Genomic DNA, 57,506 nt, shown 5'->3' on the forward strand with positions numbered 1-57,506 from the left:
ATACGCAACCGGGTAATCCGCAGCAGAATGCCTATATTGAACGCTACAACAGAACTGTACGGCAGGAATGGCTGGAGCAGTATTTGTTTGAAAGCATTCAGGACGTGCAGGAGGTCGCAACACAATGGCTCTGGACATATAACCATGACAGACCCAACATGGGGAACAGCGGGCTAACCCCCGCCCAGAAACTAAAAACAGCTGCCTGAATTCTCATTCAATGCCCCACTAAAAATGGGGGGATTACCGGCTGATTTGGATCATCCAAAAAAATAGAGAGTGAAATTTTAGCCGCTAAAATTTTCTGAAAAATTTGATCCTCTCTTTTGCTCTGTCTATCCAATGGGACAGACAGACCTTTCCCATTGCCTCCTGCTTCCTGAGCCTTTGGATTGTCTCGTTTGCTTGGTGTGAGAGGGGGGTATCAGGTCTTTCCCCTATATCCCGCCTCTTGAGGTGTCTGCCCGCTTTGCATACGGGTCAGAATCTCCAGCCACTCGTCTTTCGTATGTCGCGGATAGGGTTGATTTATATCTTTGGAATAGGTTTCCGCTGCAAAAATGTCAGTCTGAAGAAAGCGCTGTTTTCTGCGGGCTAGAGCCTCTCGTAACTGCTGCGCATAGTGTCTGGCCGCAACCTTGGCCTGCTCTAACGGCTTCAGCACCAGTCGATACAGATTAGAGCCACTCACCATCCGGCCCTGACGCTTCACCCGACGACGGGTGCGCTCCACAAGACCAAGAAGGTAGGCTTTCTCAAGACTGCGGATAACTGTGCGAGCTGAGCAACCCGCACGTGCGGCTATGGCTTCATGACTGGGGAAAAGACCATGCGGCCCCTCAAAAGAAGCAAGCGCCTGTAAGACCAGATGGGTCTTACCGGAAATCATCCGGCTCTGGGTAAGTGTCCAAAGTTGGGAAGAAAACGTCTGAGACAAAGCCGGGCCCTTTCTAAATTATGGGCGAGGCTTCCTTCTTTCCTGCGATATTAGACTTGAAAGCCACTCAGGCTATGCCTACTATATCGCATCGGACGCTTGAGTGTGTTGTTGGCACCTCTTGCATCAAGTCCACCTCGCCGGGAAGCGAGATTTTTAAGGGGATAGCCTTGCCGGGCTGTCCCCTTTATTGTTTGACGACATATTGATCGGTTGAAGAGCCATTGTCCAGTGAAGGACATAGATCACTATCTCACCTATTAAGAAGGGACACATTTAGTCATAGACATGACTCGTCCTATTGAAACAAATTGGAGGGTTCTAAAAACCCTCTTTTTCGGCTGTTTTAAAATCGTAACCCGTTGATATTGCTACTACTTGAAAAATCAAAATAGGGGTTTTTCGAACCCTCCACGCTGAATTTCCAAAAGAGCTCGGCTCTGATAATTCAGATTAACAACACATTTTATAATTTACTTTTTACTAAAATAGTAAATGCAGAAACTCACTTCATTTTTTAATAAAATGAAGTGAGTTGTAAAATACTTTAAATATTTTTATACTACATTCATATACTCATTGTAATTATTTTCTTTTATTAAGTATTTTGTTGAATTTTTAACATTAATTTTTAGCATTGCTATGTTGTTTTTTTCTCTTTCTCCCAGATAAAGAAAAGCATTTCCAGTCGTCCAGCGAGAATCACCACCTGAAAGTTCATTCCATCCGTCTAAATTCTCTTCAGTTAAATAAGAAGTTATATTTTTATAATTATTATTTTCTAACAAAATAACAGACGAAATTTCAACGCCAAAATTACGACGATCATCTATATATGGACCAATAATATCACAATATTTACTTGAGTTTGAAGAAATTCGAATATCATTTACATTGGGTGGAAGCATAAAAATAAATTCGTTATTGTTTTTTTTGATGGGATTAATTAGAGAACCATTTTTCAGTTTAATATGAATATTTGTTTCTTGAGTTAACGATACAGACAATTCCGGAAGGGAATATCCAGCTTCATATGCTCTATTCTGAATCTGATCATATATTGGCTTAACAAATTCAAGCGATACATTAAGGGGAGCAGCTGCATCTACCCATGTCAGATTGCGATTATGATTACGATTAATGTTAACAACATTACCAGTCTGTAAAAAACTGTGCCGATTGCCGGTGTCAAGATAGGTTTCTGTCATCAAATTATTTGCCATAATAATAGAATGAATTTCTGTTTCTATATGAAAATATTCATAACATTGAACAGATTTATCATAAAATATTGTCATTCCATTAACTAACATACGTACAGGAACAAAGTTATCTTGTATAAAGATACAATGATCATTTGTTACTGATATGTCTTCTGATGGAATATTTTCAGATATTGAATTTTTTAATATTTTTACAGGATATGAATATTCATCTTTTTCAGTTGTTTTAACTGAAGATTTTCCAGACCATATTATTTTAGTTATTTCTTTTCTTTTGTTATTATATGTATATATTTCATCATTTATTTTTAAATCTTCAATTTTTTTTAAACCATTTGGTGTATCTATTTCTGCACCAGCTAAAAAACAGCTTGCTGTCAGATTCTTGAACGCATTAGTTGTTGAATCTCCATATTGATACATGCGGTTACCCATGTACCAGTATCTGGCATCCGTCACATTATGATTGATACTATCTCCACTTACAAAATTTCCTGAAGGCTCATTAGATAAAATGAAATAATTTGATGTGTTATTTGCATCGTTTAATAATACACTATCATAATTATTATAATTCCCCTGTCCCATTATATTATTTGTTTTATATGTTATAGTATGACTTTCTCCAGAACTATCTACCCAAGATAAAACATTACCATTAAATGTTACATCTACTTCTTGATATATTGTATTAGATCCACTTCCAAGACCGTAATTAACAAGTATTGGCCCATGATTTGCTGCTCTATATGCACTACCATGATTAACTAACATAGCGATAGTCAGTCTATAAGTGCCAGATGTTGGAATGGACATAACTTTCTCCAAAATTAAATTTTTACTAACGCAGTTAATTGCGTATCATATGCTAAACTAAAAGACAATTAATTTATTAATTTTTTTATATTTCAGCGTGTCGTCAGTTAAGCCCTGAGTGTGGCATGTGAGGGTTGTACTTTGTGTCTGCGTGTGCTGACTGTTTTCTTGTTTTTGGGGGGAGACAGAAGAATGCGGCGCTATGGTTTGCGCGACGACCAGTGAGAGCGGATAAAGGATCTTCTTCCCGGCCGCGAAGGTCATGTCGGCGGCACAGCTGCGGACAACCGTCTGTTCGTGGAGGCGGTGCTGTATCGCTATCGCGCTGGCATTCCGTGGCGCGACCTTCCTGCCCGTTTCGGGGACTGGAAAAATGTGCACAGGCGTCTGCGCCGCTGGTGTGAAAGCGCTGTCATCGAACGAATATTTCGTTATCTGGCAGCTGATTACGACAATGAATACATGATGATCGACAGCACAATTGTCCGGGCGCATCAGCATAGCGCCGGAGCTCTCAAAAAAAGGGGGGGCGGATCAGGCCATCGGACGCTCACGAGGCGGGCTGACGACAAAGATCCATGCCATCTGCGACGCTCCGGGCAATCCGGTGGAACTCGGTATCACGCCGGGACAGGATGGCGATATCACCCAGGCAGAACCACTTCTGGAAAACATCGACCCGGATGCTTTCCTTGCTGACAAGGCGTATGACGCGGACAGGTTGATCAATCGGCTGATACAGCGCGGGATTACCCCGGTCATCCCGCCAAAACGCAACAGAACGACCCAACGGAAAACAGACTTCGCTCTCTACCGTGAACAGAACCTTACCGAGAGGTTCTTCAATAAAATCAAGAAGTTTCGCGCCATCGCAACCAGATACGATAAACTGAAATCGACCTTCCTCGCAGCCGTGCAGTTCGCCTCAATCATCATCCTGCTTAACTGACGACACGCCGTAGAGCATAATCCGCTCAATCTGGTTCATATCCAGCGGCGGTGAAGAATGCAGCCGCTTGGCTATGAGATCCGCCTTCTCCGCATTGGTATTGCGCTGTTTGGGAGCTGCCACGAGTGTAGCATCCAGGATCTGGCCCGACATCGGAAGATCGCACGCATTCCGCAGGGTTGTATCAAAGCGATTGAACAGACCATCGCACCTGGCCAAGTGTAAAACATTTCACGTCCTGGCTCTGACTTCCTCGAACGCCCATTCCCGGAAGCCAGAAAGCTCCCCTATCATGAGCAATGACGGTACCCTCATTGCTCATGATCCCTCTCTCTGAGACTCGATCAGGCCACCATCGCCCGTCGCACCGCGTCGGGTTCACGCCACAAGACACGCAGAAGCGTCCGTACCGCCGGGTCAAGGCTCACACGGCCCTGCTCCCAGTTCCGCCATGTCGCCACAGGCACACCGGCCAGAGCGGCAATGTCTGTCTGGGTCAGCTTCAACTGGCGGCGCACGGTCGCAGGAGACGGATAAGCCGGCCCCGGCAGATCGCTTTGTGTCCCATCTTCGCGGGCCTGCTGGTCAATCTCTGCGGCCGTCGTCGCCTGAACGCGTGCCCGATCAACCCGACCGCCACGACGTTTGATGTCTGCCAATGTCAGTTTTGCCATTTGATCCACTCCTTTCGGTGCATCTTCCGGGCCGAGATGATGCGCAGACACGTCCCGCGCACCGTATAAACGACCATAAACGGGATCCCCTCGATCAAGCCTGCGGCTCTAATACGGGGTTCTCCATAATCCTTACGGTCGTCCAGTTTCTGGAGAACAGGCCCCAGAAAAATCTGGGCCGCATATTCGAAATCGAACCCCCGCTCTTCAAAGCAGGAATCGCTTTTCGCGTCGTCCCATTCAAACTCAATCTCAGGCCCTGTCATGCTCTTTTATATACGCTATTAGCGTAGTTTTGCACGGGATATCAGCCTGTGCCAATCGCTCATGCTAGACCCTAGGAAGCCCGTGCCATTCGGAGAGACCCCACCATGCTTCTGACACCGCGCTGTTCTGACCCGGCCCTCTCTGAAGTCGACCGGGAGCGGATCACCAGCTATCTTCTGGCGTCTCTGTCTCCGGCAACCCGCGCCGCCTACGCCACCGACTGGCAGAGTTTTACGGTATGGTGTGCAGAACGCGACGTGCTTGCCCTCCAAGCAACACCCGCTCAGATCGCTTCCTGGTTGTCCTCTCTGGCTGAGGCTGGCCGCAAGGCGTCTGGGATCGCCAGAGCTCGCGCCGCCCTGTCGCACGCCTTTCAGGGACAGGAGCATAACCCGGTCAAAGCCCCCGGCGTAGAGCGTGTCATGGCCGGTATACGCCGCACCCTTGGGACAGCCCCCACACGCAAGCAGGCTGCCACGGCTGAAATTGTGCGCGACATGCTGGCCCACTGCCCCTCCTCCCTGAGCGGCCAGAGAGATCAGGCGCTTCTGACACTCGGCTTTGCCGGTGCCTTGCGGCGCAGTGAGCTAGTGGCGCTGACAACGGACGATCTCCTGTTTCAGGAACGCGGACTACTGGTCACCATACGGCGCAGCAAAACTGATCAGGACGGCAGCGGGCAGACCATCGGCATCCCAAATGGAAGGCGTCTCCGTCCGGTGGACGCTGTGCGCTCATGGCTTGCCGCATCCGGGATCACACAGGGACCGGTATTCCGCAGCATTACCCGGCACGGGCATCTCAACACGCAGCCTCTCTCAGACCGGTCTGTCGCCACCATCGTCAAGACATACGCCCACGCCGCGGGATATGATCCGAGGGGGTTTTCTGGTCATTCCCTGCGGGCCGGGTTTGTCACCTCAGGCGCACAGACAGGTCAGGATGCCCTCGCTCTGGCCCGCGTGACACGCCACAAAAACCTCTCTGTCCTGCAAACCTATGTCCGGGACGATGCTCCTTTCCTGAATCATCCCGGCGAGGCGTTCCTGTAAGAACCAGAAGGCGGATGGGAGCGCCCATCGTGCGCGGCCTGCAAGCGGTTCCAGAACGCGGCACCATTCCCGAAAACGGCTCCCAGTCGCAGGGCAAGCTCCGGCGTAACCGGAGCTCTCTCAGCCAAGAGGTCTAAAAGGTCGGCCTCGGAAAGAGCGAGACGGGCGGCAAGATCTGTCACGCTTTGTCCTATAGCCGGAAGCAGGTCTTCCCGTAGGAGCGCTCCCGGATGCGTTGGTGTTCGATCAGAGTGTCTGGCCATAACCGGCTCCTTCTTGCCTCTCCCTCTGTCTGACTTGTCTGGCGCATCTGTCAGACATGACGCGGGCATGCTTCACTTCTGCCAGACAAGTCAGACAGAGGAGTCAGACATGACAGACGAACCTAAACCATGGTCTATCCGGGGCGTTCATCCCGAGGTGCGGAATGCTGCTCTGGCCGCCGCCAAAAGAGAGGGGGTCACGATTGGCGAGTGGTTAGACAGAGCCATTCGGTCTCACGTTAAAAATAGCAGAAACCCAACAGAAAACCTGTCAGACGCTCCTGTCAAACAGACGCCAGACTTGTCTGACGCAGAACGCCTCGTCAGCATGATTGCCCAGCTTTCGGAAGCCGGTGCACCGGTCCCGAAATCCGTCTCCAGCAAAGCCTATGCTCTGATCCGGGACAGCCTCAAAGGAGTGCAGCAACAACACAGGGCGGCCCTGCCTTCTCCTGAGCAGGATTGATGGATTTACCAGATTTTGAGGTCAGGCAGTCAAATCGTGCATCTTCTTTCTGAGGATGCACCGCAAGACAGGACACCGTTAAGCACTACAGGTGCGCATAAGGTTTATGTGAAGTAGTCACGCCGTTAGCGTGGGCCTACTTCACCTGTCCTGCCCAACTTTTACAAGATATTTTGGCGCCATAAACGGTTATAGCCGAGCGTAAAACTCGGTTATTTTTTGCAAATCATGGTTATATTTTTTTGTCATTCTTGGTTATTTTTTAACAGGGCTGGTAATCCCCCCATAAAAAGAGTGACTTTTGAATGAGAATTTTCTCAGCGTAAGAATTGAGGAGATTCTGATGAAGAGTGATCGCTTTACTGACGCCCAGATCATGGGTGTGATCCGCCAGGCTGAGGGCGGTGTCCCGGTTCCTGACCTGTGCCGGGAGCATGGGATTAGCAACGCCACGTTTTACCGGTGGCGCGCGAAATATGGCGGCATGGATGCTTCGATGATCAGTCAGATGAAGGCTTTGGGGGTAATCCCCCCATAAAAAGAGTGACTTTTGAATGAGAATTTTCTCAGCGTAAGAATTGAGGAGATTCTGATGAAGAGTGATCGCTTTACTGACGCCCAGATCATGGGTGTGATCCGCCAGGCTGAGGGCGGTGTCCCGGTTCCTGACCTGTGCCGGGAGCATGGGATTAGCAACGCCACGTTTTACCGGTGGCGCGCGAAATATGGCGGCATGGATGCTTCGATGATCAGTCAGATGAAGGCTTTGGAAGAGGAGAACCGTCGGCTGAAGCGCATGTATGCGGATTTGAGCATGCAGACGGATATCCTGAAGGAAGCCCTTGGAAAAAAATGAAGCGGCCAGCCCAGCGCCGGGAACTGGCCGCACAAGCTGTGGCGCATCATGGGGTCAGCATTGCGCTGGCCTGTCGGATTTTTGGGATATCCGAGACCTGCTTTCGCTATCGTCCGCGACTGGAAGCGGAGAACGACAGGATTGCCGCTCTTCTGGTGGGACTGACCCAGGCTCACAGGAGATGGGGATTTGGTCTGTGTTTCCTGTATCTGCGCAATGTGCAGGGACAGCTCTGGAATCATAAGCGGGTTTATCGGATCTATCGGGAACTGGAACTCAACCTGCGGATTAAACCCCGCAGGCGTCTGGTTCGCGAAAAGCCTGAAAAGCTGTCGGTTCCGGCCCTTCCCAACAGGGTCTGGTCCATGGATTTTATGGCGGACAGGCTGATGGATGGACGTGCTTTTCGGCTCCTGAACATTCTGGATGACTTCAATCGTGAAGGACTGGCGATCGAGGTTGATTTTTCCCTGCCAGCCTGTCGGGTTGTCCGCTGTCTGGAACAGGTTATGGAGTGGCGTGGCAGGCCAGAAGCCATCCGAATGGATAATGGCCCTGAATATGTCAGTCATACGTTGGTTTCATGGGCCGAAAAACAGGGGATTACCCTGATCTATACGCAACCGGGTAATCCGCAGCAGAATGCCTATATTGAACGCTACAACAGAACTGTACGGCAGGAATGGCTGGAGCAGTATTTGTTTGAAAGCATTCAGGACGTGCAGGAGGTCGCAACACAATGGCTCTGGACATATAACCATGACAGACCCAACATGGGGAACAGCGGGCTAACCCCCGCCCAGAAACTAAAAACAGCTGCCTGAATTCTCATTCAATGCCCCACTAAAAATGGGGGGATTACCNTACGCAACCGGGTAATCCGCAGCAGAATGCCTATATTGAACGCTACAACAGAACTGTACGGCAGGAATGGCTGGAGCAGTATTTGTTTGAAAGCATTCAGGACGTGCAGGAGGTCGCAACACAATGGCTCTGGACATATAACCATGACAGACCCAACATGGGGAACAGCGGGCTAACCCCCGCCCAGAAACTAAAAACAGCTGCCTGAATTCTCATTCAATGCCCCACTAAAAATGGGGGGATTACCATTGCAGAAAAGAGGCCCTCATCACCAAAGCCAGAATTTTGGAAAAGATGGGCGATTACATAGCTGCTCTATCCAATTACGAAGAAGCAGCGAAGATACACTCCACAAATCCGATAAAAAAGAAAATCACCTCATTGAAAAAACGTATTGAAACACTTTCTGCCAAAGCAATTTCAAACGAGAAAAATTCTGACAGGAACTGAAATTTCAATTCTTACGAAAATTATTAGCGATAATTTCCAAGTGTGTAATTCAGAGATTTTAATTGCAGAAAATAAGATGTTAAGGCCGCAGAAATCCTCTTTTTTAATTCAGCAGGATAATCGCTGCGCAGACCTACCGGGAAATTATAAGCTTCCCCAATAATAAAATCGAGATCAGCGCCAGACTGGATCTTAAATTGATCTCTCCAGTCTGGCGGATCAGCGACCATTGAACTTAACGCTCTAACCGTTCAATGGCAGATCGTCTTATTCCCACTCGATTATCGTTTAGGAAAGAATGTTTCATAAAAACAGCACTCTAATTGCATTCTCAGCATTTAATACCATGAAAAATACCATCGATCATCAGAGCGGGAGCGGGGGTCCTTAGTATGGCTGTCGATGCTGACTACCGTTCTGGCACTTTACCTGCTCGCGGGACAGACCTTCGTCCCCTTACTGCATAGTTCAACCTATTCGCTGTCATCGTCCCCATCGGCAGCCAAACTCTGATCTTCATGACGCTCGACCAAGCGTCGATGGCCACCAAGCGAGATTGTCAGTTCATTGCCCTCAAGCCGCGCCTGCAGGTCCTGCAAGATGAGACTACGCCTGGTTGTATCACCCTCGATAACCCGCTCAAAGCTGGACACAGAAGCCACCGGCACGCGAACATAGCGTTCAATAAACGATGCCATCGTAGCCCCCGCCTCGTCTTCGAGGTGAGCCCAAGCAGCATCACCCACATAAGCGGCGCCGCCCACCTCTCGGTACGCGGCCTGGAGCCCAGTCAGCTTGTCATTTTCTGTCGGATCCAGCACAACAAGAATTGGCTTTGCACCCGAGCTACTGCAGTCGCGAGCAAATGAGAGCTCCTCGCCGAAACGCCCTTGCCCGCTAGCCGCAATCGTCACGCGCAACTTCAATTCGTACGCAAGTGGAGTTCCGTCCGGCAGCACTTTCCAGCAGTCGACTTGCCGGCCTTTAGTAGGGTCATCAGTGCGCCTCACCACACGCTCACGTGCCGACTTCGCCTCACCGCCGATGGCTGCAGCAAGGATGGGTTCGAAAAGATAGCCGGTTTCCTGTGCAGACCGATTGTCCAAGTCGTAAAAAAATTTGCGCCAAGTGAGCCATGAAGCAAGTGCTTCCGGAGGAAAATCCGGGCCGTATTCCATGAGCGCCCTAGGGGAGACTTGCACCATAGTCGGCAAAGGCTGCCGCTGAAGAATCAATCCATATTTGCGGCGGCGCTTATGAAGCTCGGTGAGGCATTTCAGATAGGTCATGAAGTCCTGATCCAGTGACGTGCCTGCATCAAGCATATCGACAACATCAAAGGACGTAACCGTCTCGTCGGGGATGGTAAACCAGTCAACTGCCGTGGCGTAGTACTCCTGTTGCGGAGAAATTTTCGGCCAGAGCACAGGAAATGCTCGCGCCATTTCATCACTCTTGCCGATGTCAACGGCCACAAGTGCAATTATCTTGGCTAGCTCGCTCGCCGTCATGAGCGCCCGCATGTTCGCTGTCTTCGTGATCGTAAGCAGACGGGTGAGCTGCTGCGATCGCTCTGCGCTGAGTCGTTGCCGTGTAGTCATTAAAAAACGAATCCCCCTTGGTGCATTTCTGCAAGCAGCGCTTCTGTTGATTTGAGCGCCGGGCTCATTCCAAGCGCTTCAGTAAGAACAAATCCTAATAGCTTTGCAGACATCGCACCTGCCGGTTGCGTATCTGCACCAAACGACCCATCAATCTCTCTTAAGTGTTTGGCCAAACGTTCAGCAGCGAGCGGTGGCACTGCGTTTCCAATTTGCTGAATGACGCTAGCATTGTTGCCAACCCACCTGTACTTGTCGGGAAATGTCTGAATGCGGGCGCACTCGCGAATGGTCAAAGGACGATGCTCTGTAGGATGAATAAATTCCCGAGCAGCAGCCCCCGTGATCGTGAGGCTCTGCAGATTGCCATGCAGACGTTTGATACCTGAAGGCGCGCCGCCCCGCTTTTCGGTTGGCGTACCGTCCGATACTCGCCGGTTTGCTCGCCGCCTGTAGCTCTCATGCCAAAGCTCGGGCGGCAGGTCTTTCATCGTCTGACCAGGTTTGAGCAGTTCGACTTGCATACGCTCCGCAGCCTCGACTCGAACGTGGTGAGTTACCACCTCTACGCGATTTCCCGCCCGCATTCGGGCGTCGAATGCATTGACAGGCTCCGCGCTCGCGTACGGAACTAGCGCATCCTTACCACTTGCAGCGGGACCGAGCCCTGCCACCGCTTCGGCCAAGCTCGGAGCAAGCGGCTTGCCGGAAGCCTTTTTCGCTTTACCACTGTCGAATGAATACAACTCCTCGGGAAATTGAAAATCGATCCCAAGTCGGTTGCCAATGATTAGCACCCGCTTACGCGTCTGTGGCACGCCATATGCGGCTAGGTTTACCTTTTGCAGCCGTACCGAATATCCCATGTCGACAAACTCTCGTACCAGACGCGCAAGGTCTCGCCCCCCACCAGACGTCAAAAGCCCTTCGACATTTTCGAAAATGAACCAACGCGGCGAAAGCCGCTCAACGATATTTAAGTAGTTAAAAATGAGCAGATTGCGAGGATCTGCGGAATTGCGCGGACCAGCAGTACTAAAGCCTTGGCACGGCGGCCCTCCAATAACGACGAAGGGCCTTTTGCCACCCGTGAGCATTTCAATATGAGACGGGTCAACCGTGCTCAGGTCAAGCTGATGGCAGGGACTGCCGACATTCTCTTGGTAAGTCTGGCAGGCATCAGCGTTAATTTCTACGCCAAATAAAGGCTTCAAACCAGCTTGGCTAAAGCCAGAGGAGAATCCCCCAGCCCCAGCAAACAGAGATACAACAACTTCGTCCTTACTCATGCCATATCCCATTGACGCGGCGCTATAACGCCAACGTGCTTGTAAAGAGTAGTTCGAGACACGCCATATCGACGAGCAACATCGGCAACTCGGATTTCAGGATCGCGCAAAAGCGCCTTGATCTCTCGCACCTGCTTCTCACCGAGTTTAGGTTTGCGTCCACCGGAGCGACCTCTGGCACGCGCTGCCGCAAGCCCCGCGTGGGTGCGCTCGCGGATCAGACTGCGCTCGAATTCCGCGAGGGCTGCAAAGACGTGGAAGACCAACTTCCCAGCCGCGCTGACCGTCTCGATTTTTTCAGTGAGGCTTTCAAAGCCAATACCGCTGCGCTCAAGATCACTTACGATCTGCACCAAGTCGGGCAAGCTGCGGCCAAGCCTATCCAAGCGCCACACAACAAGCGTATCGCCGCTGCGTAAGGCCTTGAGACATTGCTCCAGCTCCGGCCGAATGGCGTTCTTGCCGCTTGCGGTATCCTCGTAGATGACCCCACAACCAGCCAGCAGAAGCGCATCGCGCTGCAGCTCAAAGTGTTGGTCCTGCGTGGAGACCCGTGCATATCCGATACGCTGATTCATTGACCAAACCGGGACATTGAAAACTTGACGGCAATATTAACTCGGCGGAAAGCATCCGACTAGCCCGGAAAGGCCGTTTTCACGGTGTCAAGAAAGCTACTGTTTTCTGGACACTGTATTCATTAACTTAGCCAAGAGCCCCTATTTTACCTTAGCTGCAAAAGTCTCAGCCATTTCGTGAAAATCCGCGAGAAAGCCCCGAATGTCGTTTAACGTCGCCTCAGACATCTCAATGAGCGCCTGCGCGGAAGGCTGGGTAACTGCTTGCTCTGGAGCGTGACGGAACTCTAATTTCAGCAGGTCACAAAGCCTCGCAACCTCACCCCGCAAACGCATCAGTTCACGCTGCGTCAGTAAATCTGAAATGCTACGCGGCCGGTAACCCAACCCTAGCTGTCGCAGTAGAGCCGATACCGGCATATTGCAGGTTTCGGCAGTCTGGAAAATAACGGCTCGCTCTTCTTCCGAAACCTGAACCTTTATTGGTGTCCCGGCTCTTGGGCCAACATGTTTGTCGCGTCGTTTTACCGTAGCCAGATTTGAAGCCACTTCAGCCTCTCCCGTCGATCACGCAGTGAGAGTAAGGTCGTTGCCCCGTCCGGGGCAACACATCTTGCCTATCCCTTTTCGTTCTTATTCGTGCCGAGACGGCCCGAAAACTGGTGTCACGTTATTTTCGGGCCGTCTCGGGCCGTCTCGGGCCGTCTCGGGCCGTCTCGGGCCGTCTCGGGCCGTCTCGGGCCAACTCCGATCAAAAAACACTCATGGATTCAATAAAAATATGAACAAAATAGCACGGAGGTATCTTCCAAACGCCATGCTTTTAGCAAGGCCGATAAACTTCCATCCGAGCCCTGATCGTGAACTCATTGCCCACTGGCGGTCCCCTGCGGAGGGCACAGAGAAATAATGAATTGCATGCCGTTTAAACGCTATGGGCAAAACATTTAAACACTCTCGCCTCTCAACCGTCCCCGGCACGAAGAACGTCCCTGAAGACATATTCTCCAGCAGGAAGAGCCCCGTAGACGTTAAAAAAATATATTAAAGTTAAAATGCGCGCGCGTGTTACGGGTTGGAAAAACATATAAGTTTCAATATGTTATATACCATTCGTGTGGGTGAAAGTACGTGTAGGGGCGTGTGTAAAGGTACGTGCTAATCCACAGGGAAACGTGGGTGAAGGTACGTGTCATTCCACAAAGCTGTCACCACTTATCAACAGGGCATTTTTGGAGGATCAGGCCTTCAATATAGCGCTGCTACTGATGAAATGAGCGCCCCGCTCAGCGACAGTTTGCGGGCAGCCGCTTTTTAGCGATCTTCTCTATTGGCAAAGAAAGTTACGTGGTCACGCTCTGTATCGAGCGATATCTGATAATCAGGTAGCAGGTTGATAGCAGACATTTCCTTTATCTGCCGTCGAAACTCTCTCAACGTCGCGGTACTGCCGCTTTTCGCGTATAGGACCGTCACAGACACACGCCATTTTGGCTGAAGACCACAATGTTTACGGGCAAGTTCATATATGCGCCGCTCGAGCGGCTTGCGGAGTTTAAAATAGTCCCGTGACAGGGTCAGAACCCGCATGGTCGCAACAGAACGGAATAGCCAGTGCGGCAAATCCACCTCGATGGCTGTCACACGATCATCTGTTGGCGACTTTTCTACAATCCGCCATGAATCAATCAGTCCAAAGCCGCGTCGCTCACGCTGTCCGTTCGTCTCAATATTAGTCTCAATGCCAGTCCCTCTCAGCCTTGCAAGCATACCGACTACACGGCGGTAGCCGACACCCCCTGTTGAGCGGTTTGTACTACGGAGAAAATCATAGGCCGTAAAACGCACTGTTGGTGTTATGGGGCGCCCACGGTTCTTGGCCTCCACCAACTGACTGATGCAATAAATCCACAGGTCCTTGTCATGTATGGTCGCACAGCCATCCGACCCGGGCTTCACGGTCACCACGAGACCGTTGCGCTCATAGGTTCTTACACGCCTATCGCCCGCTTTTAACGCAAACAGTGGATGCTCCATGCTAACCGCGTCACCCTTGGGGGCAGCAGCAAAAATGTCTGCAACGAAAAAGCCTTCCCTATGGCAGAGTTCTGCCGAGGAACATTTTGTTGCCTTGCTGACGGCATGCTGTTCCCAGCGAATGGGAGACACAGGCGTTACAAACAAGCTCTGAAATCAGAAGCGCATACCAGGACGCTGCGCCTGAGCACCCTGCGCCTTGCGCGCCTCAATCCACTCTATGACCTCTTCGAGATCCCACGCCACGTTTCTGCTGGTGAGCGCGATACGGCGTGGAAACTCGCCACGCCGCTCCATATTGAAGATGGTTCTTTCGGCTAGCGGGATCATCGCGTGAAGCTTTTTGCGGTCAATAAGAACCCTAGCCGTATTTCCCATTTCTCTTCCCTCCGCACCCCTATCACAATGTGCTTGAGGTTACCTGCTGCTGCCTGCTGCGGCTGGGGAAAAAATTGAATTTAGTTGACACTTCGGACATAAATTGACCATGGCCAAAGATCACGAAACTTACCTTGCTTTCGATCCGATCCTCGAGAGCGTAGTTACCCAACGGGAAGCCACCGGGCGCATTGAGGCCAAGCTTGCAGATGATCTGACATGGTGTTTTTGTGAGCTTTGTGGAAATCTCACTGAATATTCAGCAATACGCTTCAATCCAGTTGTAGTGAAAAAACTAAAGAACCGAAACGCCAAGCTTGTTCCTCTAACAGAAAAAATGATTTCATTAGGACTTGAGAGAGCAAAGAGACTAGCTGAATATTATTCAGAGGCCTTGTCAGGAAAATATGGCCCTCATAAAGCAAGCCAAATGATCGCTCGTTATGGCGATCTAGTCGAGATACGTGCAGATCGTTCCGTAGAAAGTTTCCACGAATACATCGAACCAAAAATGAAGTTACGGGAGCATGCACGTCATGGTGACCTTGCGTGGACAACTCGCTTGGCAGGCTCTCCCTCTGCTAGCCCTAAACCTAGTAAGTTATATTGTGAGAAACACCATCCCAGCAGAAGTGTTTCTTCAAGAAGAGCCTATCAACGTGATCGGAGATTTATTTGGGAATACCGTGCCCTAATGGAACAAATTTGGTCTCATGGTTTCAACAATTCGACCCTCTCTGGCTGGGATATTGAAGAGCATGCTTACGTGCGGAGAGAAGCTTATAGACAAGTTAAAGCCTTACGATCTCCCACAAGCATGCTTGATGATTTTCTCTCAAAAAGCACAATGACGCAGGCTGAAATAGCTCGGCAACTCGGAATTTCTCGCCAAGCCGTTTCAGCAGCCATCAAACGACGCACCCTAAAAAAACGCCAAGAAAGCGATCGTTAACGTGGCTTGATCGTCCATTCACTAATCATATCAGCCCAGTCTTGCAGCATAGCAGTGCGCTGCTCACGATATTCAGCCTTGTTATAAACGGCTCTTACCCCTTTCTGTTCATGGGCAAGGCACTTTTCGATCCAGTCAGTATTATAACCCGCCTCGTGCAGCAAAGTGCTGGCCGTCCTGCGTAAATCATGAGGACCAAACTTTGCGAGCAACTTCCCTTCTTTCTGAGCAAGTTTGTAGGTCAGCGTGAGTACCTGATTAAGCGTTGCGCTACTCATCGGCTGATCAGTGTCGTACCGGGACGGCAAGATGTAATCTGATCCCCCGGAAAACGTCTTCAGGGCGATGAAAATATCGAGCGCCTGTCGCGACAGAAATACCAAATGGGGGTTACGTCGTTTCATCCGCTCTTTTGGGATCGTCCAAAGCGCCTGACTAAAACTGATCTCGCTCCATGTTGCGTTGGTTAGCTCACTCTTTCGGACCATCGTCAGCAAAAGCAGCTTGGCTGCGGCCCGGATCGATGGGGTAGTGCCGATGCGCTCGATGTACTGATACATCAGGCCGATCTCTTCAGGCGTCAGAGCGCGATCCCTTGGCTCAAATTTTGCTATGCTAGTCGGACGAACCAGTTCAGCCGGATTTTCGACCTTCTGCCCTCGTTCGATAGCCCACCGGTAAACTTGAAACATCACCTCCCGGGCATGCACAGCGGTCGCCGGAGCACCACGCTCGACGATGGCATCGGTCAATGCTCGCAGGTCCTCGTGAGTGATTTCGATAAGCTTCTGGCTGGCGAATTTGGGCTTGAGCTCCCGCTCGTAGACAGATTTGCGCATATCACGGGTGGAGTCCGCCATCTGATATCCGCGCAGCCACTTCTCGGCCCACGCCCCGAACGTTTCCACACCCTTGACCCGCGCCTTTTCGCGAGCTTTTTCCTTCGCAGGTGACTTACCTGCTGAGATTAGCTTTTTAGCCTCTCCCAGTTGCTCACGAGCTTCGGCCAGAGTGATGCCCCCAACGCCATATCGCCCGAAAGTCAGGGTCTCCTGCCTGCCATGGATCGCATAGTTATATCGGAACGAGATGCTGCCCGCAGGCGTCACGGCGACATACAACCCATCGCGGTCGTTCACCTTGTAGAGCTTATCCGTCGGCTTGAGGTTGCGCAGTTTGGTGTCGGTCAGCATCGGTTCGTGGCACTCCAAACATCGATACCATGATCGAAAACCATTAAAATAACTGGATAAAATCCTTATTATTCATATGGTTAATTCATTTCGATACCATGACACCCATAGAGGACCTGACATGGTATCGATAAAAATCATAGCACCAGACTCAGTCAGTGCCATGCACCATGCCATAAAAAGTTGCTGCTTGGCGATACCGTTCGGTGCCAGACAATGCCTAACCAAAAAACAAAAAAGCCCGCATTTCTGCGGGCTTTAAGGCACTTTCATGCCGGGTAATACCACCCTATGCCAGACGCGGGATCATTCCCACTCAATCGTGCCCGGCGGTTTGGAGGTGATGTCATAAGTGACGCGGTTGATGCCGCGGACTTCGTTGACGATGCGGCCAGCGACGCGGTTGAGGAAGCTCATGTCAAACGGGTAGACATCCGCCGTCATGCCGTCCGTGCTGGTCACGGCGCGCAGGGCGCAGGCCTGATCATACGTGCGGCCATCGCCCATCACGCCCACGGTGCGGACCGGTAGCAGGACGGCAAAGGCCTGCCAGATGGCGTCATACAGGCCAGCGGCGCGGATTTCTTCAAGGAAGACGGAATCCACTTTCCGCAGCAGGTCCAGTTTTTCCCGCGTGATGTTACCGGGGATACGGATAGCCAGACCCGGCCCGGGGAACGGATGCCGCCCGACGATAGCTTCCGGAATATCCAGCTCACGGCCCAGATCGCGCACTTCATCCTTGAACAGTTCACGCAGCGGTTCGACCAGCTGCATGTTCATGCGTTCCGGCAGACCGCCGACGTTATGGTGCGATTTGATGGTGACAGACGGGCCACCCGTAAAGCTGACGCTCTCGATCACATCCGGATACAGCGTGCCCTGTGCGAGGAACTGTGCGCCGCCCAGCTTGGTGGCTTCTTCCTCAAACACTTCCACAAACAGGCGGCCAATGGTCTTGCGCTTGATTTCCGGGTCCGTCACGCCGTCCAGCTCACGCAGGAACAGCTCGGACGCATCCCGATGCACGAGCGTGATGTTGAAGCGGCCACGGAAGGTTTCAATCACTTCCTCAGCTTCACCCGCACGCAGCATGCCGTGATCGACAAAGATACAGGTCAGCTGGTCGCCAATGGCTTCATGAATCAGCACAGCCGCCACGGAGGAATCGACCCCGCCGGACAGACCGCAGATCACCTTGCCGGTGCCGACCTGCTCACGGATGCGGGCAATTTCCATCTCGCGGAAGCCAGCCATGGTCCATGTGCCGGAGCAGCCCGCCACGTTATGCGTGAAGTTGCGCAGCAGGGCGGCACCGTGCGGCGTGTGCACCACTTCCGGGTGGAACTGCACGCCATACAGGCGGCGGCCTTCATCCGCGATAACGGCAAACGGAGCGCCTTCGCTCACGGCCACAATGCGGAAGCCGGGGGGCAGTTCCGTCACGCGGTCACCGTGGCTCATCCACACCTGCTCACGGTTGCCGCGCGCCCATGCGCCACGGAACAGGGCGCAATCTTCCACAATATCAACAAAGGCGCGGCCAAATTCGCGGTGGTCGGAGCTTTCAACCTGCCCGCCCAGCTGGAGGCACATGGCCTGCTGGCCGTAGCAGATGCCCAGAACCGGGATGGCCAGCTCAAACACCACTTCCGGCACGCGGGGAGAATCCGGGTTGGTCACGCTGGCGGGGCCGCCAGAGAGAATAATGCCGCGCGGTGCAAAAGCGCGGATGCGCTCTGCCGTGGCGGTGAACGGCCAGATTTCACAATAGACACCGCTTTCCCGCACGCGGCGGGCAATAAGCTGTGTCACCTGACTGCCAAAATCCAGGATCAGGATACGGTCCTGATGAAGGGACTCGTCCAGTTTGGTGGAGGAAGCGGGGATGGTGGCATCGGCAGGCATGAGCTACTGTCTTTCTGGTCAGCGCCTGAGCGGCATTCTAAACGACGGACAGCCACCACCGGGGCAGAGCGCCGGAAACAGGGGGCACCGGCAACGGGGCAGCTGTATGCTAGACAGCGGATATAAAGCGATGGGTTACAAACGTCACCCTATAATAAGACTCTCCGCAGCATCATTTTATAAAGGCGTGGCGCAGGTGAGACCCTTGAACGGGGGCATCTGGCCCCGGATCTTCTCTCTGACAGGAGCGTGTTCATGAATCCCTTCTCTCTTCTGGCCCCCGGCAAGACCTCCACCGGCAACTCGCGCCAGCCTTTGCGCGCCCTGCCGCTGGCCGGGGTTGCCCTGCTGGCGCTGTTCTGTGGCGCGGCGGCTCCGGCGGCGGATGACCCGTATGGGGAATGGATTGGCACGCTGGTGGCCGAGAAAGGGCACAACTGCCCAGTGCATACGGTCTCGCTCATGCAGGTCCAGCCCAAACACATCACCTTCACGCCGGAAATGGGCGCGCTGGTGCTGCGTGGTGTGCCGGACAAGAAGACGCAGCATTATCATGCGCAGCTGATCCTGCAGGACTCCCACCACCAGCCACTGCCCATGGTGTTTGAAGCGCATCCGGTGGGCGATACGTTCGAGGGCGTTTACGGCACGCCGGAATGCCGTGCGCATGTGACGCTCAAACGCCCCGAAGGCCGGGCCTGGAAGAACTTTATGGGGGACGATTGAAAAAAAATCGCCTCATGTGAATTTTGGGGGTTGCCAGACCCGGCGCCCCCGGCTAAACACCGCGTCAAGGCGCACCCGTAGCTCAACTGGATAGAGCACCAGACTACGAATCTGGGGGTTAGGAGTTCGAGTCTCTTCGGGTGCACCACTTCCCTTTTTCAATTTGAAGCACTTTAAATTTTCAGACTATTTGTCTGGGATTGTGCATCACTGATCCGCTTTTCTCTGCCTTACAGAGACAGGCTGGCTTAAGGGATTTCCCGCTCAGCGGGTTATTTTTCCATTTTCTATAAAATTTCCAGAAAACCTGACTATCTGCATGCGTCTTTGCGGGATTCCGGGCAGCGCGGCCAGAGAGCACACTGAGTTATGTGTCCTGACCTTCTGCCAGACACAGCGCCAGATGCTGCGTGAGCAACGCGCGTAACGCACCGGAGCCTTCGCGCTGATAACGGTCATAATGCTCCCGCCAATGTTTCCCCATTTCCGGCGGCAGGGTGCTTGCCTGTAGGGCGCGCATGCCGTTCAGCACTTTTCTTTCAATCTGCGCCATGGAGCGCTGCGGAAAGTGCAACATGCAGAACCCGGCTTCCATCATCAGGCGGGTGTGGTCCTTCACACTATCGACCTGTTCCACAAAATGGTTGCCCTGCCCTGTTGTCAGCCCGTACCCGGTGCGGAGCGCGACCTTTGTGACCTCCTGCCGCATGGCGGGCCACACGGCACACTCTGTTTCAGCCAGTGATGGGCCAAAGGCTGTCAGCCGATAAGGCGGCGTGCTTGTGACCAGTGCCGCCTGTGCCCAATGGAAGACCAGAAGCCGGGCCTGAGGGTCCGCCAGCACCCGGGCGAACTTTTCGCCCGCTTTTGGGCCAGTATGGCAGCAGGTGATAAATTCATCCGCGTCCACAAAGAAGATCCAGTCTGGCGGGTTGGCATCATGCCGCAGGTAGGTTTCTGCAAACTGTTGCAGAGCCTGCATTTTTGCAGCCTGATAATAAGCGTCCTGATAGTCCTGTGCGTAAAAAACATCGGCCTGAGGCGCATCTTTTCGAAAAAGCTCAATTTCCTGCGCTGTACCGTCTGTGCTGTTGTTATCCAGAATAAAGAAACGCCGGAAACCCAGCCGGTAATGATGCCGTAAATTCAGCCCCAGAATATCGGCTTCATCTTTCACCAGCATAAGCAGGGCAGCATGCCGCAAGGCGGGAATGGTGACGTCTGCTCGCACCTGCCAGCGTGGGCCGGCCCGCAGCGTATCAAACGCGCGTTTTGCGCGATGATTCAGGCCATTCAGGAAGTCCACCAGTCCCGCATTCGTGTTCATCTGGGTCTTTACATCCGCATTTTATACTCTGTGTTTGAGTCTAACGGGTTTACACTGGAGGGGCTATCCTTTTGCAGCCTTCTGACAGGAGCAACAAGAATGAAAAAACTTCCTTTTATGGCACTGGCGCTTTGCCTTGCGACCCCGGCTTTTGCACAAAGCACGCAAACCACGGCAGATCTGGTCAACACAGTCAAATACCGCCACGCCTACCAAACCATGACGGAACTGCCTGACTGGGTTACAAAAGCCGCGGCTGTTTCTGCACCGGCTGAAACGCTGAAGCAGAACGGCAAGACCTATCTGACAGGCCATCTCTGCAAACCGCATGACTGCGGCGACCATCAGCTTGATGTTGTGTTCTCAGAAGATGGCAAAGCGACATGGGGCCTGCTGTCCCGCCGTTACGGCAAAACGCTTTACCAGCTGCCGCTCGGTGAGCCGAACACGGAAACGCTCGCTGTGCTCACGGCGTCTTACCACAAGAACAACCCGGACGATCCGGCAAAATAACGCCTTATATGGGCAATGACCCTGTGTGATCATTGCCCGCCGGCTTAGCTGCTCCTTACCGGGATACACGGCATGGAGCGGGCATGGAGAATCTGGCAAACGCCGGAAGCGCCTGCGCCATCACTGGCGACAAGCTGTGCCCGATACATGGCTTTTCCGGAAACGGAGACTGATTGCACAGTCGGCGTTGCCTGCATGGAGCGAGATGCGAGAACACGGTTTACACTTTCTGCTGTACGCCGCGCTTCCGCATAGGATGCAAAAGCCCCCACCTGCACCGTGCCACCCTTACCGGTATGCGGTTTTTGCAAAGATCGGGTTGCAACCGCAGAAGACAGCATCGGGGCACGGCTGGCCCCGGCGGACGAAGAAGAGGAAGCCGGCAGCCTCAACACATGCGCAGAAGACGATGCGGGCGACGTGTAAACAGCATTTTGCACCCGGCCTGTTTGATTGCGGGATGACGACGCAGACATGAAAGAAGCGGGCATGACGCGAGCCGGTGGCAGGCTGGCCTGCGTAATGGCAGTGGACTGGGTTACAGGGGCAGAGGATGCTGTCTGTATGGGCGCTTCTGTTTCGTAAGATGAAGAACCAGCCGCAAACTGTCCAACATTGGAAGTGCCCGTATTGGCCACCATTTGGGCCTGCGCCGGAACAGTGGACGCATCGGCCTGCGCCACCGCGACAGGTGCCGGACTGCTGGCCTCGGGCACCGGGTCGGGGTGGGGAATGTCGCGGTCCATCAGGCAGGGCGCAGAGGGATCATACGCGGCATCCGGGTCTCTCAGGCAGCCATCGGCAGTACGGGAGAGATCGGCCTTGGCGTAATAGGCCTCGGAAGACGCAACCTGCGTTGTGCTCTGGATAGGCACAGGCGCCCACTTGCCACGCACGGCCACGCCACCGCCCAGATGCGGCGTAATGGCGGCCACGTAATTCACCGTTTCATCCGGCAGATGGCGGCCATTATTCAGGTAATCATCCACCCGGTCCGGCCCGGCATTGTAGGCGGCCAGAAAGCCCGGTGCGCCGTAGCGGTCATACATCAGGCGGATATAGGCGGCCCCGGCCTGAATATTGTCCTTCGGGTTATAGGGGTCGCCCCCCAGACCATACTGGCTCTGCATGTCCGCATAGGTAGCGGGCATGAGCTGCATCAGCCCCATAGCCCCTGCCCCGGACGTTGTCAGGCCGCCATTGAGATATTGTTTACCGCCGGATTCCTGCTGCATGACCGCGCGGATCCACGTCTCGGGGAGAGCAAAGCGTTTGGCTGCCTGCCGGATATACGGCCCCCAGGGGTCTTCCGCCGGACCGGGGGCACGATAGGCCGGATGCGTGGTCTCGACGGTGCCCATGTCGTAAATGGCGTCCGGGTCATACGCGGCATTGGGGTCATACACAGCGTGATAGGAACCGGCCTGCGCGGGCAGAAAACCTCCTGCCCCCAGCCCGAGCGCTGTCGCCAGCACGCAAAGTGAATGTGCTTTTGGTGTTCGACTCCGCACAATCTGCCCCTTATCCCTGCGCCACCGGCTCTGTTCTGCCGCCTGACGCGCCTGTTTTACCCTACGCTCCGCTAAAAACCTTCAAGTGACCCTGACATCAGGGATGATGCTGTTAAGGTTACTATTATGTCATTTTAATGAAAACGGCTCTTCTCCGCCTCTTACACTCAAACGTGAGTCAGCCTCTTACAGACTTGCACGTTACGCATAGGACCTTCCCGTTTTGGGGATTAATCCTGTCAAAGAGACGATCATGTTTATTCAGCCTCTCGTGCCTGCAGGTCACTCTCTGGTTCTTTCCTTTCTTCTTGCCGCCGCCCCTATTCTCACCACGCTGGTCCTGATGGGCGTGCTGAGGCGCCCCGCATGGCAGGCCACGCTGGGCGGGCTGATTGTGGGGGTCATCATGGCCCTTGGCGTCTGGGGGCTGCCGGTCTCGCTGGCCCTCGCCAGTATCAGCAACGGCGTGATTTTCTCCTTCCTGCCGGTGATGTGGATTGCGCTCTCAGCGCTGTTTCTCTTCAACATCGCCATGGAAAGCGGGCGGTTTGACGCCTTCCGGCAATGGATCATCACCCATCTGCCCAATGACCGCCGGATTATGCTGGTGGTGCTGGGGTTCTGCTTCAGCGCCGCGCTGGAAGGGGTTGCCGGATTTGGCACACCTGTCGCGATTACCAGCGCATTGCTGATCATGCTCGGCTTTCCCGCGCTGGAAGCCCTGACCTATGTGCTGATCTTCAACTCCGCCCCGGTGGCGTTTGGCGGCCTTGGTATTCCCATTACCGTGCTGGCTTCCATTACCGGCCTGCCCGCCGATACGCTGGGGGCGACCATTGGCCACCAGATTGCACCCTTTGCCTTCTTTATCCCGTTTTATGTGATGGTACTATATGCGGGCTGGTCCACACTGCGGCAGATCTGGCCGGTGCTGGTAGTGGCAAGCGGAAGCTTTGCGCTGACACTGGTGGTTGTATCCAGCTGGGTGACATACAGCCTAACCAATGTGCTCTCCTCCTGCGTTTCCCTTCTTGCTACCATTGCATTTTTGAAAATCTGGCAGCCGACGCCTGACCCGACCCACGCCATTGACGACCGTATTCTGCAACAGGCTCCCCGCAAGGCTGGCGACTGGAACGGCCCACACTGGCAGGGCTGGATTCCGTGGATCACAGTCGTGCTGGTGGTGATTGTGTGGGATTCCCTGCACATTGCCAAAATTGGCGCGATGCCCATCCACTGGCCGGGGCTGGACCATCAGGTCTTTATCTCGCTGTATCAGAAACCCTATGCAGCAGTCTGGAACTTTGAACCTCTGGGTACGGGCACGGCCATTCTGGTTTCCGCCCTGCTGACAGCCCTGTTCACCTGCCTTGCTCCGCGCAAAATCTGGGCAGCGCTGGTCACCACTGCACGGCAAGGCTGGCTGGCCGTGGTGACGGTCGCCCTGACCATCGGGCTGGCTTTTTTGATGAACTATTCCGGCATGACCTACACGCTGGGATACGCCGTGGCTTCCACGGGGGTTCTGTTCCCGTTCGTTTCCGTTTTCCTCGGCTGGATTGCAGTCTTTTTGACAGGCAGCGATACGTCGGGCAACGCGCTGTTCGGCAATTTGCAGGTGGCAGCAGCACACCAGCTCTCACTGGACCCGGTGGTCTTTGCCTCCGCCAACTCCTCCGGCGGAGTGATGGGGAAAATGATCTCCCCGCAGAACATCACCACGGGCGTGGCCGTCACGTCCCTCAAAGGGCAGGAAGGCGTGGTGCTGGCCCGCACCTTTAAACACAGCCTGTTCCTGACCATCTGCCTTGGGGTGATGGTCGCGGTGCAGCAGTTTATTATGCGGTAGGGCGTAGGATGGCATAAAAAAAGGATCATCCCTTTCAGGATGATCCTTTTTCGTCTCCCAGGAACATCTCAGGGCGGTCTTACGGCCCAGATCTAGTCTGATAGTCTTAGAATTCAACTCCTGCCTGGACCTGAAAGTTCCGACCGATAATCGCATCCCAGTAGCGGTTTGTGCTGCCCTGGTACGGATACTGCGGCTTGGCGTCGAACACGTTGTTCATCACGAAGCTGACATTGTAGCGCTTGGCGAAAGTGTAACCGATGGTCGTGTTGAACATGAAATACTGCTTCATGGTGTTGTTGGGGTACACGCCATCAGCAACCTGCAGCTTATATTTTGCTTTGCCGTAATACATCATCTGCCACTGCACAAATAGCGGACCACGCATGTAGTTGAAGTTGGCCGTGAAATTATCACGCAGGTCAGAACTGGTGCCCAGATAGTCATACTGGCTGGTCAGAATAGTGCCGTTATGGATAAAGCCGTGCTTATAATTCACGGTCGTCTGGATTGCTCCGTCATTTTCAGACAGGCCAACAACGGTAAGGGGCATCATGTAAGACAGGTGCGCCTGCAGACCACGATAATGCTCGGTGCCGATGTTGTAAAAGCCTTCCTGATAGCTCTGATTAATCTGCCCGCTCGCATCACGAGAGAAGGAACTGCAATACTGGTTGGGGTAAGACGTAGAGTCATAGCAAGCCGCCATGATGTCTTCGATACCCAACTGCGCAATTTCATCTTTAACACGCACGTCATACAGATCTGCGCCCAGTGTCAGACCACGCACCCAGCGGGGCTGAAAAGACGCACCTGCCGTAAACTGCTTGGACTGCTCGTTCTTCAGATGGTGGTTACCACCAGACAGACCCTGCACTGTAAATTTGTTGATGTTGGACTGGAAGCCAGCAGGCACACCCGCTTTCTGACAGTTCATACGACGCGCCACTGGGTTTGGCCCGGAATTGATGGCCGTGGCGTCACACGGATCGGTCCCCGTGTCGAACACGGTCGAGTTCGGCATATAGAGTTCCGTAATGGACGGAGCGCGGAACGACGTCGTGTAGTTACCGTGAAAGACAATATCACGCACCGGCGCGTAAGAACCGCCACCAGAATATGCCCAGAAACCGCCATTTGCACTGTTGTTAACGTAGCGGCCCGACCCGGTTGCCGTCAGGGCATACACACCCGGAATGTTCATCTGAGGCGAAACCAGCGGAATCATCGTTTCACCATACGCTTCATTGGTATGGTAAGAGCCGCCGACACCCATGACGGGTACGGTGTTGCCGTACTGCTGATAACTGCCGTCAGACATCAACTGACCACGGTAAAAATTGCCCGGGTTGAAGTCCATGCCTTCAAAGCGGTGCTCATATCCGATGTCATATGTCCAGTCACCGGCAGGAAGTTTTACGACCGTGCTTCGCACATCTGCGTTGAAATCCCACTGCTGGTTGATAGATTTGGTGCGTGCGTCCGTCTGGATATAGTCCGAGGCTGCTTTGCTAGCCTGATTAACACCTATCGGGTTGAGCGGTGAACAGGTGGAGTTCAGAGACGGATAAGCGGCGTTAGTATACCCGGAAGCACAGACAATATTACCGGAACTGTCCTGCACCGCGTTCAGCGCATTGATGTAGTTCTGCGTCAGGATCTCACGCTGCGTGGTGGATGAGCGATACTGACCATATTCCGCGCTGCCTTTCCACTCGAATTTGCGACCAGCAAAATGAAAATCACCCTGCAGACCGCCCACAAACCGGAACAGGCTTGTATCGGTGGTATATTTTCCGGTGTAGTAATCGGTATTAGCACGGGAGAGATAAAACTGATCTGTCGGCAGACCGGCTGCCTTCAGGTCGTTGATAATGGTCGTACGCTCAGCAGACGTCAGATACGGGCTGTTGGTACTGATCGGCAGGGCGCCATTCCCCTGCGTGACGTCGGTCATGGCGTCATCAAACATCTGCGTATTGTAGTACGGCTGATCGGCCATGTTGGACACAGAAGAACGGACATACCAGCCTTCAAACGATGCACGGAGATGTTCCGTAATATCGTAATGGCCAAGCAGCGTAAGGTTCAGTCTCTGCTGGTTAGTGATCAGGTTGTTATAGTTGCTGATCGGGAAACCATTATTTTGCGCTTTTGTGCCTGTAGCCGTCAGACCATCACCCGTAAGTTTACCATACGTGAGCGGCACCAGAGATTTACCGTCCTGGCTAAAAACCAGCGGCTGCCCTGCAGAGTTGGTGATGGCGGTGCCGATGTCCTGACCTTTATAGTTCGGGAGGTCATAATACGCGCCGGACATAGAGGGCACACCTGCCGTGGTGAACGGCATATAGTAGCGACCACCATGTGCCAGATCATACCCGGTGCCGGCAGCGTTACGCACATACTGCGTGCGGTCATCACCTGCGCCGACCCAGTTGGCGCGATCTGCATTGGTCATACCAAAAGTCTGGTTATATTCGGTATCAAAAACGATGCTGCCACGGTCATGGTCAAAATGACGCCCAACCTTACCTGCCAGACGGTAACTAATGGCGTCCTGACGCTGACTGAAACCGGTCTGGCCGTCCAGCTTCACGCCCTGATAATCATCATCCAGCGTAAAGTTCTGCACACCGGCAATGGCATCAGACCCGTAGACCGGCCCGCCCGAACCCACAACTGTTTCAACTTTCTTGATCAGGAGGCTGGGGATGTTCCCGATATCAACGGGAGACCCCTGCACTGCACCAAACAAAGACGCTGTTGCGGATGAGACGAAGCGACGTCCGTTGACCAGTGTCAGAGTACGTTGCGAACCAAGATCAAGCAGATCACCATAAGTCTGACCCGCGCCAAAATTACCATTCTGCGCACCGAGCGGGCTGTTATCAGGCACACTGTAGTTCGGATTTTCCCGCATCAGAGCAAGACCGAGGTTAGTGTAGCCACGGGCCTGAATCTGATCCGCGCCCAAATCCATGGTTGCCATAGTGTTGGTCAGGCGGTTTTGCAGCAGCCGGGAGCCTGTAACCGTGACGTTCTCGGTATTGGATTCCGTGCCGGCGCTGACATCTTCAGCCTGCTTGAGAACCTTGGAGGAGACTGACTGCTGATCAGAAGTGGCCGCTTTAGTCTGAGCAACCGGCGCAAGCGGGGTAGTAGCCGCCGGATTGACGGTTGCAGCAGGCGCTGCCTGCGCCACGAGGGTGCTCTTTGGGGTGGCTTTGGACGTGACTGATTTAGGTAGAGATTTTTTGGCTTTGCCCGCTTTACCTGATGTTTCAGATGCAACTTCCGCTGCCGTCCGGGCATCTGCTGCATTGTTTAATACAGGAATACTAACAGTAAGAACCGGCAAAACATACAGTAGGGAAAAGGACAGGGAAACGCGCCCCTTTTTGCTCTGCCCGTGTTTCGTCAATCTGCGATGTCTCTGCACCATCAAATTCGTTCCCAAAGTGTAAGGTGTGAAATAATTTTTAAGCTCGTAATTTCTTAAAAACCGCCTTTCCGTGAGGTCGGGAAGCCCCAAAATAGAAGTGGGTAATATTTTGCACCAGAAATGATACATTTTCGACACACTTCTCCCCATTCATTGCATAGAACGGGATTTAGGTATGCTAATACGTCATCACTCACCTCTTTTTAAAACAACGCCCCTGTAAGAATTTGAGTCTAAATTTTTAAGAATTGTCAGGAAAATCAACCGTTCGCCACGTAAAAAGGCTCTGAGAGCAGAAGAGTCCGAGTCTTACCTCCTCGTAACCCAAACCCGCTTTGCTCCTTCCTCAGTCTTGCATGAAGAACATTCCAGAACGAATCTAAGCGCATCCCTCTCCTCTCATAGAACGCGAAAATTCACCCTCTTCCGCAAACAGAGACGCCACAGCAGCTGGAGTGCGAGCGTGCAGAACTGCGGGGGCGGGAGAGCGAATTTTTCACCCTGGAAGGCTTTGTGAAGACTGTATTTCAGCGGGTTAAAAGAAGTTATCAACACATAAAACATACGGATTAAAAATTAGATGTCTCTTTATAATATCCCCCAGTATTCACAATTTTTCTAAATATTAGTATACATTGCTCACATTATGATTTTTATAAGGATTATCGGTTTGCGTTCTGTTTTTTCTATGAGCAGTCTTGCCCTGACTGGTCTGCTTCTGTGTGGATGCGCAACGGAATCCTCGCGCACGCTGCCTGTTCCTCCGGTTGCAAGTGCCCAGACGCCTTATAACGGGCCGCGTGTGGCGATTGCGGCGGGCAAGTTTGCCAACCGCTCCAATTACATGAACGGCATTTTTTCAGACGGGATTGATCGTCTGGGCAATCAGGCCCGCACCATCCTGCTCACACGCCTGCAACAAAGCGGTCGCTTTAACGTGATGGACCGCGATAATCTGACGGAAGGCCGGCAGGAAGCCGCGTTCCTCAAGCAGGGCCAGAGCATTCAGGGCGCCAATTATCTGATTACCGGTGACGTGACGGCATTTGGCCGCAAGGAAGTGGGCGACCAGCAGCTGTTTGGCATTGCAGGCCGGGGCCACAAACAAATTGCCTATGCCAAAGTCAGTCTTCAGATCGTCAACCCTCTGACCTCACAGATTGTCACGTCCAGCGAAGGCGCTGCGGAATATGCCTTGTCTGACCGTGAAATTATCGGTTTTGGCAGCACCGCCAGCTATGATTCCACGCTGAATGGCAAGGTGCTTGATCTGGCCGTGCAGGATGCCGTCAATCATCTCGCGCAGCAGGTGGATGCAGGGCAGATCCGGTAAGGCGTTCAGCCCTCCGCCTCTGAAAACGCGTCTCTCAAAACTGGATTTTATCGCTTATGGCTTTGTCCAAAAAAGCACTGGCGGGCCTCGGCCTGCTGGGCTGTCTGGCTGCATGTTCCAATGGGAGCAAAACCCCGCCCCTTTATAGCTGGCAGGATTTCCCCACCCAGCAATATCTGTATCTGAAAGGGCAAACCGACCCGCAGGCCCAGATTATTGTTCTGGAAAAGGATGTGCAGAAAGCACAGGCCAAAGGGCTCGCGCTACCGCCGGGCTTCCACGCGCATCTGGGCATGCTCTACGCCACCACTGGCAGGACAGATCTGGCCCAGCAGGAATTCAGTCAGGAAAAAACGCTGTTTCCTGAATCCGCAACCTACATGGATTTTCTGCTGAACAACCTTGGCCAGAAAGCGCAGCCGTCCTCATGAAGCTCTCTCACCTTGCCCGCCTGTGCCTCTGCGCCGCCCTGCCGTTGATGGCCACGGCCTGCAGCACCACGACTGCCAAAGCACCAGACTACACCGCTTTCCGCTCCGCCAAACCGCGCTCCATTCTGGTTCTGCCGCCGGTCAACCACACACCGGATGTGAATGCCTCCAACGGCCTGATTGCACAGATGACGCACCCGCTGGCCGAAGGCGGCTATTATGTGGTGCCAGTCGCGGTGGAAATTGAAACCTTTCGCCAGAACGGGCTGGATACGCCCGATGACATCATGCAGGCTCCGGCAGCCAAATTGCAGTCCGTTTTTGGGGCCGATGCTGCGCTGTACACCACCATTACGGCCTATGGCTCCGTCTATCAGGTTCTCAGCAGTAATACGGTTGTCACGGCCACATCCAAACTGGTGGACCTTAAAACCGGCAGCGTTCTATGGAGTGGTTCTGCCACCGCGAATAGTAGTGATGTGGGCGACCCGCAGGTGGCGGCCGGGGGCATTATTGGCCTGCTCGTCACCGCTGCGGTCAAACAGGCGGTGCATAATCTGACGGATCAGAGCTTTGATGTGGCCCATGTGGCGGCGGAACGTCTGCTGCGGGTTGGTCCGCCAGACGGGATGCTTTATGGCCCGCGCTCCGTGAAATACGGCACGGACTAAGCAGCCCCCGATAGCGTGCAGGCATTTTCTGCGTGCAGGCACAAAAAAACCGGGAGAGCCATCAGGCCATCCCGGTTTTTTTAACTCTCAGACCTGATGGAAATCAGATCCCGGCAACTGGCTTCAGCACATGCACGGCGGCAGGGGCGGCCAGATGGTCCTTCACGCTGGCAATCAGCGTCTTGAAGTGCGGGGTTTCCATATGCTCGTTCAGGGTCTGGCGGCTGGTCCAGCGCTCCACAAACACAAAAGTCTGCGCATCGTCCTGATCCTGCTGCGGCACGTAGGAAATGTTGCCAGCTTCCTTCAGGGTCGGGGCCACGCAGGCTGCCATGGCAGCCCCCACGATTTTCTCTGAACCCGGCTTAGCTTTCAGAAAAGCAACAACTGTAATGTCTTCACTCACGTCGTTTATCTTTCACTCAGATCATTCTTAAAACATGGCCAGACGGTTCGGGGAGCAAACGCCCCTGCCCGTCTTACCAGGAACTTTGCGAGCCACCGCCGCCGGAATCCCCTCCGCCGCCGCTAAAGCCGCCGCCACCTCCACCGGATGGGCCACCGCCCCGACCGCCGCCACGACTTTGCAGAATGGCGGAGAGAATGTTGAGGCCAAGGTTGAGGAAGAAGCTCCATTTTGCACTCCGCTCGGCCTGCACTTCCGGCGGCACATAGCCCCCCGGATAGAGTGCTGCGCGACGGCGGGACCGGCGGATCAGCCAGATGGGCAGCGCGACAAACAGCAGCCCCAGCACAACCAGACCAATCAGCGCCTCCATGGCATCTGTCTGGGAATCCGGCTGTTGGGCAGAGGCATTCCCGCCAATGTCGGCAGGGTCTGCATGGGTCAGCTCAGTGGCCAGCGCATCCACAATACCGTTGATGGCCTGTGCGTAATGGCCTGCCTGCAAATCGGGCTTGGCAGCCTGCAGGATGTCATTGGTTTGCAGGTCGGTCAGCACACCTTCCAGCCCGTAGCCCACCTCAATGCGGGACTGACGGTCCGGGATATCCAGCACGATCAGAAGGCCGTTATCCACGCCCTTTTTGCCAATGCCGGTCTTGTGGAAGGCCTCGTTGGCATAGAGGCTGATATCCTCCACATGGCCGGGCAGAGAAACCAGAATCTGCGGGTTGCCCGGCACAGTCTGGGAGAGCTGATAGAGCTTGTGGGAGAGGGCCTCGTTCTCATCGGCTGAGAGAACATTCTGCGGGTCCGTCACCCACTGCCGCAGCAGCACGCCATCATCCGCCCATGCCGGGGCGGCAAGGCCCGCCCCCAGCCCGCACAGCACCAGCCCCAGAAGAGAGGCCAGCCCGAACGCACGGGCACGGGCCATACGCGCCAGAAAACCAGCCTGCATCACGGGCTGCGAAGCGCGGAACGTGGGGAGGTGATCCTGCCGCATGGTGTTATGCCTCAACGCGCTGGTTTCAGTGTTTGGAGAAATCAACAACCGGCGGGGTCTGGGCTTCCGGGGAGGCCTGATAGTAGACGCGGGCATGGTAGCCCATGATGCCTGCTACCAGATTACCGGGGAAGTGCATGACCGTCTGGTTATAAGACAGAATGGCCTGCTGCAGACGCTGGCGCGCTACGGTAATGCGGTTCTGGGAGCCTTCCAGCTGCACCATCAGGCGGGTGAAGTCCTGATTGGCCTGAAGCTGAGGGGACTGTTCCACAACGGCGTTAATCGCGCTGATTTCCTTGGCGTTACGGGTCTGGGCTTCCAGAATTTTCTGCTGGAGGGTCGCGTTGTCCACGGTGCGCGGGTCAATGCGGTTCAGCGGGGTTTCACCAGAGCGGGCAGCTGCGTAGTCCGTCAGCGTGTCATGCTCGTGCGTGGCGTAGCCCTTCACGGTGTTGACCAGATTGGGGATGAGGTCCGACTGGCGCTGCACTTCATTCTGCAGCTGGCCGGTCTGTTCCTGCACGTTCTGGTCTGCCGCCATAAAGCGGTTATAGCTGGACCCGAAAATAAACAGCAGGCCAACAATCAGAATCGCGGGGATGAGAAGCTTCTTCATCTAGGTCTCCTTAGTAAACGCATCAAAACAGATCCGTTTCAGGGGACGCAAACCACCCCTCACGGTTCCGTGTGTTGTTTCTCTTTACGCGAAAACGCTCCGGGAAAGCGAAATATTTCCTTCTCTATAAAAAGAGAGCGCAAAAGCCGCCTTGCATCTTGGAGGGAGAGGCCGCGCCCTTTATAACTCCCGCCATGATTATCATTACCGGTGGCGCCGGTTTCATTGGCTCATGCCTTCAGGCTTCCCTCGCCCGCCGCGGGGAGGAAACCGTGGTGGTGGACTGGCTGGGTTCTGACCTGAAATGGCGGAATCTGGCAGCCCATGCCCCGTCTCGCGTTGTGGCACCGGAAGAGCTTGAGGCTTTTCTGGCCACAAACCCGAAGGTGGACGCCGTGTTCCACATGGGTGCGATCAGTGAGACCACGGCGCGCGATGCCGACCTTGTCTGGCGGACCAATGTGGCGCTGACGCAGACGCTGTGGGACTGGTGCGCGCGCACGGACACACGCTTTATCTATGCGTCCTCCGCCGCCACCTACGGCGCTGCCGACAAACCAGAGCTGTTCTCCGATGATCCGGCAAAGCTCGACCAGCTCACCCCGCTCAACCTGTATGGCTGGTCCAAACACACCTTTGACCAGCATGTGATGGCCGGGCTGAAAAAGCACGCCCCGCAGCCACCGCAGTGGGCCGGGCTCAAGTTCTTCAACGTCTACGGCCCGAATGAATACCACAAGGGCAAGATGATCTCTGTGGTGAAGGTGAAGTATGACGAGGTGAAAGCCGGCAACCCGGCCCGCCTCTTCCGCTCCGACCGCCCGGACATTGCCGACGGCCAGCAGATGCGTGACTTCATCTGGGTGGGTGACGTCGTGAATGTCATGCTGTGGCTGTATGACACCCCCTCCGTCTCCGGCCTGTTCAACTGCGGCAGCGGCATTGCCCGGTCCTATCTGGATCTGGCGCATGCAGTCTGTGACGCTGCCGGGTGCGAACGTCGCGTAGACTTTATCGACATGCCGGAAAGTCTGCGCGGACAATATCAGTCCTACACGCAGGCGGACCTCACCCGCTTGCGGGCCGCTGGCTATACCGGCACGTTTACCACGCTTGAAGACGGTATCCGCCAGTATGTGCAAGGCTACCTTGCCACGGGTAACCCGTATCTCTGATCCCCTCTGTCCGGACATCCTGACGCATGCTGCCAGTTCTTCTCTTTCCGCAATTTGACCCGGTGCTGGTGCATCTGGGGCCACTGACGATCCGGTGGTATGCGCTGTCCTACATTATCGGCATTGTGCTAGGGATTTCCCTGCTGCGCAGGCTGGTGCGCCTCACCCCGCGCGCCGCCACGACCGATCAGGCCGATGACTTTCTGGGCTGGGTGACGCTGGGCGTCCTGCTGGGCGGTCGGCTGGGTTATGTGCTGTTTTATCAGCCGGGCTATTACCTGACGCATCCGCTCTCCATTCTACAGGTCTGGAAGGGCGGCATGTCTTTCCACGGCGGGGCGCTGGGCGTGATTATCTCCATGGCGCTGTTTGCCTGGCGCTACAAAATCAGCTTTCTGGCGTTTGCAGACCGCGTGACCGTAGCCGTACCGGTCGGGCTTGGGCTTGGCCGCATTGCCAACTTCATCAACGGGGAACTGTGGGGGCGGGAAGCACCGGCCAGCCTGCCCTGGGCAATGATTTTCCCCGATGCCGGGCCGATCCCGCGCCATCCGTCCGAACTGTATGAAGCGCTGACGGAAGGGCTGCTGCTGTTCCTTGTCATGTTCATGGCCTCTCGCAAACAGAGCGTGCGGGAACGCCCCGGTTTTCTGGCCGGACTGTTTCTGGCGGGCTATGCCTGCGCGCGCAGCTTTTGCGAGTTCTTCCGGGAGCCGGATGCGTTTCTGGGCTTCCTGCCCGGAGGGGTCACCATGGGTCAGGTTTTGTGTGTGCCTATGCTTGCGGCCGGTGTGGCGCTGATGCTGCACGCCCGCCGGAGCCCGGTTTATGCCGGTCTGCCTGACCCCGTCCCGGACACCACTCAGGGCCCCAGGGCCTGACGAGGCCCCGCGTCATGCCTGCGCATCCTCCTGCTCCCGACGGGCTGCCGCCACAACGGCCTGCGTCGGAACATGAGCCGCAGCCAGAACGACTGGATGCCTTCATGGCGCGGGCCAATGCGCGGTATTACGCCACGCATCCCCTGCTGACTGACTTTATTACTGCGCCCGAAATCTCGCAGGTTTTCGGGGAGCTTCTGGGGGCATGGGCCGCCACGGTCTGGGTCAGCATGGGTCGCCCGGAACGGGTTGTGCTGGCAGAAGCCGGACCGGGGCGTGGCACACTGATGGCCGACATGCTCCGCCTGATTACCGCCCGTGTGCCTGCTTTTGCGCAGGCGCTTGAGGTGCATCTGGTGGAAACTTCACCGCTGATGCAGCAGGCGCAGGCGAAAGCCCTCGCGCCTTTTGTGGCCCGCGTTCCGGGCCTCTCCCCGACATGGCACACCACGCTGGATAGCCTGCCGGACGGCCCGCTGATTCTGGTGGCCAATGAGTTTCTGGACGCGCTCCCCATCCGCCAGTTTCTGCACACCGACGAGGGCTGGCAGGAGCATTATGTGCAAAACGGCGCGTTCTGCTGTGTGCCCTGCCCTGCCCCCAGCCTGCCGGATGGCCGGACGCTGGACCCGGATTATGTGGTGGAACTGTGTGAACCCGCTTTGGACATTGCCCGCCTGCTCGGGCAGCGTTTTGCCCGCACGCCCGGTGCCGCGCTGTTTCTGGATTACGGCCATAATTCCCGCAGGACCGGAGACTCTCTGCAAGCCCTGAGCCATGCCCGCCCGGCCAAACCGCTGGAAGCCGCAGGCGAGGCTGACCTGACAGCCCATGTGGATTTTACCGCCTTTGCCGCTGCGGCTCGGCAGGCTGGTGCGGCGATCTGGGGGGCTGTCACACAAGGGACGTTTTTACGTGCTTTAGGGCTGATGGAACGTACAGAACAACTCGCCGCCCACGCCAGCCCGCAGGATGCGGCTGACCTGCGCAGCGGCGCACACAGACTGGCCGCACCGGAAAAGATGGGGCATCTTTTCCGGGTTATGGCCCTCACCTCTCCCTCGCTCCCCATGCCCCCCGGCTTTATGAAAGGACCGGCTGAATGACATCCGGCCAGACCGCTCCCACACGCCCATCCCCCTTGACCAGCCCGCTGCTGGCCCCGGCCCGGCATGGCTTTTTTACGCGGGAAGGCGGCGTGTCCACCGGCCCCTATGCCAGCCTGAACTGCTCCACCCGCGCGGGGGATGACCCGGCCAATCTGGCCGAAAACCGCCGTCGCGTGGCCGAATGCCTGAATGTGGCACCAAAGAAGCTGCTGGGTGTGACACAAATCCACTGCCCGCGTGTGATTACGGTGGAAACCCCCTGGGCACCGGGAGAAGGCGAACAGGCCGACGCTATGGTGACGCGCCTGCCGGATGTGGCACTGGGCGTAATTACGGCGGATTGCGCGCCGGTTCTGTTTACCTCAAAGGACGGACAGACCGTGGGGGCCGCCCATGCGGGCTGGCGCGGAGCACTGGCCGGAGTGCTGGAAGCCACGCTGGAGGCCATGCAGGCACTGGGCGTGAAACCCACCGATGTCCGCGCCGTGGTTGGCCCCTGCATTGCGCAGGAAAGCTATGAAACCGGTGAGGACATGCACGCCGCCATCACCTCGGCCGACCCACAGGCCGCCCGCTTTTTTACCCCCGGCAAACCCGGCCATTATCAGTTTGATCTGGCGGGCTGGTGTGTTTTCCGGCTGGAACGGGCAGGTATTGGGCAAGTCGCGGCCCTTGGTGTGGATACACTGGCGGACGAGAAACGGTTTTTCAGCCACCGGCGGCGTACGCTGGCCGGGGGTGGCCCCATTGGCCACCAGATTTCAGTGATTGCGACAGGAGTGCAGACCAGATGAGCGGTTTCTTCCGCCACACAGCCCTTCCTCTTTCGGGCCTGATCCTGCTGAGCGGCTGTATTGATATGCCACACCCCTTTGCCAACCCCGGCAAGGAAGCCACGCGGCTGGCGGCCAATGCGCCTCCGTCCCGGCTGGATATCCCGGTCCCGACCGATAGCCAGCTGTCTCCTGATGCCGCCAAACTGTGGACCAAGGATGTGGCAGCCGAACTGCTACAACAGACCATTCCGGCCATGGCCCAGCCCGTGCGCCCCGGTGACTGGTGGCTGAAAATACGGGCCGATGTGCGCGGTGACCAGATTGTGCCTGTCTATATGGTCATGACGCCGAAGAACGAAATTCGCGCAACCCAGGAAGGTGAGCCGCTTCAGGCCCAGCTCTGGGCGGCAGCGGACCCGGCCACACTCAGCCTTGCCGCGCAGGACGCCGCCCCCAAGGTCGCCTCCGTGCTGACGGGTATTCAGGCCGATGATATGGAAAAAGACCCGCACAGCCTGAAGCACCGTGCAGCCCGCGTGTATTTCAAAGGGGTGCAGGGTGCGCCGGGCGATGGCGATATCTCGCTCAGCCGCGCCTTTGCCGCATCCTTCCGCAATACGGCGGACACACTCCAGAATGCGGCGGAAAACGCGGATTTCTCCGTGGCCACTACCGTCAAACTGACCCCCGGCCCGGCTGGCACCACGGGCCATCCGCAGCAGCATATTGAAATTGTCTGGCGCGTTGCAGACAAAAACGGCAAGGAAGCCGGGGCCGCCACGCAGCTCCATGATATTGAAGCCCACTCACTGGACGGCTACTGGGGCGACATCGCAGTCGTTGCCGCACAGGAAGCCGCCGGCGCTGTCCGCCAGATTATCGACCGCTATTCCGGGCGTGATAACGCGCCGCTGCCGCCGCCGGCTGGTGGGAAAGACCCGCAGAAAAACAAGAAAAGTTAAAAAGCAGGGCTTATTTTAGGTCAGGCGGGACAAGTGGGGGGCACAATGGATGTCACAGAACAGGCCGGTGTGGCGGTGGTCATACCGTCATACCGTGTGCGGACATTTATTCTGGACGTTATCAGCCGTATTGGCCCGGAAGTTTCCGCCATTTATGTGGTGGATGACTGCTGCCCGGAAGAAAGCGGTCGGTATGTAACCGCCACCTGCCAGGACCCCCGCGTGCGCGTTATACAGCACGCCACCAATCAGGGCGTTGGGGGCGCTGTTCTGACCGGCTATCAGGCTGCCATGGCCGATAATATGGAGATCATGATCAAAATTGATGGCGATGGTCAGATGGACCCGGCGCTGATCCCCACCTTTATTGCCCCCATCCTTGCGGGATACGCTGATTACACAAAAGGCAATCGCTTCTTTAATCCGGAAGACGTGGCCAGCATGCCGAAAATCCGTTTGCTGGGAAATGCAGGCCTGTCTTTTCTGACGAAATTCTCATCCGGATACTGGAGCATTTTTGACCCGACAAACGGCTATACCGCCATCCACAAAGATGTTGCGGCGTTACTGCCCTTCGACAAGCTGAGCCGCCGCTATTTTTTTGAAACCGATATGCTGTTCCGGCTGAATACCGTACGCGCCATTGTCAGAGATATTCCAATGCGCGCCCATTACGGAGATGAAGTCAGCGGGCTAAATATCAAGAAAGTGTTCTTTGAATTTTTCTCGAAAAATATTGAAAATTTCTTCAAAAGAATTTTTTACAATTACTATCTGCGCGATATGTCGGTCTCTTCCTTTGAATTGCCAGCCGGCATTTTGCTGATCCTTTATGGATGTGTTTACGGAGGGCTGCATTGGTTTTACAGCCTCCAGCGTGGCACTTACGCGTCTGCCGGCACCGTCATGCTGGCCGCTTTGCCCATTATTCTGGGGATCCAGTTCCTGCTGGCCTTCCTATCCTATGATATCCAGTCCGAACCCGGCCGAAATGGCGCAAGAAGCCTTCGTTGCCTGACACAACGCCCTTATTCTGGAAAACTGCCATGACAGACATATTTTTTGCCATCCTTTGCGTCATTGGCATCTCCATTGGTCAGATCCTCTTCAAGATCAGCGCGAATGGCTTCAATAAGGCCGGAAGCTTCATGGACCCGGGCGCCCTGAGCGTCCTGCTGGTCGCTCTCATCCTGTATGGCATTACGACAATAGGCTGGGTCTGGCTGTTGCAGCGCTCAGAACTGGGCCGGGTTTATCCTTTCATGGCACTGGCTTTTGCCATTGTCCCGTTCCTCAGCCACTTTTTCCTGCATGAAAATTTCAGCTGGCACTATGCCGCCGGGGTCTTTTTGATTGTCGCTGGCATTCTTGTGTCTCTGGGCCAGAAATTATGACCATCCTTCGCTCATTTCATCATCTCTCTCCAAAATTTTTAGTTATTCTTTCAGCTCTTTTCATAAGTTTTTTCTGTTTTCTTGAAACAGGCCTTGTCCCTCCCCTTCAGTCACCAGATGAGCGCGACCATCTCAAACGCGCTTACTGGCTCGCACAGGGAGAATTTTTTCTAAAAACCCCGCCCGGTCAGGCCTCAGGCGGGTTCGTCGATTCAGGGCTGGAAAGTTACATCGACTATCTTTCCAAATATGAGGGGCATCCTGAAAAAAAAATCGCGAAGAATGACCTGATGACGGTAAGCCAGTTTCAATGGACCTCCCGGAAAGTCTTCACCGTCGCGCCGGGAACAGGGTATTATTTCCCGGTTATTTATACACCGCAGGCCATCGGCCTTCTGGCCGGCGAGCTAATGCACTTGTCCATTGACCGGTCCTACAGGCTTGCCCGCCTGCTGGCCGCAGTCTCCGCTGGCCTTATTACTATTATCGCTTTTGCAATTTACCCGCCCAATGCTCTGGTTCTGGCCCTTCTGGCCATCCCCATGACGCTGTTCCAGTCTGGCGCCGCCAGTCTGGATGGCATGGCTACGGCGGTTTTGTTACTGGCTCTTTCTACGTTCTGCCAGATCACACGCCTTAGGGAACAGGCACCGCCTGCTCTGCTGGCTGTTTTCACTATTTCTGTGGCACTGGTCTCTACATGCAGGCTTCATGCCCTGCCTATACTTCTTCTGCCCTTCATAGTCTGGCTTTATACCCGGAAAAAGACTGTCCTCTGGCAAGCTGTGGCCTGCTCTGCCTTTTCAATTGGATGGACAATGCTGGCCATGAAGATGACGGTCAGCTCTCCGTCTCAGGGCTCTTTTGCCTCTGGAAAACTCCTCGGCATTTTTCTGCACCCGTTCCATTTTGCCCATCTGCTTTTCAACACCGTGACAGATCCCGATAAGCAGAGTTTCTATATTTACTCTTTTCTTGGCATTCTGGGCTGGCTGGATACTCTGTTTCCGGCGCGTTTTTATTTTACGGAGAGCCTGCTTCTGCTGGCCACAGCGCTGTTTGCCATATCCTGGAAAAACCGGCGTGAGACCTGGCAAATATCAGGCATTCTGGCTGGCATGGGGCTTACCTCCTTCCTGCTGATCTTTACCGCTTTATATCTCGCCTGGACCCCAATAAATGCCTCAGAAATTGACGGCATTCAGGGACGATATTTTCTCATTCCGGCTCTGTTTTTAGCTTATGCTTTAGGGGAAATGAAAATAACGCCCCGGTCCCTCTGCGCATTTTCCCTGTTTCTTGTCGTCTTTCTTTTCTCTGCTCACGCCATGATCCCCGTTCTTTTGACGCGCTATTATATCGGGTTCTAAAGTCTAAAATGCTTAGGTAATTTTATACTTTCCCAGACAAACAGAGAGACTGAGGCCCATTCCTGCGTCCGACGCAGATCGGGAGCAGGCCCCGTCAGGAAGACCTGACGGGCTTAAAACAGCCTTTAAAAATTTCTCAGGACCCAGAGGAGTCCGGAGAAACCAGCACACATCCGCTCAGACGGCGGCAGGCAGCTACTGCGTCTGTGTGGGATAGATTCGTCAGGCGGGCGCGGTAGAGGCGGCCTTTTTTGACCTGCACGGCAGCAACCTGTGCCTTCGCACCAGACAGCGTGGCCTGATTACGGGCCTGCCCTGTAGCCTGCTGCGCCATGGAGGCCGTGTTGAACGCTCCCACCTGAATGGCCCAGTTCCGTGGCTCCTGCGCGCGGGCTTTCTTGCTCAGCAGCGGAGCGGGCTCTGCCATGGCCGGAGAGACCAGATGGAAAGAGCGACTACGGCTCGGTGTAGCGGCAGGTGTGACAGCGGCAATACGCAGCACGTGGGGCTGAGCCGGAGCAACCGTTGCCGGGGTTGCCGCAGCCTGCGCCTCGTCCCCGGCATCCTCCACCGGTTCAGACGCATCAACCGCCTGCGCCACCTGCACCGGCGCTTCAGACGCGCCGCTATTTGCAGAACCAGAACTTGCAAGGCGCTGCGCCCAGACGGAGCTGACATCATTGCGCGTAGAAGACGGTGTCGTGGCGCGAGAGACCGGATGCCAGTCCGCGCCGTAGGACGGGGCATCGGTCGTGCTGCTGTCTGTTGCGGCTTCCGCCACCTGCACAGGCTGGCTATCCGTCGGCAGGCCAGACTGCCTGCGCTGCCACGCCGTGCGGACGGAGCTTGTTGCCGTATTGGACTGCACCGGCTGATACGCCAGAGCCATGCTATCATGACTGGCCACCAGCATATCCGCCTGAGAGCGGTTCACCGGCCAGATACCCACAATCCGGCGACCAATGGAGGCCACATAGTTCCGGGTTTCACGCGGCAGAGTGCGGTTACGCGTCAGGAAATCCTCAAGCCGTCCGGGGCCTGCGTTATACGCCGCCAGAAAGCCGGGGGAGCCATATACGTCGTACATCTGCCGGATGTAGGCCGTGCCCGCCATGATGTTGTCATGTGGGTCAAACGCATCATCACCCAGATTATAAGCGTAGCGCAGAGCATCATATGTCGGCGGCATCAACTGCATCAGGCCCATCGCACCGGGCGCTGAGGTGACAAACTGGCCATTGTGATACAGGCGACCACCGGATTCCTGCTGCATGACGGCACGAACCCATTCTTCCGGCACGTCAAACTTTTTGGAAGCTTCCTGAATATACGGTCCCCACGGATCTTCCGGCGGGCCGGGCGGGGCGTAGTAAGACCGGGCGTGGGCGCGATACTGCTCAGCTTCTTCCGCTACCGGAATGGACGGAGACCCCGTACCGGGCTGCCCGGCACAGGCAGCCAGCAGCGCCAGCAGACCAAGAAGAGGGGACGTCCGCACAGCACGACGCAGCACCTTGCGCCGCTGCGGGGCAAGGGTCTGATAAAAACGGAAGGGGGGTCGTCTGGATGTCATGGATTATATCCGCCCTGCCCACGCGAGGAGACACCACCGGCCAGCCGGGGATTCTCCTGAGAGTATATGGAAAGAATCTTCTCTAAGTCTCTATAACGCCAGCCTGTCTCATGCAACAGATCATCCCGGCTTCCGCCGCACTTCCGCCCGACTTTTCCGCCAGAATATGCGTCTTGCAGGATAGCCCGGGAGTTGCGGGCCGCTGCGTGATCGGATAGGCGAGAGGGCATGATGGTCAGTTCCGGTTCCACCGAACATACAGGCTTTACAGCCCCTGCCCCGCCCGTTGCGGCTGGCCCGAACGGGTCCGGCCCGCTGGAGTCCGCACCGCGCGCACGCTCACGCGTGGTGATGGCCTGCAAGGATATTGCGGATGGCTTCCGGCTGTGGCGTCTGGCGGCGACGCTGGGCTGGCTGGATATCCGGCTGCAATTCAGCGGGTCCACACTGGGGCCGTTCTGGCTGACGCTGACAACGGCAATCATGATCGGCTCCATGGGGTTGATCTATTCCCAGCTGTTTCATCTTGTTCTGAAAGATTACCTGCCTTACCTCTCAATTTCGATAATTCTATGGCAGACGGGCCTGTCCGCCCTGATTCTTGAGAGCTGTTCGACCTTTACCCGCGCCACGGAAACCCTGCGCTCGGTCAACATGCCCTACACGGTGCAGGCCCTGCGAACCATGATGCGCTGCGGCATTGTCTTCAGTTACAATCTGGTTGTGCCGGTCGTTGTCTTCCTGATTTTTGGCATCTCCCCCGGAGCCGATGTCGTGCTGGCCCTGCCCGCCCTGCTGCTGTGGCTGGTGGATAGTGTGGCGCTGTGCCTGCTGCTGGGCTGTGCGTGTGCGCGCTTCCGCGATATTCCGCCCATTGTGGGCAGTATCATGCAGATCATCTTCTACATCACGCCCATTATCTGGGAGCCCAAGCAGGTCGCCGGGCACGCGTGGCTGCTCTATTTCAACCCCTTCTATTCCCTGCTGGAAATTGTGCGCCGGCCGTTCCTCGGGCAGATTCCCTCCGCGATGTCCTGGCTGATTTCCGGCGGCATTAGCGTGGTGTTCTGCCTGCTCGCGCTGTTTGTGTTCTCCCGCTCCCGCAGCAAACTGGCGTTCTGGGTATGAGTGGCTCCGTTTTTGACGCCGGGCGGGTTGCCCCCGGCACCTCCTCCATCAGCATCCGGGATCTGTCGCTCGACTTCCCGATTTTTCATGGGGGCGCGCGCTCCCTCAAGAAGCTATTGTTCAAGCGCGGCAAGGCGGCTCTCACCAATTCCCGCAGCCTGCGCACGGGTGGCGAAGTGCGGATGGACCGGCCTGATGGCGGCCCGGTTTATGTGCAGGCGCTGGATGATGTCTCTGTAGAGATCCGGGCCGGGGAACGGGTTGGGCTGATTGGCCATAATGGTGCCGGCAAATCCACCCTGCTGCGGGTGATGGCGGGCATCTACATGCCGGATGCTCCCAACGTGCACATTCGCGGGCAGGTTGCGGCCCTGCTGGATGTGAATTCCGGCATGAACCCGGAACTGACAGGGCGTGAAAACATCACTCTGATGGGCCGCCACAAAGGGCTAAGCACGGCGCAAATCCGCCAGCTTGAGCAGGATGTAGAAGAATTTGCCCAGCTTGATACCTTCCTTGACCTGCCTGTACGGCTCTATTCCTCCGGCATGATCGTGCGTCTGGGCTTTGGGCTGGCCACCGCCATTACCCCGCAGATTTTGCTGATGGATGAATGGTTCATGGCCGGGGATTTCCACTTCCGGGAACGCGCGGAAAAGCGCCTGTCTTCCGTGGTGAACAATACGGATATTCTGGTCATTACCTCCCACGCGCTGGATGTGCTGGAAGAATGGTGCACCCGGCTGATCTGGATGGAAGGTGGGCAGATCCGCCTGGATGGCCCGACCGCCGAGGTGATGGCCGCCTACCGTGTGGACATGCAGGTGCCGGACGACAAAGCCTGAACAAACAGGAACATGCCGTGCTTTTACTCAAGCCTTTTCTGATTTATCTGGCCGCAGGCTTTGCGGAAATTGCCGGATGCTTTGCCGTCTGGCTGTGGCTGAAGGAAGGCCGCTCGGCATGGCTGCTGGTGCCCGGCCTTGTCAGCCTGATTGTCTTCGCCCTTCTGCTCACCCGTATTGAGTCGGACTCTGCGGGGCGAGCCTATGCGGCTTATGGCGGGATTTACATCACCGCATCGCTCATCTGGATGCGCGTGGTGGAAGGGCGCACCCCGGATAAATGGGAGTTACTGGGTGCGCTGATCTGTCTGGGCGGGGCATCCATGATCCTGCTGGCACCCCGAGGCACCTGAGCCGTTAGTCCCCTACCCGCCCTCGTGAGCGCAGGCAGGGGAAACCGGCTTTACATGCTGATGACGTAAAACAGCGTCGCGGCAATCGCGATGGTGATGGGCAGGGTGAAGATCCATGCCAGTGCGATTTTGGTCAGCATCTTCGGGTTAATGCCGCTGCCAGAGCCAAGCATGGTCCCGGCAATACCCGCCGTGATGATGTGCGTGGTTGAGACTGGCAGGCCGGTATAGCCCGCAGTGGCAATCAGGCCCGCGCCGACCAGTTCGGCGGACGCTCCCTGTGCGGGGGTGAGGTGTGTGTTGCCAATCTTCTCACCCAGCGTGTGCACAATCCGCTTATAGCCAATCATGGTGCCAAGGCCGAGGCACAGAGCGCTCAGCAGACGCACCCACCAGGGGGCGTATTCCACGGTCGGGCGTAGAATGCCGCTGATGTCTTTGGCACTTTTCTTGTCCGCGTCAGATGCCTGCGTGCTGGAAGATACAGACTTCAGGCCAGCCAGAACCTCATAAATATCTGCGCGCAGTTGAGAGGCGACAACGTTGCTCGGATCGGTTGCCTGAAGGCGCGCGACGGACGCCAGCGCTTCTTCCCGCAGGCCGTCATGGTCATACTGTTGCAGCAGCGGAGCAGCGATAACCGCCTGCGGGGCAATCTGCGGGATGTGGGAACCAGCGTTCGGGCTGAGTGCGAACGTGGCGGGCAGGATGCCGATAATGGTCAGCATGATCAGGCCAATGCTCTTCTGACCATCATTGCTACCGTGGGAGAAGCTGACACCCGTGCAGGTGAGGATCAGCAGGCCACGCACCCAGCCATGCGGGGGCTTTTCACCCTGCGGCGGCTGATAGAGTTCCGGGTCCTTCACCACATGCTTCAGGATGAAATACAGGCCGCCCGCGCCGACCAGACCGAGGATGGGGGAAACGGCCAGTGCACGCAGCACTTTCCAGATCTGGGACCAGTCCACACTGTTGCCCAGCCCGCGTGTGTGCAGGAACGCATCCCCAATGGCCACGCCAATCAGCGCGCCAATTACGCAGTGGGAACTGGAGTTTGGGATCCCGAACCACCAGGTCACCAGGTTCCAGGCCAGCGCCGTGCCGAACAGGGAGATCAGCATCGGGATGGCCGGGTCTCCATTCGGAGGAGACAGCACGTCTGCCGGCAGCAGCTCGACCAGCCCGTAGGCCACGCTGATGCCGCCCGCCAGCACGCCGACGAAGTTCATCAGGCCGGACCAGATGACGGCTACGCGCGGCTTGAGGGAATGGGTGTAGATGACCGTGGCCACGGCGTTGGCCGTGTCATGAAAACCGTTAACAAATTCAAAAACGCAGACCAGCAGAAAGCAGGTGGTCAGCGCCAGGATGGAAAGCACCGAATACGGAGCAAAATGAAGCATGGGAACCAGTACCTGTGTTGCACTGCCTCGCATTAAGACCAGTTTTATAGTTTTTTCATCGCCTCAACAGCGAAATTCATAAAACCTTAACTGACCCTGTCTTGTGTTTTTCTTACTGACAACTGGAACTGATCTGACTTGCTGATGGACCTAAGGCAATGCCAATCCGAAACTTTCCAAGCGTTTTTCGGGAGTTAGGAAAACCGGAAAGGCCCAAAGCCTCCACCTTAGCTTAGAGCAGGCGGGTGAACTTCAGCAGAAGCCAGGTGCCAAACATGATGGCAAAGCACAGGCCACCGGCTTCCACCGTGCCCCATGAGCCATCCGTGAGGAACATGCCACCGGTATTCATGCCGAAAAAGCCGGTAACGAACGTGGCAGGCAGCATCAACGTCGTGCCGACGGAGACGATATACAGGCGGTGGTTGGTTTCTTCCGCCTGATTGGACGTCAGCTCGTCCTGCAAAGAGCGCGCGCGGTCCTGCAAGGCCAGAAGGTCATCCAGTGCGGCATGAACCTGACGGTGGGAGCGGTCGCGCAGGTCATCCTCTGCCCATTCCGGCAGTTCCATCTCTTCATCTTTGAAAATACGGTCCACCGGGGCCAGCACGCGGCGCAGTTCTGTAGACCGACGGCGCACAAGGCCGAGCAGACCGCTCATGCGGCCCAGATCGGTATCCCGGTCCAGCATCAGCAGAACATCTTCCGCACGGTCCAGCTGGTCATCCAGCCGGGCAAAGTCACGCCGCAGGGTATCGGCAAATTCCAGCAGCGCACGGTCCACCAGATTAGCGGGAGAACGCGGCACAAGCCCGCGCCGCAATTCATGGAACACCACGCCAAGAGCGGGAATCGGGTGGCGGCGGGTGGTAATCAGCAAATCCGGCTGAAGGGCAAACCGCCATGTGCTGACATTGCGGTCATCATCCGTCGTCGTGTCATCAAAGGCGGGTAGCGCGCCAAACACCGTTTCGTCTTCACTATCCAGACGGATACTGCGTTCAAGATTGGTAAGGACCTGCCGCACTTCTTCCGGCAGGGAGGGAATCTGCTCAATCTGGGAGCGAGAGAGCGTGTGGACAATATCAAAGTGGAACCACGCCCACCCGTCCGTATTGGCCAGTTCCGGCGGGAAAGCCCCGGTGAGCAGGCGCTGGGTTACAACGTCCCGCTCAAGCTCAACCGGCTCATGCCCCGGGCGACAGAAGATGGCCCAGATCAGACCATCACGCAGCAGTGTGCCGCCTTCCGAGATTGACTCAGGTAAAGTGGAGGAGGCTTTTCCGGCCATCGCTGAACTCCCTGTTTCCCGAAAGGGCGATCGTTGCCTGTCCCGTAAGGAAGCGCACTGTCCACGACCGGTCGCCGCAAACTGGTCCGGTTCATATCACAGCAGGCTTACGGGACCAAGGCTCCCTTGGTTTTGCAGGTTTTAACCTCAGCGCGGGCGCACGGGGCGGGCCGGACGACGGGCATCCCCGCCTGCACGGGCACCGGCTGCGGCAGGCTTACGGGCCGGTTTAAGCGCCGGGGCGGCCTTAATTTCCGCTTCCAGCTGGGCAATGCGCTTGCGCACGCTTTCCTTGAGAGCCGGAGAGGTGTGGGACTTCATGGTGGCCAGCGTTTCCTTCAGGTCCCGCAGCTGTTTCTGCTTTTCCGGCAGGCTGCGGCGGATGGGCTGGTTGTCTGACATTTGACCATGAAAGGCACGCATGGGTTCACTCCCTTGATTATTGTAACCGCCCTTCAGCAGCCACAGGCTGCCAGAGCACACAGACACACGCCCGCCTCCGGACAAAGCCGGACGGGCGGGGGAAACACCGTTTTTTTATGTAGAGTACGCACAAATACTGGTCTGGCAGGCTCAAGACCTGCCCGAACGCCGTATTCAGCGGTTGCGGAGGAGAATCTCCCGCAGGGCAGAAAGCAGCATCTCGCACTGCTGGTCTGTTCCAACCGTGATCCGCAGCCACGAGGATGTGCGCACACCGCGCAGATGCCGGACGATAATGGCGCGCTCCCGCAGGTCCGCCGCCAGTTCCGCGGCATCGCGGTCAGCATGGTGAACATAGACAAAATTAGCCTGTGAAGGCAAGACCTTGAAGCCCAGTTCAGCCAGCTTTGCGGACAGCATTTTGCGGGTAGTGATCACCTTTTCCACGCTGTTCAGAAACCAGCCTTCATCTTCCACCGCAGCGGTGGCCCCGGCCTGCGCAATGCGGTCCAGCGGGTAGGAATTGAAGCTGTCCTTCACGCGGGTCAGGCCTTCAATCAGCTCGGGCTGGGCAAAGGCAAAGCCTACCCGCGCCCCGGCCAGCGCGCGGGATTTGGAGAAGGTCTGCACCACCAGCAGGTTCGGATAATCCTTCACGAGTGCCACGGCACTTTCCGCGCCAAAATCGACATAGGCTTCATCCACCAGCACCACGCGGTCCGGGTGCATTTCCAGCAGGCGACGGACCGCGTTCAGATCCAGCGCGATGCCGGTTGGCGCATTGGGGTTAGCCAGCACAACGCCGCTGCACGGGCCGGCATAATCGGCCACATCAACGCCCATCTCCGCATTCAGCGGCACAAGGCGATAGGGCAGATCATACAGGCCGCAATAGACCTTGTAGAAACTGTAGGTGACATCCGCGAACAGGATCGGCTCGCCATGCGCGAAGAAGGCCTGAAAGGCGTGGGCCAGCACTTCATCCGAGCCATTGCCGACAAACACGTTCTCCGCCTTCAGCCCGACGCGCTCAGCGAGAACGGTGCGCAGGCGGGTGGCTTCCGGGTCCGGATACAGACGCATGCTGTCATCTGCGGCGGCCTTCATGGCGTCCAGCGCGCGGGGAGACGGCCCGTAGGGGGATTCGTTGGTGTTCAGCTTGATCAGATCGGCCATTTTGGGCTGCTCGCCCGGCACGTACGGCGTCAGGCGGTGAACAAGAGGACTCCAGAAACGGCTCATAGCTGAAAACATCCGCAAAAAGAAAAGGCAGCCCCCTAATGGACTGCCTTCACCCCTAAACGATGCGTTTCCGCCTGAAAAGCCTGAGAAACGTTAGGCCTGCCCGGCGTTCTGCTCTTTGATCAGCGCTGCGAGGGCGGCATTGCCCTGCCGCTGGGCCAGATCCAGCGCGTTCAGGCCCTCACCATCACGGTGGGTCGGGCTGGCTCCGGCTTTCAGCAGCAGCTTCGCCATCTCATCGCGCCCGAACATGACGGCAAACATCAACGGGGTGCGGCCAACAGCGTTGGGCACATCGACCTTTGCCCCCGCCTCCAGCAGCAGGCGGGCGATGGGCAGAAAGCCCTTGAACGCCACCCCGGCCAGCGCCGTAGCCCCTTTTTCATCCTGCAGATCAGGCTTGGCCCCACGTGCCAGCAGCGTGCTGACGGCGTCCACATGCCCGTTATAGGAAGCCAGAATCAGCGGTGTGTAGCCTTTTTCCGCCCGCAGGTTGGGGTCCATCCCGGCGTCCAGAAAGCTGGAAAGCAGATCTGCTTCCCCTTCCCGCGCAGCGTTGATGAACAGGGCTTCCACCTGCTCCTGCGTAAAGTCACCAAAGAGCCCAGGTCCGGCGCCCGGGGTCTGCGTGCCCTGAGAACGCGGGTCCTGAGAAGAAACCTGTGTCATGCTCGACCTCCGGAAAAATTCTTATCGACTCAAATACAGCGTCAGCCACCGGCCCGACGGACCGGGTGACGCTATGGACTGCTGCCCTCTATACTGCAAACGCCCCGGCCTGTGCAGCGTTTCCTGCCCATGGCGGGGCTGACCTGCCGGACGTAGAGGGCACGCCATCCCGGCACCCGAAGCCCGCACATGGGGAAAACTGCCTCTTTCCGTTGCCTCACGCGCAAGTGATAGCGGCTGTAAAGCAACGCCTTGTGATCATCCTCCTGCAAAAAACGGGAGGAAAACCCGGTCTGCTGCCTGTTCTTCTGAACGGAGAAAAGCCTGTTTTGCGCTGCGCGGCAATCTCAAAAATGAGATTCACCCCTGCCTCCACGCAGCCTCCACCCACCATGCTGCGTTGCCTGTTCAGTCAGCTACCATCCGGCCTGCAGAGAAGAGGCAGAGTCTCGCACCTGCTCTCTTGCCCAATAACGCCGGACCGTGTGATTGTGCACAACCCTGATCTCCTGCCGGGCTGCTCCGGTGCGTGGTCTCACCGGGCCAAAACAAAAAACGTCCACTCTGAAGGATAGGTTAGCATGCGTGCCTCTTTTCCCACCCCTCTTCGCGCACCGAACGGTTTGGAAGCCGGGGGGACGGCCAACCTCGATAACCTGTGCATTAACACCATCCGCACGCTCTCCATGGATGGGGTTCAGAAAGCCAATTCAGGCCACCCCGGCACAGCCATGGCGCTGGCGCCTGTTGCCTATACCCTGTGGCAGGACGTTCTGAACTACGACCCGGCAGACCCGCTCTGGCCCAACCGGGACCGCTTTGTGCTGTCCATCGGCCATGCCTCCATGCTGCTTTACTCGCTGATCTACCTTGCCGGGGTCCGGCAGGTGAAGAACGGTAAGGTGACCAATGAGCCGTCCCTGACCATTGCCGACCTTGAGCAGTTCCGTCAGCTCGATTCCAAAACCCCCGGCCACCCGGAATACGGCCACACCACCGGCGTTGAGACGACCACCGGCCCGCTCGGGCAGGGCTGTGGCAACTCCGTCGGTATGGCAATGGCGGAAAAATGGCTGGCCGCGCGCTTCAACAAGCCGGGCTTTGAGTTGTTCAACCACCATGTCTACACGCTGTGTGGCGATGGCGACATGATGGAAGGCATCTCCAGCGAGGCCGCCTCCACCGCAGGCCACCTCAAGCTGGGCAATCTGGTGTGGATGTATGATGCCAACCGCATCTCCATTGAAGGCTCCACCGACCTTGCGCTGACAGAAGACGTCGCCGCCCGCTTTGCCGCCTATGGCTGGCAGGTGCTGGTGCTGAAGGACGCGAACGATACCGCCGCCCTGAAGGACCTTCTGGCGCAGGCCAAAGCCGAGACCGAACGCCCCACCTTTATTCTGGTCCATTCCGTGATTGCATGGGGTGCGCCGCATAAAGCCGGCACCGCCGCAGCCCACGGTGAACCGCTGGGTGTGGAAGAAATCCGCGAGACCAAGAAAGCCTATGGCTGGCCGGAAGACCAGAGCTTCTATGTGCCGGACGGCGTGCAGGCCCACATGCAGGATGGCATGGGCACACGGGGCGCCAAAGCCCGCGCCGCGTGGGAAAAGCTGTTTGCTGAGTATCACACGGCTCACCCGGAACTGGCGGCTGAACTGGACGCCATTCTGGGCGGCAAACTGCCGGAAGGCTGGGATGCGCAGATCCCGGTTTATGACGCCAGTGAAAAAGGCATTGCCTCCCGCGCCAGCTCTGGTGAAGTGCTGAATGCCGTTGCTGGCCGCCTGCCCTGGCTGCTGGGTGGCTCGGCTGACCTCGCACCCTCCACCAAAACCAATCTGAAAGGTGAGCAGAGCTTCCAGCCTGCCGCATGGAATGGCTCCTACGGTGGTCGCAACATCCATTTTGGTGTGCGTGAGCATGCCATGGGCGCGATTGTGAACGGCATGGCGCTGTATGGCCTGCGCCCCTTCTGCGCCGGGTTCCTGATCTTCTCCGATTACATGAAGGCCCCGATCCGGCTTTCTGCCCTGATGCATCAGCCGGTGACCTACATCTTCACGCATGATTCCATCGGCGTGGGGGAAGATGGGCCGACGCATCAGCCTATCGAACAGCTGGTGCAGCTGCGCGCCACGCCGGGCATGACCATTTTCCGCCCCGGTGATGCGAACGAAGTGGCCGAAGTCTGGCGCTACCTGATTGCCAAGCAGGATGGCCCGGTGGCACTGGCCCTCAGCCGCCAGAACCTGCCCACGCTGGACCGCACCCGCTTTGCCCCGGCCTCTGGCGTGGCGAAGGGTGGCTACATTCTGGCCGACAGCAAGGAAACGCCGAAGGTCATTCTGATCGCCTCCGGCAGTGAGCTTTCTCTGGCGGTCTCCGCGTATGAAGCGCTGACCAAAGACGGCATTCCGGCCCGCGTGGTCTCCCTGCCGAGCTGGGAAGTGTTTGAATCCCAGCCACAATCTTACCGTGATACGGTGCTACCGCCTTCCGTCATGGGCCGCGTGACGATTGAAGCCGGCTCCCCCATCGGCTGGGACCGCTATGCGGGCCCGACGGGTGAAATTATCGCCATGCGCGGCTTTGGGGCGTCTGCTCCGGCTGGTCAGCTGGCGAAGAAATTCGGCTTTACGCCGGAAGCAGTGCTGGAAGCAGCCCGCCGCCAGGTGGGCTGAGGCCGCAGCTTCATACGATAGTAGATGCTTCTATGCCGCCCGGTTCAGTCTGAAAGGCCGGGCGGTGTGCAGAAAGGATGCCAAGCATGACTGCCTCTTCTTCTAAAGGTGCCAACCCGCTGCGGGGCCTTGCCTCGGTCCAGCAGTCTCCGTGGCTTGACTTCATCCGCCGCTCCTTTGTTGAAGACGGCTCTCTGGCACGCCTTGTGCAGGACGACGATATTCGTGGTGTGACCTCCAACCCGGCCATTTTCCAGAAGGCGATGGGAGAAGGCACGGAATATGACGCGCAGATCCGCGACGTTCTGGCGCATGACAATGTCTCCCCCGGCACGCTGTATGAAAAGCTGGCTGTGCGGGACATCAAGACCGCAGCCCATGTTCTGGCTCCGGTTTATGAGGCCACCCACAAGAAAGACGGCTTTGTCAGCCTTGAAGTCTCCCCCTATCTGGCGCGGGACGAAAAAGGCACGGCGCATGAAGCCCAGCGCCTGTGGGCTGATGTGGCTGAACCCAACCTGATGATCAAAATTCCGGCCACACCGGAAAGCATTCCGGCCATCCGGGAAACCATTGCTGCGGGCATCAACGTCAACGTCACGCTGATTTTCGCGCTCTCTGCTTACAAGGCCGTGGTGGATGCGTGGCTGCTGGGGCTTGAAGACCTGCAGAAAAAGGGCGGGGACCTGTCCAAAGTCGCGTCCGTCGCCTCCTTCTTCGTCAGCCGCATTGACGGCAAGATTGACGCGGAAATTGATCGCCGCGTGAAAGCCGGTGACAAGGACGCAGACGCCCTGAAAGCCCTGCGCGGCAAGGTCGCCATTGCCAATGCCAAGGTGGCCTATGGCTACTGGCAGGAAATCATGCAGACGCCGCGCTGGAAGGCGCTGGAAGCCGCCGGTGCCCAGCCGCAGCGCCTGCTGTGGGCCTCCACCGGCACCAAGGACAAAGCCTATAGCGACGTGCTGTATGTGGACAGCCTGATTGGCCCGCATACCGTCAACACCGTGCCGCCCGCCACCATGGATGCCTTCCGTGACCACGGCACCGTGTCCGAAACGCTGATGGCTGGCCTTGATGACGCCCGCCACGTGATGAGTGAAGCCGAACGGCTGAAGCTGGATCTGGATGGCGTAACCGCCACGCTGGTGGATGAAGGCGTGACCTCCTTTGAGGAAGCGTTTGACAGCCTGCTCGGCTCCGTTGCCGCCAAACAGCAGGCCATGCTGGGCGACAAGCTGACCGACATGAAAACCAGCTTCCCCGCCCCGCTGGAAGAGGCGGTGCAGAAAGGGCTGACGGCATGGCGCAAAGACGGCACCATCCGCAAACTGTGGAACAAGGACGCCTCTGTCTGGACCAATGGTCCGGAAAGCAAATGGCTGAACTGGCTCAACATCGTTGAAGACCGTCTGGCCCACCTGTCCGAGCTGGAAAGCTTTCAGGCAGAAGTGAAAGCCCGCAATTTCCAGCAGGTTCTGCTGATGGGCATGGGCGGCTCCAGCCTTGGGCCGGAAGTGCTGGCCATGACCTTTGGCAAGCATGAAGGCTTTGGCCACCTGTATGTGCTGGACAGCACGGACCCGCAGCAGGTTGCCACGTTTGAAAAGAAGATCGACCCGGCGAACACGCTGTTCATCGTCGCCTCCAAATCCGGTGGCACGCTTGAGCCGAACATCATGCTCGCCTACTTCCATGACCTTGCCAAACGCGCACTGGGTGAGAAGGCTGGCTCCCACTTTGTGGCCATTACCGACCCCGGCTCCAGGCTGGAAGCCCTGGCCAAAAAAGACGGCTTCTGGAAGATTTTTGCAGGCGATCCGCAGATTGGTGGCCGCTATTCCGTGCTGTCCAATTTCGGCATGGTGCCCGCCGCTGCTGCCGGCCTGCCGCTGAAGCTGTTTCTGGAAGACGCCCTGCGCGGCGTGCGCATGAGCGATGCCAGCGTGCCGCCGGCCCAGAACCCCGGCGTACTGCTGGGTACCATCATGGGTGTGGCCGCAACGCAGTTCGGGCGGGACAAACTGAGCATTATCGCCACCCCGCAGATTGCCGATTTTGGCGCATGGATGGAGCAGCTGATTGCGGAATCCACCGGCAAGCACGGCAAGGGCATCATCCCCATTGATGATGAAACACTGGGCGGACCAAAACGCTACGGCGCAGACCGCCTGTTTGTTTACCTGCGTCTGGTGCCTGAACACCGGCATGAGCAGGATGAAGCCATTGCCACGCTGATTGACGCGGGGCAGCCGGTTATCACCATCAATCTGCACAGCAAGCGCCAGATTGCGCAGGAATTCTTCCGCTGGGAGATTGCAACGGCTGTGGCCGGGGCATTCCTGGGGATTGATCCGTTTGATCAGCCGGATGTGGAAGCCAGCAAGGTGGAAACCCGCAAGCTGACTGACGCCTATAACGAAACCGGAAAACTCCCCGCCGAGCAGCCGTTTGCGCAGCACGGGTCATTTTCCTTCTTTGCGGACCCGGCCAATGCCAAAGCCCTGAAAGGGGACAGCGCGGAAGCTATTCTGAAAGCCCATTTCGACCGCGTAAAAGCGGGCGATTATGTCGGTCTGCTGGCCTATATCGAGCGTGACCGGGCGACGATGGAATGGATCCAGCACACCCGGCTGAAAATCCGTGATGCCAAGACCATTGCCACGGCGGCAGAGTTTGGCCCGCGCTTCCTGCACTCCACGGGGCAGGCCTACAAAGGCGGACCCAACACAGGCGTGTTCCTGCAGATTACGGCGGATGACGCGAAGGACCTGCCGGTGCCGGGTGCCAACTACAGCTTTGGCGTGGTGAAAGCCGCTCAGGCCCGTGGCGACTTTGATGTTCTGGCCGAACGGGGCCGCCGTGCGCTGCGTGTGCACATCCACGGCTCCCTGAAAGACGGTCTGGCTGCTCTGGCCACTGCGCTGCACGGCGCCCTCTAAGATACGATTAAGACACGATAAGGAAAAACTGAGTATGCAGATCGGCATCGTCGGGCTTGGCAGAATGGGCGGCAATATTGCCGTCCGCCTCACACGGCATGGACATGACGTGGTGGTCTATGACCGTGACCCCGCAGCTGTTGAAAAAGTGGTCGCCCGTGCGGAAGCCGGTCGTGCCGTTGGTGCCAGCAGCCTGACGGACGTGGTGGAAAAACTGGCAGGCCCGAAGCGCATTGTCTGGTCCATGCTCCCGGCTGGTGAGATTACGGAAGAAACCGTGCTCTCACTGGGCGGCCTGATGCAGCGCGGCGATATTGTGATTGATGGTGGCAACACCTACTACAAGGACGATATCCGCCGCGCCAAAACGCTGGCTGAAAAAGGCATTGATTACATCGATGTCGGCACCTCCGGCGGCGTGTGGGGCCTGGAGCGCGGCTACTGCATGATGTACGGCGGCGCGAAGGAAGCCGCTGAGCATATCGACCCCATTCTGTCTGCCCTTGCCCCCGGCATTGGCGATATTCCGCGCACCCCCGGCCGTGACCGTGAGGGCGTGGACCCGCGAGCCGAGCAGGGCTACCTGTATTGCGGCCCGGCTGGCTCCGGCCATTTTGTCAAAATGGTCCATAACGGCATTGAATACGGCATGATGCAGGCCTTTGCCGAAGGCTTTGACGTGATGTACCGCAAGGACTCCCCGCTCCTGCAGGAAGATGAACGCTTCTCGCTCAACATGGCGGATATTGCGGAAGTCTGGCGGCGTGGCAGCGTGGTCTCTTCCTGGCTGCTGGATCTGACAGCGCAGGCGCTGACCAAGAATGAAACGCTCTCCGAATTCTCCGGTGAAGTGAATGATTCCGGGGAAGGCCGCTGGACGATTGAAGCCGCGATTGAAGAAGCTGTGCCCGTGCCGGTGATGACGGCAGCGCTCTTCACCCGCTTCCGCTCCCGCTCTGGCAACACGTTCTCGGAAAAAGTGCTGTCTGCCATGCGGTATGGCTTTGGTGGACACGTTGAAACAAAAGACTAAACTGCTCTTTTAGTCCGCGTTACAGCACAGGGAGCGCAAACGCAGCATGACGGTTACCGATAACGCCCTTCACGCCGCTCTTGCGCCCCCGGCGTCTCGCATCAAGCTGGTCGTGTCCGATATGGACGGCACCTTGCTCACCCCGGAAAAGCAGGTCACGCATCATACGCTGGCCGCCGTGCAGGCGCTAAAAGAGGCAGGTATTCCGCTCTGCCTCGTCAGCAGCCGTCCGCCGGGCGGGATTGAGATGTATTTTGATGTGCTCGGCCTGCACACGCCTTATGGCGCGTTGAATGGCGGTACGATCTTCAATGCAGATCGCACTGTGCGCTCCCAGCTGGCACTGGACCCGGTGGCCGTTCAGGATACGCTGGATATGCTGAAAGTGCATAATCTGGATGCCTGGCTGTTCCGTGGGCATGAATGGCTGGTGGATAACCCCACCGGCGCGTACGTAGAGCCGGAACGCAAGGCGGTGCGCATGGAGCCACAAATTGTCTCCAGCTTTGCCGGTTCTACCACCGGGATTGGCAAAATTACCGGCTCCTCTGCCGATTATGATGCCGTCGCCCGGCAGGAAGCCGAAATCGGCATGCTGCTGGAAGGCCGCGCCAGCGTCGCCCGCTCCAGCCAGTGGTTCCTTGATATTACTCCGCAGGATGCCAACAAGGGCAACGCCCTCCGCCATCTGGCAGAGTTCTACGGGATTGACCCCTCCGAAGTGGCCTGCATTGGCGATATGGACAACGATGTGCCGATGTTCAAAGTCGCAGGCCTTGCCATCGCCATGGGGCAGGCCTCCGATGGCGTCGCGGCGCAGGCGCATTTTGTGACAGCCGCCAACACGGATGAGGGCTGGTCCAAAGCCATTGAGTCCATTGTACTGCCCCGTGCAGTCTCTCTGAACGATCACCCCGCCAGCGCGCCTGCCGCATCCCCCGGCACGCCTGCCGGAGCCTGACCCATGCCCCGCCCGCCGCATGACATCCGGCTGGTGCTGGCTGATGTGGATGGCACACTGGTCACGCGGGAGAAAATTCTCACCCCGCGAGCCATCCGGGCCGTGCAGGCCTTGCAGGAGCGGGATATTCTGTTTGCCATTACGTCCGGCAGGCCACCCCGTGGCATGGCCATGCTTATTGAGCCGCTGGGGCTGACAACGCCGCTGGCCGGATTTAACGGCGGCATGATGGTGCAGCCGGATATGCAGCTTATCAGCGCCCTGCGGCTGCCCCGTGCGGTGGCGGAAAAAACCCTCGCCCTGTTGAAAGAGCATGGTGTGCCCGCATGGGTTTACACCTCGCAGGACTGGTTGGTGCCGGATGCCTCCGCGCCGCATGTTGCGCGAGAGCAGTGGACGGTCAAATTCCCGCCGCGTGTCACCCGCTCTTATGACGACGTACTGGATGACATCATCAAGATTACCGGCGTGAGTGATGATGCTGAGCTGATGCGCCGCGTAGCCGACACACTGGCGCAGGAGCTGGGGGCTTCGGCCTCCGCCGCCCTGTCTCAACCCTATTATGTTGACATCACCCACCCGGATGCCAACAAAGGCGGCGTTGTCCACACGCTGGAACGCCTGCTGAACATACCCGCCACCGCCATGCTCACCGTTGGGGATCAGCCAAATGATGTGCTGATGTTCCGCGCCAGTGGC

General features: G+C 56.4%; 54 protein-coding genes, 1 tRNA gene and 3 pseudogenes (1 of these 58 running past the window's edge). 31 read left to right on the top strand and 27 right to left on the bottom strand.

The features are described 5' to 3' along the window. A partial coding sequence (locus KP703_RS07185; protein ID WP_215754309.1) for an integrase core domain-containing protein occupies positions 1-209 on the top strand: 209 nt, incomplete at its 5' end. A gap of 215 nt (positions 210-424) precedes the next feature. Here the strand turns inward: KP703_RS07185 and KP703_RS07190 are convergent. Together KP703_RS07190 and KP703_RS07195 are read right to left on the bottom strand one after the other, a co-directional pair. Continuing rightward, a complete protein-coding gene (locus KP703_RS07190; RefSeq protein WP_252353897.1) occupies positions 425-937 on the bottom strand; it encodes a helix-turn-helix domain-containing protein in 513 nt (170 codons plus the stop codon). 557 nt (positions 938-1,494) lie between these two features. Continuing rightward, on the bottom strand, positions 1,495-2,976 hold the full coding sequence (locus tag KP703_RS07195) for a Hint domain-containing protein (RefSeq protein ID WP_215754310.1): 1,482 nt from the start codon (positions 2,974-2,976) through the stop codon (positions 1,495-1,497). Between the two features lie 231 nt (positions 2,977-3,207). On the opposite strand from KP703_RS07195, the gene KP703_RS07200 reads away from it, so the two are divergent. Further along, positions 3,208-3,925 (top strand): IS5 family transposase gene (locus tag KP703_RS07200; RefSeq protein ID WP_373687453.1). Its coding sequence is split into 2 segments (ribosomal slippage): positions 3,208-3,489 and positions 3,491-3,925, totalling 717 coding nucleotides; the frame shifts between segments, so codons are not numbered across the junction. A gap of 60 nt (positions 3,926-3,985) precedes the next feature. Here the strand turns inward: KP703_RS07200 and KP703_RS07205 are convergent. The 3 genes and pseudogenes from KP703_RS07205 to KP703_RS07215 all read right to left on the bottom strand — a co-directional run. Beyond that, positions 3,986-4,132, bottom strand: a pseudogene (locus KP703_RS07205) (IS5/IS1182 family transposase); the annotation flags it as partial. A gap of 137 nt (positions 4,133-4,269) precedes the next feature. Next, a complete protein-coding gene (locus KP703_RS07210; RefSeq protein ID WP_014106739.1) occupies positions 4,270-4,599 on the bottom strand; it encodes a DNA-binding transcriptional regulator in 330 nt (109 codons plus the stop codon). Further along, a complete protein-coding gene (locus tag KP703_RS07215; protein ID WP_215754311.1) occupies positions 4,587-4,865 on the bottom strand; it encodes a BrnT family toxin in 279 nt (92 codons plus the stop codon). Before KP703_RS07215 ends, KP703_RS07210 begins: the two co-directional genes overlap by 13 nt. 105 nt (positions 4,866-4,970) lie before the next feature. Between KP703_RS07215 and KP703_RS07220 the strand changes: the two genes are divergently transcribed. After that, complete coding sequence (locus tag KP703_RS07220; RefSeq protein WP_215754312.1) at positions 4,971-5,918, top strand: site-specific integrase; 948 nt, start codon at positions 4,971-4,973, stop codon at positions 5,916-5,918. On the opposite strand, the gene KP703_RS07225 is transcribed toward KP703_RS07220, so the two are convergent. Further along, positions 5,894-6,181 (bottom strand): HigA family addiction module antitoxin, encoded by a 288-nt coding sequence (locus tag KP703_RS07225; RefSeq protein ID WP_215754313.1) that lies wholly within the window; start codon positions 6,179-6,181, stop codon positions 5,894-5,896. The two genes, KP703_RS07220 and KP703_RS07225, sit on opposite strands and share 25 nt — an antisense overlap. A gap of 109 nt (positions 6,182-6,290) precedes the next feature. Between KP703_RS07225 and KP703_RS07230 the strand changes: the two genes are divergently transcribed. The 4 genes and pseudogenes from KP703_RS07230 to KP703_RS07245 form a co-directional block, all read left to right on the top strand. Beyond that, complete coding sequence (locus tag KP703_RS07230) at positions 6,291-6,647, top strand: hypothetical protein (protein ID WP_215754314.1); 357 nt, start codon at positions 6,291-6,293, stop codon at positions 6,645-6,647. Between the two features lie 343 nt (positions 6,648-6,990). Further along, positions 6,991-7,167, top strand: a pseudogene (locus KP703_RS07235) (transposase); the annotation flags it as partial. Between the two features lie 72 nt (positions 7,168-7,239). Next, a protein-coding gene (locus tag KP703_RS07240; protein WP_173571461.1) for an IS3 family transposase occupies positions 7,240-8,327 on the top strand; the annotation gives its coding sequence in 2 pieces (ribosomal slippage) (positions 7,240-7,501 and positions 7,501-8,327; 1,089 coding nt in all). 53 nt (positions 8,328-8,380) lie between these two features. Then, positions 8,381-8,575: pseudogene (locus KP703_RS07245) on the top strand (integrase core domain-containing protein); the annotation flags it as partial. Between the two features lie 265 nt (positions 8,576-8,840). Here KP703_RS07245 and KP703_RS07250 read toward each other — a convergent pair. From KP703_RS07250 to KP703_RS07280, 7 genes are all read right to left on the bottom strand, one after another. After that, on the bottom strand, positions 8,841-9,047 hold the full coding sequence (locus tag KP703_RS07250) for a hypothetical protein (protein WP_215754315.1): 207 nt from the start codon (positions 9,045-9,047) through the stop codon (positions 8,841-8,843). Between the two features lie 243 nt (positions 9,048-9,290). Next, positions 9,291-10,418: a hypothetical protein gene (locus KP703_RS07255; protein WP_215754316.1), complete on the bottom strand. Its 1,128-nt coding sequence runs from the start codon at positions 10,416-10,418 to the stop codon at positions 9,291-9,293. Continuing rightward, positions 10,418-11,707, bottom strand: a complete 1,290-nt coding sequence (locus KP703_RS07260) for a DNA cytosine methyltransferase (protein WP_215754317.1) — start codon at positions 11,705-11,707, stop codon at positions 10,418-10,420. Before KP703_RS07260 ends, KP703_RS07255 begins: the two co-directional genes overlap by 1 nt. Next, entirely contained in the window at positions 11,704-12,285 is a 582-nt protein-coding gene (locus KP703_RS07265) for a recombinase family protein (protein ID WP_215754318.1), read from the bottom strand. Before KP703_RS07265 ends, KP703_RS07260 begins: the two co-directional genes overlap by 4 nt. Positions 12,286-12,426: 141 nt before the next feature. Continuing rightward, on the bottom strand, positions 12,427-12,834 hold the full coding sequence (locus tag KP703_RS07270) for a plasmid mobilization protein (protein ID WP_215754319.1): 408 nt from the start codon (positions 12,832-12,834) through the stop codon (positions 12,427-12,429). A gap of 765 nt (positions 12,835-13,599) precedes the next feature. Next, on the bottom strand, positions 13,600-14,454 hold the full coding sequence (locus tag KP703_RS07275; protein ID WP_264649918.1) for a replication initiator protein A: 855 nt from the start codon (positions 14,452-14,454) through the stop codon (positions 13,600-13,602). Between the two features lie 24 nt (positions 14,455-14,478). Beyond that, complete coding sequence (locus tag KP703_RS07280) at positions 14,479-14,700, bottom strand: AlpA family transcriptional regulator (RefSeq protein ID WP_146890708.1); 222 nt, start codon at positions 14,698-14,700, stop codon at positions 14,479-14,481. A gap of 109 nt (positions 14,701-14,809) precedes the next feature. Here KP703_RS07280 and KP703_RS07285 point away from each other — a divergent pair, with 109 nt between their 5' ends. After that, positions 14,810-15,652, top strand: a complete 843-nt coding sequence (locus KP703_RS07285) for a helix-turn-helix domain-containing protein (RefSeq protein ID WP_215754321.1) — start codon at positions 14,810-14,812, stop codon at positions 15,650-15,652. Here the strand turns inward: KP703_RS07285 and KP703_RS07290 are convergent. Together KP703_RS07290 and guaA are read right to left on the bottom strand one after the other, a co-directional pair. After that, entirely contained in the window at positions 15,649-16,845 is a 1,197-nt protein-coding gene (locus KP703_RS07290; protein WP_215754322.1) for a site-specific integrase, read from the bottom strand. The two genes, KP703_RS07285 and KP703_RS07290, sit on opposite strands and share 4 nt — an antisense overlap. Before the next feature lie 306 nt (positions 16,846-17,151). Next, the gene (gene guaA, locus KP703_RS07295) at positions 17,152-18,753 is read right to left on the bottom strand and encodes a glutamine-hydrolyzing GMP synthase (protein ID WP_043549592.1); all 1,602 of its coding nucleotides are present in this window, start codon (positions 18,751-18,753) and stop codon (positions 17,152-17,154) included. A 255-nt stretch (positions 18,754-19,008) separates the two neighbouring features. Between guaA and KP703_RS07300 the strand changes: the two genes are divergently transcribed. Further along, positions 19,009-19,479 carry a hypothetical protein gene (locus tag KP703_RS07300; RefSeq protein ID WP_252353898.1) on the top strand — a complete coding sequence of 157 codons (471 nt, stop codon included), beginning with the start codon at positions 19,009-19,011 and terminating at the stop codon, positions 19,477-19,479. Positions 19,480-19,550: 71 nt separating this feature from the next. Beyond that, positions 19,551-19,627 (top strand) — tRNA-Arg (locus tag KP703_RS07305). A gap of 219 nt (positions 19,628-19,846) precedes the next feature. Here KP703_RS07305 and KP703_RS07310 read toward each other — a convergent pair. Continuing rightward, positions 19,847-20,806 carry a glycosyltransferase family 2 protein gene (locus KP703_RS07310; protein WP_215754323.1) on the bottom strand — a complete coding sequence of 320 codons (960 nt, stop codon included), beginning with the start codon at positions 20,804-20,806 and terminating at the stop codon, positions 19,847-19,849. Positions 20,807-20,905: 99 nt separating this feature from the next. Here KP703_RS07310 and KP703_RS07315 point away from each other — a divergent pair, with 99 nt between their 5' ends. Further along, a complete protein-coding gene (locus KP703_RS07315) occupies positions 20,906-21,319 on the top strand; it encodes an Ivy family c-type lysozyme inhibitor (RefSeq protein WP_215754324.1) in 414 nt (137 codons plus the stop codon). Between the two features lie 44 nt (positions 21,320-21,363). Here the strand turns inward: KP703_RS07315 and KP703_RS07320 are convergent, their stop codons facing one another. After that, entirely contained in the window at positions 21,364-22,794 is a 1,431-nt protein-coding gene (locus KP703_RS07320) for a lytic transglycosylase domain-containing protein (protein ID WP_373687450.1), read from the bottom strand. 289 nt (positions 22,795-23,083) lie between these two features. Here KP703_RS07320 and KP703_RS07325 point away from each other — a divergent pair, with 289 nt between their 5' ends. Next, positions 23,084-24,682 (top strand): L-lactate permease, encoded by a 1,599-nt coding sequence (locus KP703_RS07325; RefSeq protein ID WP_215754325.1) that lies wholly within the window; start codon positions 23,084-23,086, stop codon positions 24,680-24,682. Positions 24,683-24,788: 106 nt separating this feature from the next. On the opposite strand, the gene KP703_RS07330 is transcribed toward KP703_RS07325, so the two are convergent. Then, complete coding sequence (locus tag KP703_RS07330) at positions 24,789-27,887, bottom strand: TonB-dependent receptor domain-containing protein (RefSeq protein ID WP_215754326.1); 3,099 nt, start codon at positions 27,885-27,887, stop codon at positions 24,789-24,791. Positions 27,888-28,797: 910 nt separating this feature from the next. Between KP703_RS07330 and KP703_RS07335 the strand changes: the two genes are divergently transcribed. The 3 genes from KP703_RS07335 to KP703_RS07345 are packed head-to-tail and all read left to right on the top strand — an operon-like array spanning position 28,798 to position 30,562. Then, positions 28,798-29,460: a CsgG/HfaB family protein gene (locus KP703_RS07335; RefSeq protein ID WP_231874808.1), complete on the top strand. Its 663-nt coding sequence runs from the start codon at positions 28,798-28,800 to the stop codon at positions 29,458-29,460. A 56-nt stretch (positions 29,461-29,516) separates the two neighbouring features. After that, positions 29,517-29,891 carry a DUF4810 domain-containing protein gene (locus KP703_RS07340; protein WP_082782891.1) on the top strand — a complete coding sequence of 125 codons (375 nt, stop codon included), beginning with the start codon at positions 29,517-29,519 and terminating at the stop codon, positions 29,889-29,891. Further along, positions 29,888-30,562: a DUF799 domain-containing protein gene (locus KP703_RS07345; protein WP_062142163.1), complete on the top strand. Its 675-nt coding sequence runs from the start codon at positions 29,888-29,890 to the stop codon at positions 30,560-30,562. Before KP703_RS07340 ends, KP703_RS07345 begins: the two co-directional genes overlap by 4 nt. A 103-nt stretch (positions 30,563-30,665) precedes the next feature. Here KP703_RS07345 and KP703_RS07350 read toward each other — a convergent pair whose 3' ends face one another. From KP703_RS07350 to KP703_RS07360, 3 genes are all read right to left on the bottom strand, one after another. Further along, positions 30,666-30,968, bottom strand: a complete 303-nt coding sequence (locus KP703_RS07350) for a putative quinol monooxygenase (protein ID WP_215754327.1) — start codon at positions 30,966-30,968, stop codon at positions 30,666-30,668. A gap of 73 nt (positions 30,969-31,041) precedes the next feature. Then, a complete protein-coding gene (locus KP703_RS07355; RefSeq protein WP_215754328.1) occupies positions 31,042-31,971 on the bottom strand; it encodes a YgcG family protein in 930 nt (309 codons plus the stop codon). A gap of 25 nt (positions 31,972-31,996) precedes the next feature. Further along, positions 31,997-32,590 (bottom strand): LemA family protein, encoded by a 594-nt coding sequence (locus KP703_RS07360; protein WP_043549582.1) that lies wholly within the window; start codon positions 32,588-32,590, stop codon positions 31,997-31,999. Positions 32,591-32,784: 194 nt separating this feature from the next. Between KP703_RS07360 and rfaD the strand changes: the two genes are divergently transcribed. The 8 genes from rfaD (at position 32,785) to KP703_RS07400 (ending at position 40,257) form a co-directional block, all read left to right on the top strand. Beyond that, a complete protein-coding gene (gene rfaD / locus KP703_RS07365) occupies positions 32,785-33,765 on the top strand; it encodes an ADP-glyceromanno-heptose 6-epimerase (RefSeq protein ID WP_215754329.1) in 981 nt (326 codons plus the stop codon). Between the two features lie 26 nt (positions 33,766-33,791). Next, positions 33,792-34,646, top strand: coding sequence for a prolipoprotein diacylglyceryl transferase (lgt, locus tag KP703_RS07370; protein WP_215754330.1), 855 nt, complete (start codon positions 33,792-33,794; stop codon positions 34,644-34,646). Positions 34,647-34,750: 104 nt separating this feature from the next. Beyond that, the gene (locus KP703_RS07375) at positions 34,751-35,752 is read left to right on the top strand and encodes a class I SAM-dependent methyltransferase (protein WP_252353914.1); all 1,002 of its coding nucleotides are present in this window, start codon (positions 34,751-34,753) and stop codon (positions 35,750-35,752) included. After that, complete coding sequence (pgeF, locus tag KP703_RS07380) at positions 35,749-36,549, top strand: peptidoglycan editing factor PgeF (protein WP_215754332.1); 801 nt, start codon at positions 35,749-35,751, stop codon at positions 36,547-36,549. Before KP703_RS07375 ends, pgeF begins: the two co-directional genes overlap by 4 nt. Then, entirely contained in the window at positions 36,546-37,493 is a 948-nt protein-coding gene (locus KP703_RS07385; RefSeq protein WP_215754333.1) for a hypothetical protein, read from the top strand. Before pgeF ends, KP703_RS07385 begins: the two co-directional genes overlap by 4 nt. 45 nt (positions 37,494-37,538) lie before the next feature. Beyond that, positions 37,539-38,543: a glycosyltransferase family 2 protein gene (locus KP703_RS07390; RefSeq protein ID WP_062142170.1), complete on the top strand. Its 1,005-nt coding sequence runs from the start codon at positions 37,539-37,541 to the stop codon at positions 38,541-38,543. Further along, complete coding sequence (locus KP703_RS07395; protein WP_062142171.1) at positions 38,540-38,887, top strand: EamA family transporter; 348 nt, start codon at positions 38,540-38,542, stop codon at positions 38,885-38,887. The genes KP703_RS07390 and KP703_RS07395 overlap by 4 nt, the downstream gene beginning before the upstream one ends. Continuing rightward, on the top strand, positions 38,884-40,257 hold the full coding sequence (locus KP703_RS07400) for a DUF2142 domain-containing protein (protein WP_215754334.1): 1,374 nt from the start codon (positions 38,884-38,886) through the stop codon (positions 40,255-40,257). Before KP703_RS07395 ends, KP703_RS07400 begins: the two co-directional genes overlap by 4 nt. A 136-nt stretch (positions 40,258-40,393) precedes the next feature. Here KP703_RS07400 and KP703_RS07405 read toward each other — a convergent pair whose 3' ends face one another. Beyond that, the gene (locus tag KP703_RS07405; RefSeq protein WP_215754335.1) at positions 40,394-41,830 is read right to left on the bottom strand and encodes a lytic transglycosylase domain-containing protein; all 1,437 of its coding nucleotides are present in this window, start codon (positions 41,828-41,830) and stop codon (positions 40,394-40,396) included. A 228-nt stretch (positions 41,831-42,058) separates the two neighbouring features. Between KP703_RS07405 and KP703_RS07410 the strand changes: the two genes are divergently transcribed. Genes KP703_RS07410 through KP703_RS07420 form a run of 3 tightly spaced genes read left to right on the top strand, consistent with a single transcriptional unit; the run spans position 42,059 to position 44,156 of the window. Then, on the top strand, positions 42,059-42,958 hold the full coding sequence (locus tag KP703_RS07410) for an ABC transporter permease (protein WP_252353899.1): 900 nt from the start codon (positions 42,059-42,061) through the stop codon (positions 42,956-42,958). Beyond that, entirely contained in the window at positions 42,955-43,803 is an 849-nt protein-coding gene (locus tag KP703_RS07415) for an ABC transporter ATP-binding protein (protein ID WP_062142175.1), read from the top strand. The genes KP703_RS07410 and KP703_RS07415 overlap by 4 nt, the downstream gene beginning before the upstream one ends. A 17-nt stretch (positions 43,804-43,820) precedes the next feature. After that, on the top strand, positions 43,821-44,156 hold the full coding sequence (locus KP703_RS07420) for a YnfA family protein (protein WP_043549575.1): 336 nt from the start codon (positions 43,821-43,823) through the stop codon (positions 44,154-44,156). A gap of 50 nt (positions 44,157-44,206) precedes the next feature. On the opposite strand, the gene KP703_RS07425 is transcribed toward KP703_RS07420, so the two are convergent. The 5 genes from KP703_RS07425 to KP703_RS07445 all read right to left on the bottom strand — a co-directional run bounded on the left by KP703_RS07425 (position 44,207) and on the right by KP703_RS07445 (position 49,187). Beyond that, positions 44,207-45,562: an inorganic phosphate transporter gene (locus KP703_RS07425; RefSeq protein WP_215754337.1), complete on the bottom strand. Its 1,356-nt coding sequence runs from the start codon at positions 45,560-45,562 to the stop codon at positions 44,207-44,209. A gap of 232 nt (positions 45,563-45,794) precedes the next feature. Further along, a complete protein-coding gene (locus tag KP703_RS07430) occupies positions 45,795-46,853 on the bottom strand; it encodes a transporter (protein WP_043549574.1) in 1,059 nt (352 codons plus the stop codon). A 147-nt stretch (positions 46,854-47,000) separates the two neighbouring features. After that, positions 47,001-47,276 (bottom strand): hypothetical protein, encoded by a 276-nt coding sequence (locus tag KP703_RS07435; RefSeq protein ID WP_062142194.1) that lies wholly within the window; start codon positions 47,274-47,276, stop codon positions 47,001-47,003. A gap of 174 nt (positions 47,277-47,450) precedes the next feature. Next, positions 47,451-48,518 carry a histidinol-phosphate transaminase gene (gene hisC, locus KP703_RS07440; protein WP_215754338.1) on the bottom strand — a complete coding sequence of 356 codons (1,068 nt, stop codon included), beginning with the start codon at positions 48,516-48,518 and terminating at the stop codon, positions 47,451-47,453. 93 nt (positions 48,519-48,611) lie between these two features. Then, the gene (locus KP703_RS07445; RefSeq protein WP_215754339.1) at positions 48,612-49,187 is read right to left on the bottom strand and encodes an ankyrin repeat domain-containing protein; all 576 of its coding nucleotides are present in this window, start codon (positions 49,185-49,187) and stop codon (positions 48,612-48,614) included. Between the two features lie 581 nt (positions 49,188-49,768). Here KP703_RS07445 and tkt point away from each other — a divergent pair. The 5 genes from tkt to KP703_RS07470 form a co-directional block, all read left to right on the top strand. After that, positions 49,769-51,871, top strand: a complete 2,103-nt coding sequence (tkt, locus tag KP703_RS07450) for a transketolase (protein ID WP_215754340.1) — start codon at positions 49,769-49,771, stop codon at positions 51,869-51,871. A gap of 86 nt (positions 51,872-51,957) precedes the next feature. Next, positions 51,958-54,813 (top strand): bifunctional transaldolase/phosoglucose isomerase, encoded by a 2,856-nt coding sequence (locus tag KP703_RS07455; RefSeq protein ID WP_215754341.1) that lies wholly within the window; start codon positions 51,958-51,960, stop codon positions 54,811-54,813. A 34-nt stretch (positions 54,814-54,847) separates the two neighbouring features. Further along, positions 54,848-55,846 (top strand): phosphogluconate dehydrogenase (NAD(+)-dependent, decarboxylating), encoded by a 999-nt coding sequence (gene gnd / locus KP703_RS07460; RefSeq protein WP_215754342.1) that lies wholly within the window; start codon positions 54,848-54,850, stop codon positions 55,844-55,846. Positions 55,847-55,892: 46 nt separating this feature from the next. Then, the gene (locus KP703_RS07465) at positions 55,893-56,807 is read left to right on the top strand and encodes an HAD family hydrolase (protein ID WP_215754343.1); all 915 of its coding nucleotides are present in this window, start codon (positions 55,893-55,895) and stop codon (positions 56,805-56,807) included. 3 nt (positions 56,808-56,810) lie between these two features. After that, on the top strand, positions 56,811-57,506 hold the 5' portion of the coding sequence (locus KP703_RS07470; protein ID WP_215754344.1) for a Cof-type HAD-IIB family hydrolase. Its footprint extends 123 nt past the window's final position; only the first 696 of its 819 coding nucleotides appear in the window; it begins with the start codon at positions 56,811-56,813; the stop codon falls past the right edge of the window.

The sequence above is a fragment of the Acetobacter sp. P5B1 genome, from assembly GCF_018811985.1.
Lineage (GTDB): Bacteria > Pseudomonadota > Alphaproteobacteria > Acetobacterales > Acetobacteraceae > Acetobacter > Acetobacter cerevisiae.

Coding starts and splice junctions, on each gene's coding strand:
- KP703_RS07390 (WP_062142170.1), top strand. CDS start 37,539: ATGGATGTCACAGAACAGGCCGGTGTGGCGGTGGTCATACCGTCATAC.
- KP703_RS07395 (WP_062142171.1), top strand. CDS start 38,540: ATGACAGACATATTTTTTGCCATCCTTTGCGTCATTGGCATCTCCATT.
- KP703_RS07455 (WP_215754341.1), top strand. CDS start 51,958: ATGACTGCCTCTTCTTCTAAAGGTGCCAACCCGCTGCGGGGCCTTGCC.
- KP703_RS07290 (WP_215754322.1), bottom strand. CDS start 16,845: ATGCTGACCGACACCAAACTGCGCAACCTCAAGCCGACGGATAAGCTC.
- tkt (WP_215754340.1), top strand. CDS start 49,769: ATGCGTGCCTCTTTTCCCACCCCTCTTCGCGCACCGAACGGTTTGGAA.
- KP703_RS07355 (WP_215754328.1), bottom strand. CDS start 31,971: ATGCGGCAGGATCACCTCCCCACGTTCCGCGCTTCGCAGCCCGTGATG.
- KP703_RS07215 (WP_215754311.1), bottom strand. CDS start 4,865: ATGACAGGGCCTGAGATTGAGTTTGAATGGGACGACGCGAAAAGCGAT.
- KP703_RS07255 (WP_215754316.1), bottom strand. CDS start 10,418: ATGACTACACGGCAACGACTCAGCGCAGAGCGATCGCAGCAGCTCACC.
- KP703_RS07405 (WP_215754335.1), bottom strand. CDS start 41,830: ATGACATCCAGACGACCCCCCTTCCGTTTTTATCAGACCCTTGCCCCG.
- KP703_RS07375 (WP_252353914.1), top strand. CDS start 34,751: ATGGCGCGGGCCAATGCGCGGTATTACGCCACGCATCCCCTGCTGACT.
- lgt (WP_215754330.1), top strand. CDS start 33,792: ATGCTGCCAGTTCTTCTCTTTCCGCAATTTGACCCGGTGCTGGTGCAT.
- KP703_RS07195 (WP_215754310.1), bottom strand. CDS start 2,976: ATGTCCATTCCAACATCTGGCACTTATAGACTGACTATCGCTATGTTA.
- KP703_RS07250 (WP_215754315.1), bottom strand. CDS start 9,047: ATGGTCGCTGATCCGCCAGACTGGAGAGATCAATTTAAGATCCAGTCT.
- KP703_RS07220 (WP_215754312.1), top strand. CDS start 4,971: ATGCTTCTGACACCGCGCTGTTCTGACCCGGCCCTCTCTGAAGTCGAC.
- KP703_RS07265 (WP_215754318.1), bottom strand. CDS start 12,285: ATGAATCAGCGTATCGGATATGCACGGGTCTCCACGCAGGACCAACAC.
- KP703_RS07415 (WP_062142175.1), top strand. CDS start 42,955: ATGAGTGGCTCCGTTTTTGACGCCGGGCGGGTTGCCCCCGGCACCTCC.
- hisC (WP_215754338.1), bottom strand. CDS start 48,518: ATGAGCCGTTTCTGGAGTCCTCTTGTTCACCGCCTGACGCCGTACGTG.
- guaA (WP_043549592.1), bottom strand. CDS start 18,753: ATGCCTGCCGATGCCACCATCCCCGCTTCCTCCACCAAACTGGACGAG.
- KP703_RS07210 (WP_014106739.1), bottom strand. CDS start 4,599: ATGGCAAAACTGACATTGGCAGACATCAAACGTCGTGGCGGTCGGGTT.
- KP703_RS07315 (WP_215754324.1), top strand. CDS start 20,906: ATGAAAAAACTTCCTTTTATGGCACTGGCGCTTTGCCTTGCGACCCCG.
- KP703_RS07340 (WP_082782891.1), top strand. CDS start 29,517: ATGGCTTTGTCCAAAAAAGCACTGGCGGGCCTCGGCCTGCTGGGCTGT.
- KP703_RS07445 (WP_215754339.1), bottom strand. CDS start 49,187: ATGACACAGGTTTCTTCTCAGGACCCGCGTTCTCAGGGCACGCAGACC.
- KP703_RS07410 (WP_252353899.1), top strand. CDS start 42,059: ATGATGGTCAGTTCCGGTTCCACCGAACATACAGGCTTTACAGCCCCT.
- KP703_RS07285 (WP_215754321.1), top strand. CDS start 14,810: ATGGCCAAAGATCACGAAACTTACCTTGCTTTCGATCCGATCCTCGAG.
- KP703_RS07310 (WP_215754323.1), bottom strand. CDS start 20,806: ATGAACACGAATGCGGGACTGGTGGACTTCCTGAATGGCCTGAATCAT.
- KP703_RS07300 (WP_252353898.1), top strand. CDS start 19,009: ATGAATCCCTTCTCTCTTCTGGCCCCCGGCAAGACCTCCACCGGCAAC.
- KP703_RS07400 (WP_215754334.1), top strand. CDS start 38,884: ATGACCATCCTTCGCTCATTTCATCATCTCTCTCCAAAATTTTTAGTT.
- KP703_RS07465 (WP_215754343.1), top strand. CDS start 55,893: ATGACGGTTACCGATAACGCCCTTCACGCCGCTCTTGCGCCCCCGGCG.
- KP703_RS07345 (WP_062142163.1), top strand. CDS start 29,888: ATGAAGCTCTCTCACCTTGCCCGCCTGTGCCTCTGCGCCGCCCTGCCG.
- KP703_RS07425 (WP_215754337.1), bottom strand. CDS start 45,562: ATGCTTCATTTTGCTCCGTATTCGGTGCTTTCCATCCTGGCGCTGACC.
- KP703_RS07430 (WP_043549574.1), bottom strand. CDS start 46,853: ATGGCCGGAAAAGCCTCCTCCACTTTACCTGAGTCAATCTCGGAAGGC.
- rfaD (WP_215754329.1), top strand. CDS start 32,785: ATGATTATCATTACCGGTGGCGCCGGTTTCATTGGCTCATGCCTTCAG.
- KP703_RS07280 (WP_146890708.1), bottom strand. CDS start 14,700: ATGGGAAATACGGCTAGGGTTCTTATTGACCGCAAAAAGCTTCACGCG.
- KP703_RS07325 (WP_215754325.1), top strand. CDS start 23,084: ATGTTTATTCAGCCTCTCGTGCCTGCAGGTCACTCTCTGGTTCTTTCC.
- KP703_RS07435 (WP_062142194.1), bottom strand. CDS start 47,276: ATGCGTGCCTTTCATGGTCAAATGTCAGACAACCAGCCCATCCGCCGC.
- KP703_RS07385 (WP_215754333.1), top strand. CDS start 36,546: ATGAGCGGTTTCTTCCGCCACACAGCCCTTCCTCTTTCGGGCCTGATC.
- pgeF (WP_215754332.1), top strand. CDS start 35,749: ATGACATCCGGCCAGACCGCTCCCACACGCCCATCCCCCTTGACCAGC.
- KP703_RS07360 (WP_043549582.1), bottom strand. CDS start 32,590: ATGAAGAAGCTTCTCATCCCCGCGATTCTGATTGTTGGCCTGCTGTTT.
- KP703_RS07225 (WP_215754313.1), bottom strand. CDS start 6,181: ATGGCCAGACACTCTGATCGAACACCAACGCATCCGGGAGCGCTCCTA.
- KP703_RS07230 (WP_215754314.1), top strand. CDS start 6,291: ATGACAGACGAACCTAAACCATGGTCTATCCGGGGCGTTCATCCCGAG.
- gnd (WP_215754342.1), top strand. CDS start 54,848: ATGCAGATCGGCATCGTCGGGCTTGGCAGAATGGGCGGCAATATTGCC.
- KP703_RS07260 (WP_215754317.1), bottom strand. CDS start 11,707: ATGAGTAAGGACGAAGTTGTTGTATCTCTGTTTGCTGGGGCTGGGGGA.